Source organism: Kitasatospora sp. NPDC090308 (assembly GCF_044769485.1).
GTDB lineage: Bacteria > Actinomycetota > Actinomycetes > Streptomycetales > Streptomycetaceae > Kitasatospora > Kitasatospora fiedleri.
Genome location: NZ_JBIVXY010000004.1, coordinates 1 through 55353, shown reverse-complemented (window position 1 = coordinate 55353; position 55353 = coordinate 1). Strand labels below are relative to the sequence as shown.

The following is a 55353-nucleotide window of genomic DNA, read 5'->3' as shown; positions in this document are numbered from 1 at the left end:
CCGGCACGGCGCCGGGCCCGGCCGCACGGTCGGCATCGCGCTGCCCCGCGGCCTGGACCAACTCGTCGCCGTGCTGGCCGTGCTGGCCACCGGCGCCGCCCACCTCCCGCTCGACCCCGACTACCCGGCCGCCCACCTGGCCTTCGTCCGCGACGACGCCCGGCTCGCCCTGCGGATCACCGACCACCCGGAGCAGCCCGGCGACCTCACCCCCGCCGACCTCGCCCCCACCGACGACGGCACGCCCCCGCTGCCCCCGGCGCCCGACCCCGCACTGCCCGCCTACGTCCTCTACACCTCCGGCACCACCGGCCGCCCCAAGGGCGTCGAAGTCCCGCACTCCGCGCTGGCCAACGTCCTCGGCAGCCTGCGCGACCGGCTCGGCGCCACCGCCGCCGACCGCTGGCTCGCCCTCACCTCGCTCGCCTTCGACATCTCCGCCGTGGAACTCCTGCTGCCGCTGACCACCGGCGCCCGGGTCGTCCTCGCCCCGCCCGGCGCCCACCGCGACGGCCCCGCCCTGCTCGCCCTGCTCCGCGAACAGCGGATCACCCACGTCCAGGCCACCCCCAGCGGCTGGCAGCTGCTGCTGGACGCCGGACTCGCCGACACCGCCCTCACCGCCCTCACCGGCGGCGAGGCCCTGCCCGCCCCGCTCGCCGCCGCCCTGACCGCCGCCACCGCCCGGCTGGTCAACGTCTACGGCCCCACCGAGACCACCATCTGGTCCACCTGCGCCGACCCGGCCCTCGACGAGCACGGCGCCGTCACCCTCGGCGAACCCCTGGACAACACCAGGGCCTACGTCCTCGACCAGCGGCTGCGCCCCGTCCCGTACGGCGTCCCCGGCGAACTCCACCTGGCCGGGGACGGCGTCGCCCACGGCTACCGCGGCCGCCCCGGCCTCACCGCGAGCCGCTTCCGGCCCGACCCGTACGGGCCGCCGGGAGCCCGGATGTACCGCACCGGGGACCTGGTGCGCCGCGCGCCCGGCGGCGCCCTGGAGTACCTGGGCCGTGCCGACACCCAGGTCAAGCTCCGCGGCCACCGCCTCGAACTCGGCGCGGTCGAGGCCCGCCTCGCCACCCACCCCGGCGTCGCCCGGGCCGCCGCCGCCCTGCACGGAGCGGACCGGCTGGTCGCCTACGTCGTCCCGGCCGGCCCGCCGCCCGACCCGGCCGAACTGCGCGCCCACCTGGCCGCCGTCCTCCCCGCCGCCGTCCTGCCGAACGCCTACGCCGTCCTGGACGCCCTCCCGCTCACCCCCAACGGCAAGCTCGACCGGGCCGCGCTGCCCGACCCCGGGCCCGCCCGCCCCGACCCCGCGCCCGCCGCCGGGGGCGAGAACGCCGGGACCACGAACGCCGGGACCACGAACACCGGGCCCGGGGACGCCGTGCTCGACGCGGTGCTCGCCATCTGGGCCGACGTCCTCGAACTGGACGACCTCGGCCCCGACGAGGACCTCTTCGACCTGGGCGGCCACTCGCTGACCATCACCGCGATCGCCGCCCGCGTCTCCCGCACCCTCGGCGTCGACGTCCCGCTCGACGTCTTCTTCGACGAACCCACCGCCCGCGGCGTCGCCGCCGCCGTCCGCGCCCTGCAAGGAGCCACCCCGTGAGCAACGAGATCCGCTACGTCGTCGCCGTCAACGACGAGGAGCAGCACGCCCTGTGGCCCGACGGCGCGCCGCTGCCCGCCGGCTGGCGCCCCGAGGGCTTCGCCGGCACCGAGGCCGAGTGCACCGCCCACGTGGACCGGGTCTGGCCGGACATCCGCCCGCTCAGCCTGCGCCGCCGCCTGGCCGGCCACCCGGACGCCCGCGAGGACGCCCGGTGAGCGCCCTGCGCGACCGCGTCGCCGACCTGGTCTCCCGCGCCACCGACGGCGCCGTCGGCACCCCCGAACTCCTCGGCTCCGCCGACGTGCCGCTCGCCGCGCTCGGCGTCAGCTCGCTCGCCCTGCTGCGGCTCGCCGACAGCCTGGAGGAGGAGTTCGGCATCCTGGTCGACCTGGCCGACCGCACCCTGTACACGGCGGACCTCGACGGGCTCACCGCGCGGGTGCGGGAGCTCGGCGGCACCCCGTGACCGCCCTGGAGGTGCCGTTCGCCGGCGGGCGGGCCGGAGAGGCGCCGCTCACCTGGGGACAGCGGGCGATCTGGCACGCGATCGGCCGCACCGCGCCCAACGACCACTACTTCAACCTGGGCCGCGTCCTCCCGCTCGCCGACCGGGGCGCCCCCGTGGACGCCCCCCGGCTCACCGCCGCGCTGGCCGCCCTCATGCACCGGCACGAGGCGCTGCGCACCCGGATCGCCGACGGCCCCCGCCAGCGGCTGCACGGCGCGGGCCGGATCACCGTCGACCTCCGCGACGCCCCCGACGCCGACACGGCCGCCCGCACCGCCGACGGCCTGCTCGCCGAACTCACCGCCCGCCGCTTCGACTACGCGGGGGAGTGGCCGGTCCGGTTCGGCGCGGTGCGCCACGACGGGCGGATCAGCCACGTCGTGCTCGCCCTGTGCCACCTGGCCTCCGACGGCCACGGCGCCGAGGTCCTGGTCCGGGACCTGCGGCTGCTGGCCCGGCGCGGCTCCGCCGGACCGGCCTGCCCCCAGACCCCGCACGACCTGGCGCACCACCAGCACTCCCCGGCGGGCCGCCGGGCCGGCGAGGCGGCTCTCGCGTTCTGGGCCGACGGGCTGGCCGCCGCCCCGCCCACCATGTTCCCCGCGCCCGTCGCCGCCCCCGAGCACCCGCGCTACTGGACCGGCCGACTGGTGTCCGCCGCGCTGCCCCGGGCGGTGGACGCGCTGGCCCTCGCCCACCGGGTCAGCGGCTCCACCGTGCTGCTCACCGCCGCCGCCGCGCTGGTCGCCGCCGACCGGGGCCACCGGACGGCGGCCGTCATGCCGATCGCCGGGAACCGCGCCGGAGCCGACCGGCGCACCCTGGTCAGCACCCTCTCGCAGGACGCCCTGTTCGTGCTGCGCACCCCCGACGACCCGGACGCCGTCCTCACCGACCTGCTGGCGGACGCCTGGCCCGCCGCGCTGGCCGGCTACCGCGCCGCCTCCTACGACCCGGTGGCCTGGGACGCCCTGCTGGCCCGCGCCGCCCGCGAACGCGGCACGGAGGTCCATCCCTACTGCTGCTTCAACGACATGCGCCTGGTCGACCGCCCGCCCGCCACCGGCCCGCTGGACGCCGCCACCCTGGCCGGGCTGCGCCGGCGCACCGCGCTGGACTTCCCGGCCACCCAGGACCGGGTGGCCTGCCGCTACTGCCTGCACCTCACCGGCGACGAGGACACCCTCACCGTCACGCTCACCGCGGACACCGCGTACCTGCCCAAGGCCGCGATCCACGCCCACCTGCGCGCCCTGGAGAGCGTGATCGTCGACTCGGCGGCGGGCCACCCGCCCCGGGTGGCCCGGCTGCGGGAGGCGCTGCGGTGACCGGGGGCGCCGCGACGCCCCCGGGCGTCCCGACGGCCGGACCCGGCCCGGTGCCCCGCCCGGTCGCCCGGGCCGCGGACGGGGCCACCTCGTGCCCGCAGGGCGGCCGGATGCGCTTCGAGGTGACCGCCGGCGACGGCGGCCCGCTCACCGGACGGGTCCTGGTCACCGACGTGGTGGCCGGCCGGGTGCGCGCCGCCGCGGACCTCCGGGGCACCCGCTGGGAGCTCACCGTCCCCGCGCACTGGCCGAGTTCGCTCTACCGGGCCAGCTTCCACGACCTGCGCCCCGAGGAGCCCGAGCCGGAGCGCGACGCCGAGCACGAGGTGTGGTTCGCCGTCCGGGCCGCCCGCCCGGCCGCCCCGATCCTGGTCTCCGTCCCGTTCGCCACCTGGCGGGCCTACCACCGGGCCGGCCAGCCCGGCCGGAGCCTCTACTACGCCGAACAGCCCGACCGGGCCGCCCGGGTGGCGCTGGACGCCCCCGGCGGCGGCCCGCCGCCCGAGCGCTGGGAGGAACCGCTGCTGCACTGGCTGCACCGCACCGGCCGCCCGGTCGAGTTCTGCTCCGGATTCGACCTGGACGACGGCGGCGAACTGCTCTCCGCCCACCGGCTGCTGGTGGTCAACGGCCACGACGAGTACTGGACCGCCGGGATGCGCGACAGCGTCGAGGGCTTCGTCCGCCGCGGCGGCAACCTCGCCGTGTTCGCCGGGAACACCGCCTGGTGGCAGATCCGGCTGGAGGACGGCGGACGCACCATGGTCTGCCACCGGGACGCCGCCGCCGACCCCGTCGCCGCCACCGACCCCGCCCGGGCCACCGTCGAGTGGTCCTCCGCGCCGGTCGACCGCCCGGAGAACACCATGACCGGCGTCAGCTTCCGCAACGGCGCGGGCGCCTGGGGCGAGGGCATGGCCGTCATCGGCGAGGAGGCGTACACCGTCCGGTTCGCCGACCACTGGGTGTTCGAGGGCACCGGCCTGTCCGACGGCGACACCTTCGCCCGCGGCGCCCTCGGCTACGAGACCGACGCCGCCGAACTCGACTGGTCCCTCGGCGTCCCCCGGCCCACCGGCCGCGACGGCACCCCGCGCTCCTTCGCCGTCCTCGCCACCGCCGACCTGCGCCACTGGCGCGCGTACGGCCAGGGCGGCTGGGCCACCCTGGGCGTGCACCGGCTCGGCGCCGGGACGGTCTTCAACGCGGCCACCATCAACTGGGGCCGGGCGCTGGACGACCCGGCCGTCGACCGGGTCACCCGCAACGTCCTCGACCGGCTCTCCGGCACCGTCCCCGCCCCCCGCTGGCACACCGTCGGCCCGGCCCCCGCGCTGCGCGCCCTCGCCGCCTGCGAGGGCACTCTGTTCGCCCTCGCCGCCGACGGCCGCACCCTGCTGCACCGCGAACCGTCCGAGCAGAACCTGCCCTGGCGGCCCTGCGCCGACCCCGACCCCGACCCCGTCGAACTGCGCTGCCTGACCGCCCCCCGCGAAGCCTGCCGCCCCGTCCCGCTCGCCCTGCTCGCCGTGACCACCGAGGACCGCCTCGTCCACCGCGACCCCGTCACCGGCCCCGCCCCCTGGCGGGACGCCGGACCGGTGCCCGCCGGAACGACCGCACTCGCCCTGTGCGACACCACCCTGTTCGCCCTCACCCCGCACGACGACACCCTGCACCACCGCCCCGCCCAGCTCCCCGACGCCCCCTGGACGGCGCTCGGCAGCGCCGGGAAGGCCACCGCCCTGACCGTCCTCAACGCCCGGCTGTATGCCCTCGGCCCCGACGGCCTGCTCAGCCGCCCGCCCGTCCGCACCGACGAACCCTTCCGCCCGGCCGCGCCCTTCCCCCCGGCCACCGCGCTGGCCGCCCACGCCGGCCGCCTGCTCGCCGCCACCCCGGACGGCCGGCTGATCAGCCACCCGCCGGCCTGAACCCCGGCCGGCCGCGGGGGGCCGCTCGAACACCGCCCGGGAGCACCCCCGCGCGGCACCGGGACCACGAGCCCGACGCCCGCCCCTTGCCGACCCTTTGCCCGCCCTTTGCCGCCACCTGACCTGCCCTCCTGCCGCGTTCCGGGTCGGTCGCAGGAGGACTGCGATCCGGCGATCCGGTTAGACGCCCACCGTGCTGAGATTCCTGTGGGTGGCCTTGCTGGGGTGCGGAGCGGCGGCGGCCGTGGTGGTGGCGTCGGTGGTGTCGCCGTGGTGGTGGTTCCTGGCGGTGCCGCTGCTGGCGCTGGCGGCGCTGGCGGTCGCGGACGTGTTGCAGACCCGGCACTCGGTGCTGCGCAACTACCCGGTGCTGGGACACCTGCGGTTCGCGCTGGAGGACATCCGGCCCGAGGTGCAGCAGTACTTCGTCGAGCGCAACGTGGACGGCCGCCCCTTCGACCGGGACACCCGGAGCATCGTCTACGAGCGGGCCAAGGGCACCGACGCCGAGGAGCCGTTCGGCACCGAACTGGACCTGTACGAGCCCGGCCGGGAGTTCCTCGTCCCGTCGCTGGCCCCGGTCGCGGTGCCGAAGGAGGCGCCCCGGGTGCGGATCGGCGGCCCCGACTGCACCCGGCCCTACGACATGGCGCTGCTGAACGTCTCCGCGATGAGCTTCGGCTCGCTCTCGGCCAACGCCGTGCTGGCGCTGAACACCGGCGCGGCGCAGGGCGGCTTCGCGCACGACACCGGCGAGGGCGGCCTGTCCGAGTACCACCTGCGGCCGGGCGGCGACCTGGTCTGGGAGCTCGGCACCGGCTACTTCGGCTGCCGCACCGAGGACGGCGGCTTCGACCCGGCCCAGTTCGCCGAGAAGGCCGCCCACCCGCAGGTCAAGTGCCTGTCGCTGAAGCTCGGCCAGGGCGCCAAGCCCGGCATCGGCGGGGTGCTGCCCGGCGCCAAGGTCAACGCCGAGATCGCCGAGGTGCGCGGCGTGCCGGAGGGCAAGACGGTCATCTCGCCGCCGTACCACCGGGTCTTCTCCACCCCGCGCGAACTGGTGCTGTTCCTGGCCCGGATGCGGGAGCTGGCGGACGGCAAACCGGTCGGCTTCAAGCTGTGCGTCGGCTCGCGGCAGCAGTTCCTGGCGGTGTGCAAGGCGATGCTGGCGGAGGGCGTCACCCCGGACTTCATCGTGGTCGACGGCGCCGAGGGCGGCACCGGCGCGGCCCCGCTGGAGTTCGCCGACCACGTCGGGATGCCGCTCACCGAGGGCCTGCTGACGGTCCGCGACGCACTGCTGGGCACCGGCCTGCGGGACCGCATCCGGATCGGCGCCAGCGGCAAGGTCGCCACCGGCAGCGACCTGGTCAAGCGGCTGATCCAGGGCGCCGACTACACCAACGCGGCCCGGGCCATGATGTTCGCGATCGGCTGCATCCAGGCCCAGCGCTGCCACACCAACACCTGCCCGGTCGGCGTCACCACCCAGGACCCGCGCCGGGCCCGGGCCCTGCACGTCGGCGACAAGTCGCAGCGGGTCGCCCGCTACCAGGAGGCGACCGTCAAGAGCGCCCTGCAGATCATGGCCTCGATGGGCGTGGACGACCCGGCCGACCTGCACCCGCGGATGCTGCGCCGCCGCCTGGACCAGCAGACCGTCCGCTCCTACGCCGACCTGCACCCGCCGATGGCACCGGGCCGCCTGCTGGACGACCCGCCGCAGTCCTGGGCCCGCGACTGGCGCGAGGCCGACCCCGACCGCTTCACCGTCTGAACCGCTTCACCGTCTGAACCGCCCACCCGCGACAAGGAGCTCCCCGTGGCACGTACCGTGGCCCGCGTGATCGTCGACGCCCTCCGGGAACTGGAGGTGCGGCACGTCTTCGGCGTGGTCGGCGACGCCCTCAACCCACTGACCGACGCCATCCGCACCACCGAGGGCATCGAGTGGGTGGGCTGTCGGCACGAGGAGGCGGCGGCCTTCGCGGCCGGCGCCCAGTCGCAGCTCTCCGGGGGGCTGGGCGTGTGCATGGGCACCGTCGGCCCCGGCTCGGTGCACCTGCTGAACGGCCTGTACGACGCGGCCAAGAGCCGCACCCCGGTGCTGGCGATCGCCGGGCAGGTGCCCTCCGCGGAGATCGGCGGCGACTACTTCCAGGAGGTCGACAACGACCTGCTGTTCCGGGACGTCGCGGTGTTCCGGGCCACCGTCTTCTCGCCCGAGCAGCTGCCCCGGCTGCTGGAGGCGGCGGTCCGCGCCGCGCTCGCCGAACGCGGCGTCGCCGTGCTGACCGTGCCCGGCGACTTGGGCGAGCAGGAGCTGACCGACGACCGCCCGGCCCGCTTCCCGCACACCCGCCCGGTCACCCGCCCCGACGACGAGGGCGTCCGGCGGGCCGCCGAACTGATCAACGCGGGGGAGCGGGTGACCTTGCTGGTCGGCCGCGGCGCCCGGGAGGCCGGACCGGAGGTCCGCGAGCTGGCCGAGCGGCTGTCCGCGCCGATGGTGCTCACCCTCAAGGCCAAGGAGGGCTTCGAGGACGCCAACCCGTACCAGGTCGGCCAGACCGGCCTGATCGGCAACCCGGCCGCCGCCCACGCCCTGGACTCCTGCGACACGCTGGTCCTGCTCGGCACCGACTTCCCCTACCGCGACTGGTACCCGCAGGACCGCAAGGCCGTCCAGATCGACCTGGACGAACGCCACCTCGGCCGGCGCACCCCGGTGGACGTCGGCCTGGCGGGCGACACCGCGGCCACCCTGCGCGCGCTGCTGCCGCTGCTGGACGCCGTCGAGGACCGCACCCACCTGGACGAGGCGCTCGGGAAGTTCGCCGACTGGCAGCAGGGCCAGCGCAAGCTCGCCGACACCCGGCACGACCACCGCCTGCTGGGCCGGCTGCGCAGCGCCTTCGACAACCGCGACGGCGACGTCCGCCCGGAGGCGCTGGCCGCGGCGGTGGACGCGGCGGCCGCCGACGACGCGGTCTTCACCTCCGACACCGGCATGGCCACCGTCTGGCTGTCGCGCTTCGTCACGATGCGCGGCGGACGGCGGCTGCTGGGCTCCTACAACCTGGGCTCGATGGCCAACGCCATGCCGCAGGCGCTGGGCGCCCAACTGCACTACCCGGACCGCCAGGTGGTGGCGTTCTGCGGGGACGGCGGGCTGAGCATGCTGCTCGGCGACCTGATGACGATCAAGACCCACCGGCTGCCGGTGAAACTGGTGGTCTTCGACAACCGCCGGCTCGGCATGGTCAAGCTCGAACAGGAGCAGTCCGGACTGCCCGAGTTCGGCACCGAGCTGGACAACCCGGACTTCGCGGCGGTGGCGACCGCGCTCGGCCTGACCGGCATCCGGGTCACCGGCCCGGACGAGCTGGCGGACGGCGTCCGGCGGGCCTTCGACACGCCCGGACCGGTGCTGCTGGACGTGCTCACCAATCCCCAGGAGATCGCCGTCCCGGCGAAGCCAACCGTCGAGCAGGGTTGGGGCTTCGCGATCGCCAAGGTGAAGGAGACGCTGCGCAGCCATGGCGAGTGACACCCACCGGCCCCTCCCGACCGGTCGACCGGCCTGCCGACCGACCGGTCGACCGGCCCGGTGCGGGGCCGGTGCGGCAGGGTGGTGGGCATGAGCGCCCCGGAGGAGAGCGACTACGCCGTCAGCGCCGAGTTCTACGACCTGCTCCAGGCGGAGGGCGACCGGCGGCGGGCCCGGCGGTGGTTCGCCGACGCGGCCGGCCGGGCCCGGCACGGGATCGTCGAGTTCGGCGCCGGGACCGGGCTCGTCACCGAGGTGCTGCTGGAGTCCTCGGGCGTCCCGGTGCACGCCGTCGAGCCCGCCCCGGCGATGCGGACGGTGCTGATGTCCCGCGCGGCGGCGCTGGGCGCGGACCGGCGGGCCCGGCTGACCGTCCACCCGGGCCGGGCCGAGGACGCCGGGCTGGTCGAGGCCGCCGACCTGGCGGTGGCCGCCAACGTGGTCGGCTGCGTCGAACCGGCCGCCCGGCGCGCCCTGTGGCGGACGGCGGCCCGGGCCCTGGTACCCGGGGGAGTGCTGCTGTTCGACCCGCCGCCCACCGGACTCCCCGACGAGGCCGAGACCCTGACCGGCCTCGGCCCGGTCCGGCTGGGCACCGACAGCTACCGGGCGGACATCACCCGGCTGCCCGACCGCGGGCTGCTGCGGATGGTCTTCGACTACCGGGTCGAACGGGCGGGCCGGGTGGTGCGCCACGCCCGGGAGGAGTTCCCGATGTGGCCGGCCGACCCCGCGGCCCTGGCGGCGGAAGCCGCGCAGGCGGGCCTGGAGTTCGTCGCCTCCCCGCACCCGGAGCTGCTGGCGGCCCGCCGCCCGTCCGGCTGAGCCCACCGCCGCTCCTGCCTCCGCCCTTGCTCTTGTAGCCTGGGCCGGACTGAAAGTCAGTCAATTTCCATCGTGCGTTGGGTATTTGCGTGAAACGGATAGCTTGCTACGGTCCACTCGCCAGAAGTTGCACACCGGTCGCGGGCGGGGCGTTCCGCCGTCGACCCCCAGCACGAGGAGACCCACTTGTCGCGCGCCCGTTCCGCCGCCGCCCTCGCGGCCGTCGCCCTGGCCACCGTCGGCTTCACCGGGTTCATGGGCCTGACCGCCACCGGGGCCTCGGCCACCACGCCGCCCACGCCCTACATGTGCCCGTCGTTCCTCACGGACGGCGCGCACGGCCTCTACGGGTGGACCTACGGTCAGGGGTGGCTGGTGTGCAACTACGGCGGCGGCCCGGCCGCCCCGCTGACCTGCCGGTACAACGCGTTCAGCGGCGACGCCTGGTTCAGCGCGCCGAACCCCGACTACTGCCCGACCCGCGCGGTGCCCACCGTCGCCTGAGCCCGTCGCCGCCTGAGCCCGTCGCCGCCCGAGCCCGTCTTCGGCCGGGCCCGCCCGCGCGGGTTCAGCCGAAGAGCCGCGCCAGGGCGAGGCCCGCGGCGCCCTGGGGGACCGCCAGGTCGGTGGCGCGGGCGAGGGCGACGTGCTGCCAGTGCGGATCGGGCAGCCGGGCGGCGAGCGCGGCGCGGATCGCACTCTCGTACGGCTCCGGGTCCGCGAGGAGGGCGTCGCCGCCGAGGGTGACCTCCTCGACGTCGAGCAGACGGACCAGGTTGGCGACGCCGATCGCGAGGGCGCCCGCGGCCTCCCCGGTGCGACCGGCCCGCAGGGCGGTGAGGCAGACGGCCTCCAGGCACCCGCGGGCGCCGCAGGCGCACGGCGGCCCGGCCGGGTCGATGCACTGGTGGCCGAACTCGCCGGCGTTGGTGCGGGCGCCGCGCTGGACCCGGCCGCCGAGGACCAGGCCGGCCCCGACGCCGTCGCCGAGGTGGACGAAGGCGCGGTCGTCCGGGCCCGGGCGGCTCAGGACGCCGGCGGTGGTGTTCTTCTCGACGACCACGGGCAGCCCGGTGCGGGTCCGCACCGCCTCGCGCAGGTGCAGGCCGTGCCAGCTCGGCATGCCGGTGACCTGGTGCAGGACGCCGTCGCGGGTGTCCAGGGGGCCGGGGCAGGCCAGGCCGAGGCCGAGCACGTCGCCGGTCCCGGAGGGCGCGGTGAGCGCGCGGACCATGGCGGCGAGCCGGTCGAGGACCGGGCCGGGGCCGCCGTCCGGGTCGATCGGCTCCTCCGCCCGGGCGGTGACGGCGCCGGTGAGGTCGACCCGGAGCAGGCGCAGTTCGCGGCGGCCGATCTCGGCGCCGAGGGCGGAGCGGGAGCCCGGGACGAGGCGCAGCAGGGTGCGCGGCTTGCCGCTCTGCCCGGCGACGCGCTCGTGCCCGGCCTCGGTGAGCAGGCCGTCGGCGAGCAGCCTGGCGGTGATCTTGCTGATGGCCTGGGCGGTGAGCCCGGTGCGGGTGGCCAGTTCGACCCGGCTGGTGCCGCGGTCGGCGGCGGCGCGGACGGCGCGCAGGACGGCGGTGTCGTTGCGGTCGCGGAGCAGGGCGAGGTTGAGGGCGCCGTGGCGGGCCGGGTCGGTGGTCACCTGTCGATTATGCGAGCTTGCCGGTTAGTCCACGCTGTTGTTTAACTTGGGGCATGGACCTCCCGACCCTGAACGTGGGACTCATCGGCTACGGCATCGCCGGTGCGGTCTTCCACGCGCCCCTGATCAGCACCACGCCGGGTCTGCGCCTCGCGGCCGTGGTGACCTCCGACCCGGAACGCCGCGCGCGGGTCTCCCGCGAGCACCCGCGGGCCGAGCTGTTCGCGGACGCCGACGCCCTCCGGGCCGCCGCGCCCGGCCTCGGACTGGACCTGGTCGTGGTCGCCTCCCCCAACCGCACCCACGTCCCGCTGGCCACCGCCGCCCTGGAGGCCGGACTCCCGGTCGTGGTCGACAAACCGCTCGCCGCCACCGCCGCCGAGGGCGAGCGGCTGGCCGACCTGGCCCGGGACCGGGGCCTGCTGCTCAGCGTGTTCCAGAACCGGCGCTGGGACGGCGACTTCCGCACCGTCCGGCAGCTGGTCGCCTCGGGCCGGCTCGGCCGGGTCAACCGGTTCGAGTCGCGCTTCGAGCGCTGGCGCCCCGAACTCAGCGGCGCCTGGCGGGAACTGGGCGACCCGGCCGAGGCCGGCGGCGTGCTCTACGACCTGGGCGCGCACCTGGTCGACCAGGCACTGGTCCTGTTCGGCCCGGCCGAACGCGTCTACGCCGAACTGGACGCCCGCCGCGACGGCGCGCAGACCGACGACGACAGCTTCGTCGCCCTCACCCACGCCGACGGCACCCGCTCCCACCTGTGGATGAGCGCCACCGCGGGCGACCTCGGCCCCCGCTTCCGGGTACTGGGCTCCCGGGGCGCGTACGTCACCCACGGCCTGGACGGCCAGGAGGACGCGCTGCGCCGGGGCCGCACTCCCGCGGACCCGGACTGGGGCGCCTACCCGCGCGAACGCTGGGGCGCGCTGCGGGCCGGGGAGGAGACCGAACCGGTGGCGACCCTGCCCGGCAGCTACCAGGACTACTACGCCGACCTGGCCCGGGCGCTGCACGGCCGGGGCCCCGTCCCGGTCGAGGCCCGCGACGCCGTCGAGGCGCTGCGCGTGCTGGAGGCCGCCCAGCGCTCCGCCCGCACCGGAGCGGCGGTGGCGCTGTGATCCTCGACATCCCCGAACTGGAACGCCAGCACCGGGAGTTGCAGCTCCCCTCGGCCGACCTGGACGACATCTGGCGGCTGGGCTCGCTGATCGTCGCCGAAGCCCGGGCCCGCGACCTCGCGGTGACGGTCGACATCCGCCACGGCGAACAGCAGGTCTTCCACGCCGCGCTGCCCGGCACCAGCGCCGACAACGACCACTGGGCCCGCCGCAAGGCGGCCGTGGTGCGCCGCTTCGGCGAAGCCTCCTACCTGGTGGGCGAACGCCACCGGGCCGCGGGCCGCGCCTTCGACCTCGACCCGGCGCACTACGCCGCGCACGGCGGCTCCTTCCCCCTGCTGGTGCGCGGCACGGGCATGGTGGGCACGGTCACCGTCTCCGGCCTGCCGCAGGTCGAGGACCACCGCCTGGTCACCGACTGTCTGGCCCGGTACCTGGAACAGCAGCGGTAGGGGAGCGCCCTGCGGCCCCGCGCCCGGACGGCCCCGCAGCCCCGCGTCCGCACGGCCTCGCGTCCGCACGGCCTCGCGTCCGCACGGCTGCGGGGCCGTCCGGCCGGGGCCCGTCCGGTCCGGCGGGCGCGGGAAGCCCGCGCCCGAACGTCCCTGACCGCCACCGCAGTTCACCGCCGCCCGTCGCCGGGACACCGGCGTGTCGGCCGGACACGGCCCGCCCCGCTGCGCAGGATGGCCGGTATGGAAGCGATCTGGAACGGCACCGTCCTCGCCCGCAGCGACGACACGGTCCTCGTCGAGGGCAACCACTACTTCCCGCTCGAAAGCGTCGAGCGGGCGTACCTGGAGGAGTCCGACACCCACACCACCTGCCCCTGGAAGGGCGAGGCTTCGTACTACAGCGTCGTGGTCGACGGCCGGAAGAACCAGGACGCGGCCTGGTACTACCCCGACCCGTTCCCCGCGGCCGAGCAGATCCGCGGCCGCCTCGCCTTCTGGAAGGGCGTGCAGGTGGTCTGACCGGCCCGCTCCGGACGGCCCCCGCCCGGTTCCCGCGGCGCCCCGTCGGCATGGTGCCTGCCTGCCTGCCTGCCGGCTCAGGCGGTGGCGGCCGGCAGGTGTGCGTGCGCCCACTCCTCGAAGCCGGTCAGGTCGATGCCCAGCGCCCGGGCGAACTCCGGCCGGGCCGGCTGGCCGACGACCTCCATGAACTCGTGCGTGGCGCCCATGTCGCCCATCCCGGCGGCGCGGGCCTGTTCCTCGGTCATGTCCGGGGCCGTCAGCTGGACGCCCCAGGCGCGGGAGAGGACCTCGGCGATCTCGGCCATGGTCAGGCGGTCGCCGGCGAGTTCCAGTTCCACCCGGTGGAACGCGGCGGGGTCGGCGACGGCCGCCGCCGCGGCCCGGCCCACGTCCGCGGCGGCGACGAGCGACAGGTGCGTGCCCGGTTTGACGACGGTGACCAGGCCCCCTTCCAGGCCGCGTGGGAAGTAGAACCGCATGGCCGGCTCGAAGTTCTCCATGAAGAACGACGGCTTGAGCAACGTCCAGGAGGGGAAGTCGAGTTCGCGCAGCCGGTCCTGGATCGCGGCCTTCGTGCCGAGCGGGACCTCCAGCCGCGCCCACCGCCCCTCGGCCCAGCCCGGGGCCTCGACGTGCTGCCCCACGCCGCTGGTGGAGGACTGGACGAACTGCCGCACCCCGGCGGCCCGGGCGGCCGTCATGAGGTTGTCCGCCTGGCGGACCTCGCCGGCGAAGTCGAACCCCTGCCCGGTGTACGCGGGCATCTGCACGGAGAAGACGGCCCGCACGCCGTCCACGGCCGCCTCCAGGGTCGCGGGTTCGGTGAGGTCGCCCACGCACAGGACGGCGCCGAGTGCCTCGACGGCCCGGGCGCGCGGCGTGCCCGGGTCGCGCACCAGGGCGCGCACCGGTATCCCCCGCTCCAGCAGGGCGCGGGCGGTGGCGCCGCCTTGGCGGCCGGTGGTACCGGTGACGAGAACCGGCGTTTCGGCAGTGGTCATGGGGACGTCTCCTCGGCGGTCGCGCGCAGCAGAAACGGCGGGGCCCGCCGTTTTGCGTTCGCTACGATACGGCGGGGCCCGCCACTAATCAACGTTGGGGAGACCATGACCGGCCAGCGCTCGGACGCCCGCCGCAACCGCACGCACATCCTCGCCGTGGCCGAGGCCGAGGTGGCGGCCCGGGGCGCCCGGGCGTCCCTGGAGCAGATCGCCCGCGTCGCGGGCGTCGGCTCGGCCACCGTGCGACGCCACTTCCCCACCCGCAAGGCCCTGCTCGAAGCCGTCTTCCAGCAGCGCGTCCACGACCTGTGCGAGCGCGCCCACGCGCTCCGCGCCGAACCCGACAGCCGCGCCGCGCTGCTGGAGTGGCTGCGCGAACTGCTCGCCTACTCGCTCGCCGCCCGCGGCCTGGCGGACGTCCTCTCCTACGAGCCGCTCCGGGACGGGGCCGCCGACAGCTCCTGCGCGCCCGCCCTCGCCGCAGCCGGCGACCTGCTGCTGCGCAGGGCCGTCGAGGAGCGGACCGTCCGGGCGGACACCACCATCGACGACCTGCTCGTCCTGGTCATCGGGATCGCCCTGGCCACCGAGGACTACACCGACCCGGCGACCCGGGCGGACCGCGCCTTCCGACTCGCCGTCGCGGGCCTGGGCGCCGACGGCGGCTGAGCACCGACGGCGGCTGAGCACGCCCGTACGCCCCGGCCGGTGGTCCCCGCAACGCCGGGGCGCCCGGCCCGGGAGGAGCGGAGCACGCGTACCGTGGGCGGGGTGAACGAGCGCAGCGAATGGCGGGTGGCGGTGGACCGGGGCCTGGTGGACCAACCGGTCTGCCACCACCTGGACGGGCTCCAGCAGGTCCCCGCGAACACCGTCCCCGGCTGCGAGGAGTGCCTGCGCTCCGGCGGCACCTGGGTGCACCTGCGGGCCTGCCTGAGCTGCGGGCACGTCGGCTGCTGCGACAGCTCGCCCGGGCAGCACGCCCACCGCCACGCGCACGCCGCCGACGGGCACCACCTGGCCCGGTCCCTCCAGCCCGGCGAGGACTGGGCCTGGTGCTACACCGACGAGGTCTTCCTCCGACCCGCCTGACCGCGCGGACACCGCGCGGACCCGACCCCGACCCCGCCCCGCACCGGCCCGGCGCGCGGGTGCGCCGCGTCCTTCCGCCCTCCGGCCCGCCCCGTGTGCTGGAGTGACGGCATGGACATCACACCTGGACGCCCGTACCCCCTGGGGGCGTCGTTCGATGGCGAGGGCACCAACTTCGCCCTGTTCTCCGCCTGCGCCGAACGCGTCGAACTCTGCCTGATCGACGACGACGGGAACGAGCGGCGCCTGCCGCTGAAGGAAGTCGACGGCGACGTGTGGCACGGCCACGTGCCCGGAGCGGGACCGGGCACCCGCTACGGCTACCGGGTGCACGGCCCGTGGGACCCGGCGGCCGGGCACCGCTGCAACCCGGCGAAACTGCTCCTGGACCCGTACGCCAGGGCGATCGACGGCCAGATCGACGCCGACCCCGCCCTCTGCGGCCACCACCCCGACGACCCGGGCCGCCCCGACGACCGCGACAGCCTCGGCCACGTCCCGCTCGGCGTGGTCACCGACTCCGCGTTCGACTGGGAGGGCGACCGCCCGCCCGGCCACGCCTACCACGAGACGGTCGTCTACGAGGCGCACGTCAAGGGCATGACCCAGCGGCACCCCGACGTCCCCGAGGAACTCCGCGGCACCTACGCCGGACTCGCCCACCCCGCCGTGATCGAGCACCTCACCGCCCTCGGCGTCACCGCGATCGAACTGATGCCCGTCCACCAGTTCACCCAGGACGGCTTCCTCACCGACCGCGGCCTGTCCAACTACTGGGGCTACAACACGATCGGCTTCTTCGCCCCGCACAACGCCTACGCCGCGGCGGGCAGCCGGGGCGAACAGGTCCGCGAGTTCAAGTCGATGGTCAAGGCCCTGCACGCGGCCGGCATCGAGGTGATCCTCGACGTGGTCTACAACCACACCGCCGAGGGCAACGAGAACGGCCCCACCCTCTCCTTCCGGGGCATCGACAACGCCTCCTACTACCGGCTGGTGGACGACGACCCCGCCCACTACTTCGACACCACCGGCACCGGCAACTCGCTGCTGATGCGGCACCCCAACGTGCTCCAGCTCATCATGGACTCGCTGCGCTACTGGGTCACCGAGATGCACGTCGACGGCTTCCGCTTCGACCTGGCGGCCACCCTCGCCCGGCAGTTCCACGAGGTCGACCGGCTCTCCTCGTTCTTCGACCTGGTCCAGCAGGACCCGGTGGTCAGCCGGGTCAAACTGATCGCCGAACCCTGGGACATCGGCGACGGCGGCTACCAGGTCGGCAACTTCCCCACCCTGTGGAGCGAGTGGAACGGCCGCTACCGCGACACCGTCCGCGGCTTCTGGCGCGGCGACGACGGCACCGCCGGCGAGTTCGCCGAACGGCTGCTCGGCTCCTCCGACCTCTACCAGCACGACCGCCGCCGCCCGCGCGCCGGGATCAACTTCGCCGTCGCCCACGACGGGTTCACGCTGCGCGACCTGGTCTCCTACCAGGACAAGCACAACGAGGCCAACGGCGAGGACAACCGGGACGGCGAGAGCGACAACCGCTCGTTCAACTGCGGCACCGAAGGCCCCAGCGACGACCCGGCGGTCAACCGGCTGCGCGCCCGCCAGCAGCGCAACCTCCTCACCACCCTGATGCTCTCCCAGGGCGTCCCGATGATCGCCCACGGCGACGAGATCGGCCGCACCCAGCAGGGCAACAACAACGCCTACTGCCAGGACAGCGAACTCTCCTGGATGGACTGGGACCTCGACCCGGAGCGGCGCGAACTGCTCGACTTCACCCGCCGCGTCGTCGCCCTGCGGCACGAGCAGCCCGTCCTGCGCCGCCGCCGCTTCCTGCGCGGCCCGGACGGCCAGGACGGCCCCCCGGAGCAGGCCGAGGCCGTCTGGCTGCGCACCGACGGCGAGCTCATGAACGACGGTGACTGGGAACGCGGCGACACCCACGCCCTCGCCCTCTACCTGTCCGGCGACGGCATCCGCACCGGTGACGGCGCCCGCACCGGCGGGGGCGTCCGCACCGGCGGCGGCACCGGGGGCGCGGACTCCCTGCTGCTCCTGGTCAACGGCTGGTCGGGCGAGGTCGCCTTCCAGCTGCCGCCCGCCGCCTTCGGCGAGAGCTGGACCACCCTGGTGGACACCGCCGACCCGGCGCTCACCGACGCCGACGAGACCGACTTCAAGGCGGGCACGACCGTCCCCCTCGAAGGCCACAGCCTGCGCGTCCTGCGCCGCGCCCACCGGAGCCCGGCCGCCTGACGGCCGCCCGCCCCCGGCGGTGCCCCGCCCGAGCGCGGGGCACCGCCGGCCGGAGCCGCACCGCTCGGTCTGGCGTCGGCCGGTCTGGCGCCGGCCGGTCTGGCGCCGGCCGGTTTGGTACCGGCCGGTTTCGCGCCGGCCAGGGCGGGAATCCGGTGCGGGCGGCCGGTCGGGCGCGTTCAGGTCTTTTCGGTGGGCGGGGGTTCGTGGTGGCGGGATCGTCGAGCGGCAGGAGACGCTGGTGGCGGGCGCTGCGGCGCACGCCGCTGACGATGTGGAACGACGACATCACCGACTTCGCGGCGGCGCTGACGTACTACGCGGTCCTGGCGGTGCTCCCGGCGCTGCTGGCCACGGTGGTGGGCTTCGCGCTGATCAGTCCGGCGGCGGCCCGGGACGCGGCGGTGCAGTTGGCGGGGCTGGTGCCGGGCCAGGCCGGGCCCGAGCTGGGCGGGGTGCTGACCCAGGCGCTGGGCGGCGGATCGACCGGCTGGACGCTGATGGCGGCGGGCGCGGGCAGCGCGCTCTGGTCGTGCTGCAGCTACCTGGCGGTGTTCCGGCGGGCGCTGCACCGGATGCACGGCACCAGCGACCGGCGCTCCCCGTGGCGCAGGGCCCCGCGGATCGTGCTGACCGCGGCCGTGCTGCTGGTGCTGCTGGCGGTGAGCGCCCTGGCACTGATCCTGAGCGGCCCGGTCGCCAGGGGCGCGGGCCGGGTGCTGCACCTGGGCGGGACGGCCCCGCTGGTGTGGTCGGTGGTCCGCTGGCCCGCGCTGCTGGTGGTGGCGGCGGCGCTGGTGCTGATCGTCTTCCGGACCGGCCCGGAACCGGCGTGGCGCCGGTGGGGCAGCCTGCCGGGCGGCGCGCTGGCGGCGGCGCTCTGGCTGGCCTTCTCGGCGGGCTTCGCGCTGTACACCGCCACCCTGGGCACCTACAGCCGCCTGTACGGCTCGCTGGCCGGGACGGTGGTGTTCCTGGTCTGGCTCTGGCTCTCCAACCTCGCCCTGCTGGCCGGTGCCCAGTTCACGGCGGAACTGCACCGCGCCGCCGCCCGCCCGACCCGCACCCCCGGGGCGTCCGGTGCGTCCGGCGGGCCCGCCGGGCCCGAGCGCACCGCCGAGCCGCCCGCCGCCGACCCCGCCCCGGCCGGAGGCTGAGCACCGCGCCCCGCCGACCGGCCGCCCTCCGCCTACCCGCCCTCCGCCTACCCGCCCACCGTCGACCCGCCCGCCAGCCGGGCGTACTCCCACGGATCGTGGGCGCTGAAGGGCACCACCTCTCCGCCGTGCCGGCGGACCAGTTCGCGCAGCCGGGCGTGGTTGCCCAGCCGCAGCGGCCGGTCGACCTCGGTGAGCCGCTGCAGCACGTCCATGCCGGGGTGGCCCTCGGGCCGGTCCGGGTCGATCTCCCGGTGGAAGTAGTAGGCGTCGCCGCAGTGCAGCAGCCAGCGGTCGGCGCCCCGGTCGCGGACCGCGACCGCGGCGTGTCCGGCGCTGTGCCCGCCGAGCGGGACGATCGCCAGGTCCGCGGCGAGCCGCGGCAGCGGGCGGACGGCGTCGAAGCCGAACCAGGGCTCCCCGTCGGCCTGCCGGTGCACCGTCCAGGCGGGCCGGTGCGCCCAGTGGGCGGGGCGGTAGCGGATCCGGTCCTCGGGGTGCGGCCCGGGGGAGCCGAGCGCGGCGCGCTGCTCCGCCTCCAGCAGGTGGACCTCGGCGTCGGGGAAGTCCGGCAGCCCGCCGGCGTGGTCGAGGTCGAGGTGGGTGAGCAGGACGTGCCGGACGTCGCGCGGATCGTGGCCGAGCGCCCGGACCTGGTGCAGCGCCGTCTCCGCGAGGTCGAGCACCGGTTGGGCGCGCCCGCGGAAGTCGGGGCCCAGGGTGCGGTCGGGGTCGGCGACGTCGGCGGTGCCGAGTCCGGTGTCGACCAGGACCAGGCCGTCCCGGTCGGTCTCCAGGAGCAGGCAGTGGCAGACCGCCGGGAGCTGTTCGCCCTCGTGCTCGATGCCGCGCAGTGAACCGCAGTTGAGGTGGTGGATCCGCATGTTCCCTCCCGGGACGGCGGGCGTCCGCCCCGGAAATGGCGAACGACCGATCGCTAATAACGAACGGTCGTCAGGTTATGCTCGTGCCATGAGTCCTCGCAAGTCCGCCGCCGAAGCCGTCGCCACCCGCGCCCGCATCCTCGACCGCACCCTCGCCCTGGCCGTCGCCACCGGCCTGGAGGGCGTCACCATCGGGGTGCTCGCCGACGACCTGGGCATGAGCAAGGCCGGCGTGATCGGCCCGTTCGGCACCAAGGAGGAGCTCCACCTCGCCGCCGTGGACGAGGCGGTGGCCCGCTTCCAGGAGGCGGTCCTCGCCCCGCTGGCCGGCGCGGACCCCGGCACCGGGCGGCTGGTGCGGGCCCACGACGCCTGGTTCGCCTCCATGACGGCCGACGGGCACGCGGGCTGCCTCCTCACCGCCGTCGCCGCCGAGTTCGACGCCCGCCCCGGCCCGGTCCGCGACCGGGTCCGCGAGGCGCTCGCGCGCTGGGACGCCTTCGTCCTCGGCGAACTCGACGCGGCGCTCGCCGCCGGCGAACTGCCCCCCGGCACCGATCCGGCGCAACTGCTCTTCGAACTGCGCGGCGTCGCCCTGGCCGCCGACCAGGGCGTCCAGCTCTGGCACGACCCGCAGGCACCCGCCCGCGCCCGCCGCGCCGTCCGCCGCCTCCTCACCGCCCCCTGACCGCCCGTCACCGCACCCCGGCGGGCGCTCGGGCGCCCCACCCCGGCCGTCAGAGGCTGAGCAGTCCGACGGCGTGGCCGTCGTGGTCCACCACCGGCCAGGCGTCCAGGCCCCGGGAGCGCATCGCGGCGGCCGCGGTGTCGGCGGCCATGTCGGCGGTGGCGAACGGCGCGCGGTCGTGGACGACGTCGCGCACCGGGGTGCGTTCGGTGTACCAGGAGCGGGCCTGGAACGGCGCGAGGTGCAGGCGGGTCAGCAGCCCGGCGCAGCGGCCCTCCTCGTCGCGGACCAGGAGGTGGTCGGCGCCGGAGCTGTGCAGGATGTCCATCGCGGTGTCGACCATGACGTCGTCGCTGATCTGCAGTTCCGGGTGGTTCATGAGATCGCCGACCGTGGTGGCGGTCGTGGGGCGTTCGAGGGCGATGGTCATGGCGTGGCTCCTTCTGGTCTCCGCCGCCGGGCGGCGGTGGTCGGGGCACTGGCAGGGGGGACGGCCGGCGGGGTCCGCCGTGGGCCCGGCTCGCGGCGCGAGCCGGGCCCGGCGGGCACTACGCGGCGAGGTCGACCTGCCGGGCCGGCCTGCGGTCGGCGGACCCCCGGGTGCCGCCGCCCACGGCCGTGCGGGTCTCGCCGGCCCGCCGGTTGCGCCGGGCCCGGCGGCTGCGGCCGGTGGCGGGGTCGCGGCGGGGCCGCTCGACGACGGGGGCGGCGATCACGGTGGGGATGCCGGTGGGGACGCGGGCGCCGGTGATCCGGGTCAGCTCCTCGTCACCGGCGCTGACCTCGGTGGTGACGGGGGTGATGGCCGCGGTGGTCATCATCCGGGCCATCTCGCGGCGCTGGTTGGGCAGGACCAGGGTGACGACGGTGCCGGACTCGCCGGCCCGGGCGGTGCGTCCGCCGCGGTGCAGGTAGTCCTTGTGGTCGGCGGGCGGGTCCAGGTTGACCACCAGGTCGAGGCCGTCGACGTGGATGCCGCGGGCGGCGACGTCGGTCGCGATCAACGCCGTGACCTGTCCGGACCGGAACTGCTCCAGGGTCCGGGTGCGCTGCGGCTGGGACTTGCCGCCGTGCAGCGCCGCGGCCTTGACGCCGCTCGCCAGCAGGCTGCGCACCAGGCGGTCGGCGCCGTGCCGGGTGTCGATGAACATGATCACGCCGCCGTCGCGGGCGGCGATGTGGGCGATCGTGGCGTCCTTGTCGGCGTTCCGCACGTGCAGCACGTGGTGCTCCATGGTGCTGACCGCCCCCGCGGACGGGTCCACCGCGTGGGTGACCGGGTCCTTCAGGAAGCGCCGCACCAGGCGGTCGACGTTGCGGTCCAGGGTGGCGGAGAACAGCAGGGTCTGGCCGCCCTCGGCGACCTGGTCGAGCAGCCAGGTGACCTGCGGCAGGAAGCCCATGTCGGCCATCTGGTCGGCCTCGTCCAGCACGGTGGCCTCGACCGCGTCCAACCGGCAGTCGCCGCGCCGGATCAGGTCGGCGAGCCGGCCGGGCGTGGCGACCACGATCTCCGCGCCGCGGTTCAGCGCCTGCGCCTGGCGGCCGATCGACATCCCGCCGACCACGGTGGCCAGCCGCAGCCGCACCGCGTGGGCGTACGGGGTGAGCGCCTCGGTGACCTGCTGGGCGAGTTCGCGGGTCGGGACCAGGACCAGGGCCAGCGGGCTGCGCGGCTCGGCCTGCCGCCCGGCGGTCCGGGCCAGCACGGCCAGGCCGAAGGCCAGCGTCTTGCCGGAGCCGGTCCGCCCCCGGCCCAGCACGTCGCGGCCGGCCAGCGCGTTCGGCAGCGTCGCGCCCTGGATCGGGAACGGCGCCGTGACGCCCTGGCGGGTCAGCACCGACAGCAGGGCCTTCGGCAGGTCCAGCTGGTCGAAGGACTCGACGGGCGGCAGCGCCGGGGTGGTGCTCACCGGCATCGCGAACTCGCCCTGCGGCGAAGCACTTTGACGGCCACCGCGGCCGGCGGGGCGCCGACCGGAGCCGGCCTGCCGGCCGCCGTGCGAGGAGCCGGAGCGGGAGCCGGCGTTCTGCTGGGCGTACGGGGAGCGACTGGAGCGATTCATGCGGAAAACCTTCCTCGGGTCGGCGCGTCACGAGGAGGGCTCCGTGGCGCGGGGCGCCGGCGGAGACCGCAAGGGAACGGGCCGGAAGTGTGACGGGTGGAACGTGGACGGCAGAACCGTGCGGCACGTCACCCGCGGTCGGCGCTCACCGCAAGGGGGCGGGAGCACGCAACCGCGAACCGTGAGACGTCACAGCGAGACGTCACGGCGGGGCGCCGATCCGGGCGCGACGCCGTGCGTCTCGCGCGGGGATGGCCGCCGGTGGCGGAGCCTGGGGGAGGCCCGAACGGGCCGGGAACGCGCCGATGGCGCAATGCCGAGGGGCCCGCACCGGGCATGTACGCGGTGCGGGCCCCTCGCTGCTGGGCGGGTGCCGGAGCAGGAACTACAGCGGACGGATGTTCTCGGCCTGCGGGCCCTTCTGGCCCTGCGTGACGTCGAACTCGACCTTCTGGCCCTCGAGCAGCTCGCGGAAGCCGTTGGCGTTGATGTTCGAGTAGTGGGCGAACACGTCAGGACCGCCGCCCTCCTGCTCGATGAAGCCGAAGCCCTTTTCCGCGTTGAACCACTTCACGGTGCCATTAGTCATAAATAAATCTCCTTCTTGGGCTGTCCGGAACCCGCACCTCGCGGGCCCCGAGTCGCCGAGATGAGCACCCACCCGGCGAAGAGCCGGGAAACAAAAATGCGCCTGCGGAACATCAGCAGGCGCACACAGATTTCATGGGAACCATTACTGCAACTAAGACGACTGTAACAGGCCGAGGTCCGCCGCGGGGGGATGTTTCCCCGCGGGTTTTTTCCGGACCCCTCCCGCGGGGCGCCGACCCCGCCTCGGCCCCGGTCCGCCGGGGCGGTCTGCGAGGATGGCCCGTATGGACGTGCGGAGCAGGAACCACGTGACGGTGACCGGGCGGGCCGGCGCGCCCGTGCTGGTGCTGGCGCACGGCTTCGGGTGCGACCAGAACATGTGGCGCCTGGTGGCGCCGACGCTGGAGCGGGACTTCACCGTCGTCCTCTTCGACCACGTGGGCTCGGGGAACTCGCGGCGGTCGGCCTGGGACCCGGAGCGCTACGGGACGCTGGCCGGGTACGCCGACGACGTGCTGGAGGTGTGCCGGGAGGTGGCGCCGGGGCCGGTCACCTTCGTGGGCCACTCGGTCAGCGCCATGATGGGCGTCCTGGCCGCCGCCCGCGCGCCGGAGTCGTTCAGCGGCCTGGTGCTGCTCGCCCCGTCCCCCCGCTTCGTCGACGACCCGGCCACGGGCTACCGGGGCGGGTTCAGCGCCGCCGACATCGACGAGCTGCTGGAGTCGCTGGACGCCAACTACCTCGGCTGGTCCGGCGCGATGGCCCCGGTGATCATGGGCAACCCGGAACGGCCCGAGCTGGCCGAGGAGTTGACCAACAGCTTCTGCCGCACCGACCCGGAGATCGCCCGGTCCTTCGCCCGGGTGACGTTCCTCTCCGACAACCGCGCCGACCTCGCCGCGGTACGGGTGCCCACGCTGGTCGCCCAGTGCTCGCACGACGCGATCGCCCCGCCCGAGGTGGGCGCGTTCGTCCACGCGCAGGTGCCGGGCAGCCGGCTGGTCACGCTGAACGCGACCGGGCACTGCCCCCAGCTGGCCGCCCCGCAGGAGACCGCCGCGGCGATCGCCGCCTTCGCCGGGGCCGCCCGGTGAGGCGCGCGCCCGGCGAGAGGGCGGGCGACGGGGAACCGGCCCGGGACGACACCCCGGCCGACGAGGCCGCCCGGTTCTCCGCCCTGCTGGAGGACAGCGTCGAGGACCTCTACGAACACGCCCCGTGCGGCTACCTCTCCACCCTGCTGGACGGCCGGATCGCCAAGGTCAACACCACCCTGCTGGACTGGCTCGGCTACCGCCGCGACGACCTGGTGGGCCGGATGGCCTTCACCGACCTGCTGACCGTCGGCGGCCGCCTCTACCACGAGACCCACTTCGCCCCGCTGCTGCGGATGCAGGGCGAGGTCAGCGGCATCGCCCTGGAACTCAGGGCCGCCGACGGCTCCCGGCTGCCCGTCATGGTCACCTCGACCGTCAAGACCGGCGGCGACGGACAGCCCCTGCTGATCCGCACGACCGTCTTCGACGCCCGCGACCGCCGCGCCTACGAGACCGAACTGCTGCGCGCCCGCCAGGAGGCGGACCGGGAACGCGACCGCCTCAAGCTGCTCAACACCACCCTGCAGAAGACCCTGCTGCCGCCCGCGCTGGCGAACGTACCCGGCCTGGACGTCGCCGCGCACTACCACATCGCCTCCGTCGACGAGGTCGGCGGCGACTTCTACGACCTGTTCCCGCTGGCCGCCGGCGCCTGGGGCCTGTTCCTGGGCGACGTGTGCGGCAAGGGCGCCGCCGCGGCCGCCGTCACCTCGCTGGCCCGCTACACGCTGCGCGCCGCCGCCGTCTACGACCCGGACCCGGCCGCCGTCCTGCGCAACCTCAACACCGTCCTCCACCACGAGTACCACGGCCCCGACCCCCGCTTCTGCACCGTCCTCTTCGGACGGCTCACCCCCGACCCCCGGGGCGGCTTCCGGATCACCCTGGCCAGCGGCGGACACCCCCCGGCCCTGCTGCTGCGCGCCGACGGCACCGCCGACCACCTCCCCACCCCCGGCGGCCAGCTCGTCGGCGCCTTCGTCGACGCCCACATCGCCACCACCGCCGTCCACCTCGCCCCCGGCGACACCCTCCTGCTCTACACCGACGGCCTCACCGAAGCCCGCACCACCACCCCCGGCGGCGAGGACCGCTACGGCGACGACGCACTCCTCGACTTCGCCCGCGCCCTCGCGCCCACCACCGCCTCCGCCACCGTCGACGCGATCCGCGACCTGCTCGACACCTTCGGCACCGGCGTCGACGACGACACCGCCGTCCTCGCCATCCACGTGCCCCGCACCCCGTAGCCGGCCACCTGCCGCCGCCACCGCGCCCCGGCCGTCCCGCCCGAACCGGCAGGCCCGAGAGCCCACCTGATCGGACGTCGGAAAATTCGAGGGGTTTGGAAACCCGAGAAAAGCGAAGACGACTCCCGTCACCGACAGTTCTCGTGGAGGTAGGGAAACACATGAGCATCATCGCCTGGATACTGATCGGTCTGATCGCCGGTGCCATCGCGAAGGCCCTGATGCCGGGCAAGGACCCGGGCGGCATCATCATCACGATGCTCATCGGCATCGCGGGCGGCCTGCTCGGCGGCTGGCTCGGCAAGGTCATCTTCGGCGTCGACTCGATCGACGGCTTCTTCGACATCTCCACCTGGGTCGCCGCCATCGTCGGCTCGGTCATCCTGCTGATCATTTACCGCATGGTCACCGGCAACAAGCACCACCACAGCCACGCCTGATCCCCCCGACAAGCCCCCCGCAGTGCCCCCCACCACAAGGGGGGCCGCTGCGGGGGGCTTGTCGCGTGAACACCGCCCGCACCTTCCGCGTCCCCTGCGCCCTGGGCCGAACCGGTACGCGACCCCGGAGCCGGATTGAGTACGCGTGCTCAGGTACTTCCCGCCGGGGCCGACCAAGATGGCTGACGTCACAACAGCTGTGGAGGGGACGACCATGACGTGTGCGAAGGCTTTCGGCGCAGCGGCACTGGCACTGTGCGCGGTGACCGGCCTCGGCGTCGGCCCGGCCGGCGCGGCCGACGGCGTCGCGCTGCCCTACCCCGGGCCGGACGGCGTGGTGTGGGTGAACGGCCAGGTCGGGGACGGCGGTCTGGTGTCGGGCGGGACGTCCAGGAGCCTGCCGACCGTTCTGACCGTGGCCTGCGAAGGCGGCGGCAGCGTCCGGGTGACGATGGAGTCCCAGCAGACCCAGGTCGCCGCCTTCACCGTGGACTGCCCGGTGGGCACCACCGGAGTCGGCTCCGCCACCATGGCACCGGGCCTGGTCGAGGGATCCTTCTCCGTGGGCATCGACGCCTCCGCCGACACGATCGGCTGGGCCCTGGTGGTGACCCAGCCGGAGTAACACCCGGCGACACCACCCCCGCCCGGGCCGACGCCAACCGCCCTACGGAACAGGCACTTTCCCCGTACGACGAACGCCGCCCGACACGGTGTGGCCTCCACCCGGCACGGCACCGTCGTCACCTGACCCGCTCGCCGTAGACCGTACGGGCAGGCCGCTCACCGCCACCCTCGCCCGCTGACCGCCGTCGCGTCGTACCGCCACACGTACAGCGCGAACTGGATCGCCATCAAGAGGAGTTGAACGAAAGCCGGGCTCTTCCGGTCGGTGCGCCAAGGCGGCCGGTTCCGTGGCAGCAGGGAAAGCGCGGACCGGGCAATCAGGTCTGTGCCGCACCCATCAAGGGGCGGCACAGACCTGACGCCGTCAACAAGCCGTCTGCGGGCTCAGGACCGCCGGGTCAGACGGAGATGTCGGTGGTGCAGTAGGTCCACCACGGGCTGGCGTAGGGAATGCCCAGCCACTTGGTGCCGCAGATCTTGATGCTCCCGACCTGGATGAACTTCTGCGCCGTGGCCTTGCCCCGGTCGGCCGTCAGTTTCTTCGTCTCCCCGTTGCCGAGGCCCACCGAGATCTCGACGGTGGCCGTGTAGTAGGTACCGTCGCCGGTGTAGATCCAGACCCAGCCGTCGGAGCAGTTGTCGACCTGGACCTGGACGTTGTCGAATCCGTAGTACTTGGTGCAGCCGGCCGTGGCCGAGGCGCTCGCCCCGGCCGGGGAAGCCGACACGGTGGTCAGCGCGGCCACGGCGAGGCCCAGGACGCCCGCCGTCTTCACCAGTTTGCCCGACAGTGTGTTCAAGGTGACAACTCCCCTGCTGTGGATCCGGCCTGTCCGTTCGTCCGATCCCCTCACTGTGCCGTTCCGTTCACGCATGGCGCTTCAGTCATACGACTGCTTCCTGCGCTTCACTTTCGCCGAGCGCCCCACCACCCCCGGCCGGCGGTAGCGGGTGGTGCTGCGGAACCCGATCGACCTGACAGGCCCGTTGCCCAACGCCACCGCCCAACCCCGCCACCAGGGCCACGTCCAGGGTGTCGCCGCCCGGCCCTGCCCGGTCCGGGCGCGTCCTGCCGGCCGGGGGCACAAAGTGCGGGGGATCTTCTCTCCCGTAAGTGGTCAAAGCGGCTCTGAGCTGGGATTTTGCGTGGAGATCGGTCGTGGGCGGACGGTAGAGTGCGGCTCTCTTCCCCCCTTGTACGAAGACGGAGTACGCATGTCCTCGCCCGCCTCCTACGCCTCCCCGCGCGTGCTGGCAACCGCCTGCTCGGTGCTGCTGGGCCTGACCGGCCTGTCAGCCCTGTGGAACGCCACAGCCGTGCTCGTGCTCGGCGCCGCGCCCGAATCCTCCGCCGACACGGCCTTCCTGGGCGTCGGGGACATTGCCGAGGTGCTGCTGACACTGGCCACGGCGGTGGTGTTCATCGTGTGGCTCCACCGGGTGCGGGTGAACGTCGAGGTGATCTGCCCGCAGGTCTACCAGCGCGGGCGCGGTTGGACGATCGGTGCCTGGTTCATCCCCTTCGCCAACCTCTACCTGCCCTGGCGCGTGACCGCCGACATCTGGAACGCCAGCGGTCCCACCGACCGGCACGGTGTGCCGCAGCCCTTCCGCGCCGGCGTGGTCAACGCCTGGTGGGCCGCCTGGGTGGTCAGCCTGGTCCTGGGCCGCCTCAAGGTGTCGGCAGCCGTGACCGCGTCCGAGTTCGTCACCGCCGTGGCCGCCGTTCTCGCGATCCTGGTGGTGCGCGGCCTGACCGACATGCAGGAGCGGCACGCCGAGGCCGCGCGCACCGCCGCTCTCGCGGCCTCCTGGGCGCCGGCCGAACACGCCTGACCCGGCCCGCCGCGCTGCCCGTCGCCGCGCTGCCCGCCGCGGCGTTGCGCGAGGCCGCCGTCGGCGCCGGCGTCCTGACCGGGGCCGGGGTGCTCGGCTTTCCTCGTCCCGATTTCCCTTCCCAGCTCCACGAAGCGAGACCCCGTGCCCGGCACCGATATCAAGACCGAGACCGAACAAGCCCCCGAAGAGCCCAGCGGGCTCCGGGCGATCTGGGCCAACACCTTGGAACCCGTGGCGCCGCTGCCCTGGTACCGCAGGACCTCCCCCAAGCTGATGGCCGCGGCGGTGGTGACCGTGGCCCTGGGCGCGGCGGTGGTGGCGGCCGCGGTGACGGGCGCGGGTGCCCCGGCGGGGCACCGGATCGTGCTGGCGGACCGGGCGGGCGGGTGGACGCGGCTCGCGGACGACGGGGACATCCGCGCGCTGCGCGCCGGCTACGAGCGGCGGATGACGGCCCTGCGGCCTTACCGGGACTTGGCGGTGGCCCGCTACGCAAGCGGCGGGGCGCCGGGGGACACCCTGGCCGTGGTCGGGCTGAGCGGCAGTTTCCCCGACCCCCACAGGGAGCTGGAGAAGTACTTCGGCCGGATGGAGGGCGGTGACGTGATGCGCGAGACGGTGACCGAGCTGCAGGAGCTGCCGGCCGGCCCGCTCGGCGGCGAGCTGGTGTGTGCGGTGCTGGTCTACCCGTCCCTCTCCCAGAGCACCTGCGCCTGGGCGGACGGCAGCACGGTGGGCATCGTCACCGACACCGCCGGCCGCAGCGAGCCGCAGGAACTGGCCGCCCGCACGCTGGACATCCGCGCCGCGGTGGAAGTCCGGGTGCAGGACTGAACGGTGGCCGGCGGCCGACGGCGTCAGGACGCGCAGAGCGGCGCTGTCACGCAGGCCGGGCGGGCCGGCTGGTGCCGGGGGTGACGGGAGGGGACGCGGACATCGAGGAGATGCCGGACCGGCTGGGCGCGGTGATCGGACTGCCGCCCGAGGACCGGGTGGTCCCGGCCTCCTAGGACCTCGGGGCCGCGGAGCTCGGTTTCCAACTGCCCTCGGAATAAAGCGCGTTGGCCGGCCGGGGTGTCGCGGGTGGTGTGCGTGGCGGTGTGCGGTTCGGGGCACAGTGTCCGGTGTGCCGGTCTCTTCCATCGGCTGCGCTGCTGCGCCGGGTCTTCCAGGGGCGCCTCTTCCCTTTTCTGGTCTGGACACGTCATCCTGGTCTCCCGTGTCCGCGTACCGGTCCGTCCGGTTCGTGTGCCGCCCTGCCTCCGTACCGCCGTAGCACGTCGCCCGTCCCGCCAGGCAGTTCTGCCGATCAGAGGAGCCGATCATGCGGATGTCCGTCGTACGCGCGCTGACGGGGGTGGCCGCCGTGGCGGCCGTCGTCGTGCCGGCCGGTACCGGCGAGGCGGTGGTGCCGCCCGAACACGCCGTCATCGTCTGCCAGAGCGCGAGTTTCTACGCCAACTACGACAGCGCGTCGGGGCCGGTGGGGCTGGTGCGGGTGCTCGGCTACGGCAACAAGGTCGGCCACACCAGGGGTGTGCACCCGGTCTACAACGGCTGGGCGGCGACGTTCGACTTCGGCAAGGGCGACTGGGGCTACGTCCGCAACGAGTGCCTGGGCGGGTACGGCTCCTGGTGACGCCGGTGGCGCTCCGGCCCGCACCCGGCCGTCCCCCCGATCATTCCGCTGGCCCGTACCCGACGAAGGAGAACTCCCCGTGACCGTATCCCGCACCCTCCTGCGCGTCGCCGCGACCGCCTGCGTCCTCGTGACGGCGGCGACGGCGGCCGCCGGCACCGCCGCGGCGGCCAACGGCACCGTCGGGCACCGCGAGACCGTCTGCGCCCAGGACCTGTACGTCCGTACCGCACCGGGTGGCGCCTGGACGGGCACCCTGTACACCGGTCAGACGTTCACGGTCGAACGCGTCCAGAGCGGCTGGGTGTACGGCTTCGCCTACGGCGACATCAACCGGCACGGCTGGGTGCAGGACGGCTGGTTCTGCTGAACGTCTCCGCCCGGGAGGCCGCCGCCGGACGACCCGGTGTTCTCCACCCCGGCCCGTCGGTGAGGTTCTTCCCGCCCCGGTGGCCGTGCCTCGCGCGTGCCGGTGGGAGCCGTCGTCAAGAGCCGCGAGCCGGTTGAGCGGGTCGTGCGAGGGGCGGGTTCCCGGGGCGGCTGGGCGGTGGGCCGTTGTGGAGGTTGTGGTGGCTGGTGCCGGGTGTGGTCCGGTTCTGCGGATGTCGGCCTGTGCCGGTGGGCTGTAGCGCCCGGGGCCGGTGCGGTTCCCTCCTCGCTGGCCGATGCCGGGGGAGTGGGTGGTTGACGTCGGTGGGGAGGTGCCGTCCGCCGGGTGTGGCAGGTGGCGAGGGCGTCTTCCCCGGTGTCGGGGGGCCGGGGTGGATGGCCGGTGCCCGGGCATGCGGGTGCGTGGTCGGGGCAGGAGCGGTGTGACCGGTCGTGTGCACGGCACGGACGGAGGGCCCGATCGGCCTGGACACGGGTTGCAGGCCGGACTGCCCGGAGGCGCCCGGTCGTGGTGGCGGAGAGGTGGGGTTTCGATGTGTCGTCTGTTCGGGATGAGCAGTGCTCCCAGGCGTAGCCGCGCGACGTTCTGGCTCCTGGAGGCGCCCGACAACCTCAGTGCGCAGAGCCGCCGTGAGCCGGACGGCACGGGGTTGGGCTACTTCACCGCCGAGGGGGTGCCGCAGGTGCACAAGGCTCCGGTGGCGGCGTTCCGGGACCGCGCGTTCGCCGAGGACGCCGCGGTGGTGGAGTCGATGACGTTCCTGGCGCATATCCGGTTCGCCTCCACCGGAGGGCTGGAAGGCGTCAACACCCATCCGTTCGAGCAGGACGGGCGGTTGTTCGCACACAACGGGGTGATCGGGGGCCTCGACCGGCTCGACGCCCGCCTCGGGCCGGCCCGGTCGCTGGTGAAGGGTGACACCGACTCCGAACGGTTCTTCGCTCTGATCACCCGGGAGAGTGCCGCCCGTGGCGGCGACGTCGCGGCCGGCATCGAGGCTGCGGCCCGCTGGGTGGCCGAGAACCTGCCCGTCTACGCCCTCAACATCGTTCTCACCACCGCCGACGAGCTGTGGGCGCTGCGCTACCCGGACACCCACGAGCTGTACGTCCTCGAGCGCCGGCCCGGCGGCCACCACGGCGACCGGCACCTGGACCACGCGGGCACCGCCGGGCGCATGCACGTCCACTCCGGCGACCTCGCCCGCACCCGGGCGACCGTGATCGCCAGCGAGCGGATGGACGACGATCCGCACTGGAGGCTGATGGAGTCGGGGGAGCTGCTGCACGTCGGCGCCGATCACACCGTCACCCGGCGGACCGTCCTGGCGGGTGAGCCGGTTCACCGCCTGTCCCTGGCCGACCTGGAGCCCAAGGCCGCTGCTTCCCAGAAGGGGAGCTGAGTCTCACTCGCGCTGTCGAGGTGTCCTTGGTCGGGGCGTGGTCGGCGTCGTCGGGAGGTGCTCGGCGTTCGAGGGCGTCGGCGCTGTGGAGCGCGCGCAGGAGTTGTCCGTCGCGGTCAGGCGCCTCGTCGGCTTCCGCGGCTGCCCGGCCTGTCCGAGCTGCCACCTGTGCGTCCGCGGCCCCGGCGCCCGGCTCGCCGCGACGGCCGGCGCGGCGTCCTGGCGGGGGTCGCTGGTGGCTGTCGGCGAGTTCGCCGATGGAGCGGAAGGCCGATCGGAGGCCACGTCCGCGGCCGTGCTGCTCGCCGTCCCGGCCGGCCGGTAGCGCCACGGTGTCCACCTCCTGGACGCTGCGCCTCCCGGATGGGTCGAGGCGCCCACCGCGTCCGCGGATACGTCGGGGAGCGGGTCGGGGACCATGGCTGCCGGCCCTCCGGTGAATGGCCGGGCTTCGGCTGCGCCAGTGCGGTCCCGCCCGTCCGGTGGCAGCCCCCGTTGCCGTAGCCCGGGTTGACGCGCCGCTGTGGCGGCCCCGCGGTCACCTCGCCGGCACGCGGGGATCGCGTCCGGGTGCTGCCCGGCCCGCCGCTCGTCTTCCCGCACCGCTCGACTCTCCGCACCGCTCGGCTCGTTGCGCTGCCCGTCTCCGTACGGGCGTCGAATTCCCCGGCGGCCGGCCGTTTCCCTCGTCGTTTCTCCTTGTCGTTGCCGCCGGTTTCCGAGTCTGCTCCGTCCCGGGTCGGGAGGGCTGTCGGTGGCAGGCCGTTCTCCGCGGTGCTGCGGTACCGGGCTCGGGTGTGTCGGTCTACCGGATCGTGCTCTGCGGGTTCGGCCCGGGTGTGGTGCCGGGTCGGGGTTCGATCGGCGCCGTGGCGCGGGTTTTGTGGGAGGGGTTGCCGACATGCGGGGTGTCCGGTTGTGGGCGGTTGCCGCGGTGGCGGGTTTCGAGTGCGCTGCGCAGGTTCGGCAGGTCGGTGAAGGTGACCTGTTCGGCGAGGCGGGCGAGCAGTCGGCGCAGGGCCCGTTCGTCGCGGTCGCGGACGGCTTCGGCAAGGGCGGTGAGCAGGGAGGCCTGGGTGTGGGGCTCGGGTGTCCGGGTGGTTGGCACGGGGTGCTGGCCCCTTCTGCTGGTCGGCTGGCGGCGGGTGGCGCGGGTGGCGGGGCGGTGTTGCCCTCGTCGGCTCGGCCCCGAAGATTATCTCTTCGCGGGACACGGAAAAATCTATGCTGGCCGAGGTAGACATCATTGCGAGGCGGGGTTAGTGTCTCTCTCGTAAGGAAGAAGTCGACGGAACCGCCAGACACGAACTGGCGGGAGCAGTACCGGTAGTGCCGGAAGTTTGCAGGTCGGCACGGTCGCGGAGTTTCGAAGCCACGCCAGGATTGGTGCAATGCGGCGACGGGGCTGGCGGCCGGGCCGGGTGGCCCGCGGTGATCAGGGGCCGCCACCGGCGGTATCGCAGTGAAGTCGAGTCGCAGTACAGCAGTTGCAGCAGTCGCAGTACGCGGGATCTCAGCAAAGGCGCCGGGCTGCGGGCGCGCGTGCTGAGTCGGCAGTACCCAGTCCGTTGGATCAGTAGTTCGCAGGAATCACGCAGAGGAAACGGAGGGCACGAGCGCCATCAGGATCGCCCGGCCGGTGAGGCAGAAGTGCTCGTCCGGGCGGACACCGCAGACCCCTGAGAGTACGAAGGACGGTGGTTTCCGGTCACGCATACGCGATCCCCGCACGCCCCCTCGACGGGGCGGGTGCGGAAGTAGAGAACACCGGCTCAGGGCCGGTGGATGGTGTTGTATCCCTTCGGGGCCCCGGAGCCGCAACGGCGCCGGGGCCCCTCGACGCGTTCTCGAACCAGGTAGCAGGAAGAGGTGCAGTGACAACGGCAACCAATCGGCCCCACACCCCCCACACCCCTCATACCCCCCGCACCCCCGATACAGTCAGCTCCTTCGACGACGACGACTACCCCGCCTACACCATGGGCCGCGCCGCCGAGATGACCGGTACCACGGCCGGCTTCCTGCGCGCCCTGGGCGAGCAGGGTGTCATCACCCCTCTGCGTTCCGAGGGCGGCCACCGCCGCTTCTCCCGCTACCAGTTGCGGATCGCGATGCGCGCCCGCGACCTCGTCGACCAGGGCACGCCCATCGAGGCGGCCTGCCGCATCATCATCCTCGAGGACCAGCTCGAGGAGGCCCTGCGCATCAACGAGCAGCTCCGCAGGCAGGACCCCGCCGCGGACACCTGACCGGGCAGCCTCCCGCGTCCCGGCCCCGGCGGTGGAAGGCGCGGTGCGCCGCGGCCGCCCGCCCGGTGTGAAGGCCGCCGGGCCCCCGGTACCGCGGCGTCTGCCGCCGCCGGCCGGCCGCGCCGGTCGCCTCCGGCGGGGCGGCGGCGGACACCGCCTCCCGCTCCGGGCCGGGTCCCGGCCGCCGTGGCCGGCCCGAAGGCGCCCGCCCCCCTTTTCCGGCTCCGGGCCGGGCCGCAGCACCGGTACCCGTTCGGGTCCTGGCCGTGGCCCGCCGCTTCGCCGGTGCGGCGAACATCGCTACCGGGTACGGGTCTTGAACGGCCGTGGCGTCGGCCGGGCGGCGCCCGCGTCCCAAGGCACCCCAGCAGGGATAGGGGCGGTTCTTGCGCCGCACCCGGCCGGCCCCCGATTTCCCGGTCTGCGGTAGCGCGGTGTCCTGGGCCGGGCCCCGGGAGGGGCGTGCGTGCGGGGTCAGCGGGGGTCGGTGAGGCGGATGGGGACGGCGAGGGTGAGGAGTCGTCCCGCGGCCGCGGCGGGGGGGAAGTCGAAGGCGGTGGTGAAGTGGCCGGTGACGATGAGCAAGGTGCGGTGGGTGCGGGCGGCGCGGGTCCATTCGCGGGTCGCGGCGAGGGGCCCGTCGTACCAGGGGGTGCCGCAGGGGCGCCGGACGGCCAGGTGTCGGCCGTCGAAGAGTGCCGACCAGCCTTCCTCCGACCAGCTCTCCTCCGAGGGGTCCTCCTCCGGCCAGTCCTCCTCGGGCCGCGGGTCGCCGTCTTCGGGGCCGCGCCAGCCCTCCGCCGAGGGGGTGGGCCGTGCCGGGTCGGCGGGGGCGACCAGGACGGGCCGGTGACCGGGCATCAGTTCGGTCCAGGGCGGCCACGCCCCGTCGGCGGTGCTGATGATCGGCTCCATGCATTCCCTCTTCCCCGGACACGATCATGCCACCCGCCCCTGCGGCGGGCAGCCGATGATCCGAAGCACTCTTCGGAGCCCGCGCCGAAACGGATCGCCCGCAGGCGCGGTCCCGGCGCGGGGCGGCGGTCATCAGTCCGTGGGAGCCTTCGGTTCGGTCACAGGGCCGAACTCGGACAGGTCCAGCGTCGAGGTGAGCTGGTAGTTGTCGCCGGCGCAGTCCACCGTGAGTTCGGAGAGCCGGCCATCGGTGTCGATGAGGAGGCCGGTGCCGCAGTCGGTGATGTGGTGTTCGGTCAGGCGCTGGAGGTTGCGAGCGCTTACGGCCTCCCGCAGTCCGGCCACCGGCAGCCGCCCGGACAGGCGGTACGCCTGGCCACCCTTGCGCGTGCGCAGCTTCTCCATCCCCCGGTAGGAGGCCGGGTCGGTGGCCAGCAGCGCCCGCACCAGGGGGCGGTGGTCCGCAACCAGTGGCTCGGGGGCGCGCTCCGTCCTGGTCCACGGCCCCTCGTCTGTGCGGTGGTAGGAGGCGTCCCGGGTCAGCGTCAGGTACACCGTGGTGACGACGTCGCCGTCCAGCCCGACGACGGACAGCTCGCCCGTCTGGATGTCTGCCACGTTGACGGCGCCACTGATCCTCGCGTCGGAGCTGGTGTCCCTCACCCGCTCGGACAACGTGGCGGAGAACGGGGCCTGCGGTGTGTCCATCAGCGCCAGCAGTCCTGCCGCCTCCCGCGCACTGCCCGGTGCCGACGGCGAGGCGGGAGCCTGCTTGCTGCTCGGCGAGGAGCCCGAACAGCCCGTCAGTGCCGCGGCCGCGGCGACCGCCACCGTCCAGCTTCGAAGCACCGACACCGAAAACCTCCATGAAATTATCACCCAAGATCGGAAGCGCACACGTTCTCGCAGGTCAACGCCTTGATGCAAGTAGATTCGACAGCGAATCGATAATATTTTCTGACGTCAAGTCAATTCCGCTTGGATTTGGCCATTTCCGGATCTCGGCGCCTCCTCGTTCCGCAGGGGTCGCGGTAGGCCCCGGGTCCCGGCCGGCTGTTCTCCGGTGCCGCCGCATGCGATGCGGCCGCAGGACGGGCCCTTCGCCGCTGATTCCCGGCGGGACCGGTCCGGGTGCCGGCACGGGGTGACACCAGCCGCTCGCCGCTCGCCGCTCCCGTCGGCCCAAGCCGGCGGACGGGCGCCCTGCCCGGACCCGGCTCCGCACGGACGGCGCGTCTCGCACGGCGCGGGCGTGCGACACCCAGCACCTGCCGCCCGCCGCCCGCCTCACCGGCGGCCGCAGCCACCGCACCAACCCGGCCGCCACCCTCGGACACCGGCCGGTGCGGCTGCGCCCGAACGGCGCCGGCGCCCTGTCGGCCCACCAGCCGTGGCCCGGGCGTCGGGCCACTCCTCCAGTGACGCCGCCGTGCCGGAGGCCTTGCGGCCACCCGCCCTCGGCCCTGCGCGCCGCAGACTGCCGAAGACGTCGCCGCGGGACCCGGGCCCTGACGCCCGGGGTCGACGGCCGGATCGGGGACGCCGACGACCAGGCGGCCGTGAACGCCCGCAGTCCCTGCCCGCCCACGACCAGGCGGCCGTGAACGCCCGCAGTCCCTGCCCGCCCGTCCACGACCGACCAGGCTGTACGGGCCCGCCGCAGCCGCAGCCGCAGCCGCGGCCCCAAACGGCCGCCACCGCGACACCGCCCTCGTCCACCGAAGCCCCCCACACCCGGCCCGCGGTAACGGCGGCCGTGGCAGCGCCGACCACGGCGAAAACGAACCGGCCGGCGGCGACGGCGTGCAGGAGGCAACCGTCGACATGGAGCCGGGCAACCGTCGACATGGAGCCTGGCGACCGCCGCCAGCGCCCCACCGACGCCGCCACGCGCACGATACGGCGCCGCTACCGCCTCCCCGCAGCATGAAACCGCTAGAGGGCCACCGGCCTCTCGACGCGGACGTCGGATGTTCCGGCGGCTCGACGGAAGGAACCACATGCACGTCAAGAAACTCGTCGCGGCCATGGCCGTGACCGGCGGCCTCCTGGCCGGAGGCCTCGCCACCGCAGCCCCGGCATCGGCCCACACCGCCGACTGCACCTCCCACCAGGTGTGCCTGTACTACAGCTCGAGCGCGTACGGCTTCGGCGCCTACTACCGCCAGACCGCAGACGTCTCGAACTACGCGGGCAAGTACTTCAAGGCCGGCAACAACGGCAGCACCGGCGCCGGCGTCGAGGTCAAGAACAACGCGGCAGCGATCGACAGCTGGCTGAGCACACAGTTCACCATCTACTACAACAGCGGCTACAACTGCGACGTGGTGTGCCAGGTCTTCGACCCCTACGTCACCTTCCAGAACCTGAACTCCGACCTGAAGAACAACAACGCCTCGGGCCGCGTCCCCCCGGGCGCCGGCTGGTAGGCACCCCGCCGCCCCGCCGCCCTCGGTGCGGTGGCTCCCGGCCCGCCACAACGGCCGGGAACCACCGCACCGAACCGCATCCGCCCCCCACCCGCCCGTCGTGCCCCACGATCCGGAAGAGTCAACGCCCGTGCCCAGCCGCCGCCGCCCCGCCGCCGCCCTCCTGACCGCCCTGCCGCTGCTGCTCACCGCGTGCACGGCCGCCGTGGCCCCGGCCCCCGACGGCAACAGCACGCCACCCCCCTCGGTGTCAGCCGTACCCGCCCTGACCTCGGCCAACGACGAACCGCTGCCCCTCGACGCCTACCTGCTGAACCCCCAGCAGAAGCTCGACGTCCTGAAAGCCCAGGCACTGCTGGTCTCCACCTGCATGCAACGCTTCGGATTCGACTACAAGCCCCCGCAGGCGCAGCTGCCGACGCGCAGCGCTGACGCTCCCACCACCCGGATCGACAGCCGCTACGGGCGCCAGGACCCCGCCCTGATGGCAGCATGGGGCTACCACCCGGAAGGCGGGCTCTCCGCCGCCGCGGCCCGCACCGCCACCGACGGCGCCACCGGTGGCGCCGACAGCAAGATGACCCCGGAGATGACGGTGGTGGCCACCGGCTCCGGAAGCCCCACCGCCAAGTTCGGCCCCGGAGGGCAGGTCGTCGCCGGCGCCAAGGTGCCCGACCACGGCTGTTTCGGCGAAGCGGCCAAACGCTTGGCCGGATCCCCGGACGCCCAGGTGGGGGACGTGAACGCCGCCGTCAGCGCCAAGCTGGCAACCCTGGACGAGTCCCGGAGCGACCCTCGCACCCAGGCGGTGTTCGCCGACTGGTCGAGCTGCATGAAAGAACGTGGCCACGACTATCCGGACCCACTGGCGGCGATGAACGACGAACGCTGGTGGACGACCGACCTGCCCTCGGAACAGGAACGACAGGTCGCCACCGCGGACGCCGCCTGCCGCAAGCAGACCAACCTGGTGGGAGTCTGGTACGCGGTCGACCGCGCCTACCAGCAACAGGCGATCGAGGCCGACGCCGAGGCGATGAGCCGAGCCAAGGCAACCATCCGGGCACAGGCGCAGGCCGCGCAGGAGGTACTGGGCCACTGATCCACGCTACGGCCCGAGGCTCACCAACTGAACCCCGCAGCCACCGACAGGCCGCCGCCACCGGCCACCGACAGCGACCAAGCCCTCCCCACCCGCGCACCGCGAACGAGAACCTCGCCGATCCGCACGACCGGAAACCCCGCCGACCAGCTGAAGCCGAAGCCGGCTCTCACCCCCTTCCGGGACAACGTCAGCTACGAGGTGACGCCGCCGAACCCGCAGTCGCCCGTGGCGCCGCCGATCTCGCCGAACAGCACGACCCGCCCGGCGAGATCGGCAGCGACGACCTCGACGAACGGCTCCACACCCCTTCCCGCGAATCCGCCCACAAACCCCCCTCGGAGCACCACGCGAACCCAGCCCAAGTTGAACCCCGCACACCGCCACCGCCCCCCAACCCGCGCCACCCAGCATCCCGTACACTCGACTGCCCGCATGAACGCCCCCGACGATGAATGAGCCTGCCGGCCACATCATCAGCGACGGCACCACCACCCGCCCGTCCGGGACCGGCCTCCGGGCACCGCCCGGCGCGAGAACACGCCGAGGCGCATCGGACAGCGACTTCCCGCCCACATCTCACACGACTCCCAGCCCCTCCACGAAACCCCAACAGCACGCCCGCCAAAGCCCCCGACTACCAAGCCACGCCCAGAGCCTCCAACTGCCCGAGCTGCTCCACGCTCAACTTGTCCCGGCGAGCCTTCTGATTGTTCAACCAGGCACCCAGCGCGACCTCCTCCTCCTTGTGCGCGCGACACCCGAACGTGCCCCTCCCGCTCAACGAAGACCGCCAACGCCGCCCATTCCGTCCGCGGTCCCGGTTGCCGACGGCGACGGCCAGGCCGAGCGGCACCGGCCGCCGACGGCGTCCGGCCCAGGCAATGCCCCGCTGGCGTGGCCGGGCGCGCCGGGGTCGGTCAGGGCCGACGGCACCTCGCCCGCCCGCTCGATGATCGCCCCGCATGCCGGCTCCACCAGCCGGGCCGTGGTCACCGCGTCCTCGACCAGCAGCGTCAGCGCGACGTCCTGACACGACAGGCACGCGTCGAAGGCCGCGCCGGTGACCTCCTCGAACAGTCGGCTGCCGGCCTGCCACTCGCCCGGCTGCGACGGGGTCTCCAGGCCCCAGCCGCGGTGGCCGTGCCTCCCCGGGCCCGGGCCGGTGCCGACGTTCCCCGCCCGGCTCGTGGCGCCTTATGACGGTGTTCCCTCGTCCCGTGGCCCGGCCGGTCCACCGGAACCGTAGCGGCCTGCGGCCCTTGTACGGCCCGGGACGGTCGAACACCGCCCGATCGTGTTCCACTCCACCGCTCCCGCCCACCGCCTGCACGCGGATCGGGGCGAACGCGGATGGTGGGCAATGGCCTGACCTTCGTTCCCGTTCGGGAGGTGGGACGGGCCGGTTTGCCAGGCGGCGTCAGTTGGTCCGCGCCAGGTCGGGGGTGGTGTCCGGCCTGACCTGGTGTCCGCGGGGGGCGGCGGGGTGTTCCGGTCGCTGCGGGGCGGCGGCGTGCGGTGTTCGGCCGCGTCGTACCACTCGGACGAGTCGGCGTCCCAGGAGGAGGTAGCCGAGGACGGCACCGCTGGTGTTGAGGATGATGTCGTCGACGTCGAAGGCTCGGCCGGTGAGGAGCGCGCCCTGGACCGCCTCGACCAGCAGCATCAGCGCCGCGGTGGCCAGCAGCACCCGGAACAGGCCGCGGGCCTTGGGCCAGAGCACCGGCAGCAGCAGTCCGAACGGCGCGCCGAGCAGCACGTTCCCGCCCACCTGCCGTAGGGCGTCCGGCACGGCGGCGTGCAGCAGGTAGTGGCGCAGCGAGTTGCCGGGGCGCAGGTTGTCGTGGACGTGGCCGACCGCTCCGGGCTCGGGCACCAGGGTGATCCGGGCCAGTGCGGCCGCGAAGGCGACGGAGGCCAGGAGGGCGGCGGCCAGGACCAGCCATCGGGCGGCGACCGCGATCCACCGCCTCCGGGCCGGCTTGCGGCCGCCCGGATCCGCGACCTCCCCGTCCAGGGCGGCCCGGCCCGCCGTGTGGGGCTCTGCGGTGCCCGGCAGCACCGTGTCACGCTCCTGGCCGGTCACCTGCCCGCCCGTCCCCGCGTACTCGTCCCGCGGCTGCTTCCTGCCCGCACCGGCGGTTCTTGCTGCCACGCTTTCCCCTCTTGTCTGTCCGCGCAGTTGTGCGCGGTTCTTTCCGGATGCGTGTGTGGGGCCCGCCCGACGGCCGGGCGGGCCCCACACACGTTGACCGGACGGAGCGCTCAGTCCTTGAAGGCGTCCTTGACGTGTTCGCCGGCCTGCTTGAGGTCGCCCTTGGCCTGGTCGGCCTTGCCCTCGGCCTCGAGGCGCTCGTTGCCCACCGCCTTGCCGGTGGTCTCCTTGACGGTGCCCTTGGCCTTGTCGGCAATGTTCTCGATCTTGTCGCCCATACTCATCGCGTCCTCCTCGTTCCGGCTCTCTGCGGTCTTCGCACCCGGTGCCCCCACCGTGGTGTCGGGACCAGCGCATGCCCGGTCCGGCCGCGCTGATTCGTGTGAATATTCGGCCGGCCCGGGGGCACACGGCGGTTCGACACAGACTGCGTGGAGGTCTTCATGGTTCCCCTTCTTCTCGTCCTGCTGCTGGCTCTGCTCCTGTTCGGCGCCGGGTTCGCGGTGAAGATCCTCTGGTGGGTGGCGATCATCGTGCTGGTGGTGTGGGTGGTGGGCTTCGTCGCCCGCGGCACCAACGCCGGTGGCAGCCGCGGCCGCTGGTACCGCTGGTAGTCGGCACTACCGAGGACCGCGGATTCCGGGCGGGGCCTGCGCTGATGCGCGGGCCCCGCTTCCGTGCGTCCTCACCTTCCGCGCCGCGGCCGTCACTTCGGTCGCCGTGGTGTTGCCGCCGTGCTCCGCACGGGTGGGATCGGGGGTGTGTGGGCCGGCCGGTTACGGGTTAGGCGTCTTCGCGGCGGGGTGGGGCTGTCTCCGCGTCCTGAACCAGCGCGACCTCCAGGCCCCACCCCGCCCACCGGGCCCCCGGCCACGCTGACCGAAGGGCTGCCGGTTCCTCCGGAACCGCTGCAGGTGCTCTCGCAGCGGACTTGGGCGTTAGGCGCTGGTCCGGCGAAGCCGAGGGACGGCGGGTGCCCGTGAAGGGGACGGTTCCCCTCCGATCCGTGAACCGCGTGGACAGCTCGCACCCGGATGCCGCCGGCGGCGGGGGAGCGCTGTGACCCGGACGAACCGCGAGGTGTCGGCGTACGGACGGCGGGTGGTGTGACCTTCCCGGGCGGGGGCAGCCGACACATAGCAGCTCCTTTTTCCTTCCTTTTGCCCCGTTTGTTCCAGGAGTTCACCGAACGAAGGCCGCTCCCATGCCTGACTACCCGCTCTCGCTCCGCCCGGCCCCGCCGCACCCCGCACCCCACCGGCTGGAAGCCCGCCCGCCCGACGCCGGCCGCCCGGACACCGGTGGTTCGGACACCGGTGGTTCGGGCAGCGACGGTCCGGACACCGACGGCCGCGTCGGATGCGGCGGCGTGCCGGACCCGGCCGGGGAACTGGACGTGTGGGTACCGCTGGTGCGTAGCGCCGCGCAGGCGCGCGCGGCGGTCAGCCGGTTGCTGCGGAACGCGGGGACGGTGACGGGGGTGGAGGTCGACGCGCACCTGGTGGCGACGGAGTTGGTGACCAACGCCAACCGGCACGCCGGTGGCGTCACCGGTTTCAGCGCACGTCTGGAGGGCGCCGGCCCGCACGCCGGCACGGCCCCACACCCTCCCGCCCCGGCCGTCGGCCCCGCAACGGGAGCGGGGCGCTCGGCCCGGGGGCTGTGTATCAGCGTGGAGGATGACGACGTGCGCCTGCCGCGCGCTGACACGGGGGCCTTGGAGGACATGGTCCGCTGGGGAGGGCGCGGTTGGGCCCTGGTCCTCAAGCTGTGCGCCGCCGTGGACGTCTGCCTGCTGCCCGGCGGTGGCAAGCGCATCAGCGCCGTCATCGCCTTCTGACGGAGCGGCCCGCACCCGGCCCGGGACGGGCAAAGGACCGTGGCATCCGGCCGATGCCGCAGGCCGGGGTCGGCCGGTTTCGGGCCGACAGCGGCGTCTACCGACAACTACGCCAGCAGATGACTGAGTTCACCGCCGACCGCTCGGCTGCCACCGAGGAAGCTGCGGCCGAGCGCGAGGAGATCCTGCGCCGCCACCACAACCGCCTGTGCGAGTCGGAGGGCACCAACTGGCTGCCGGTCGACGAGGACCCGCAGATCACCGCTGCCGTCACCTATGCCCGCCAGCAGCGCGAACGGCACCGTGCTGCCCTCCTGCGCGCCCGCGCCGGAGCCCTCCCGCTGCCCCCCGCCCGCCGCACAGTCCTGGCGCCGCACGCGGCGCCGCGTGAGTTGGACCGCCACACCACCCGCCACACCACCCGCCCACCGACCGCTACCGTCGACCCCGCAGGCACCCGCCCCGGCGGCGCCCGCCACCACCACCGAGGAGGACCAGGTGAGCACACAGCCGGACCACCAGGCCGTGGCTGCGCCCCGGCCGGCCACCTTGCACGAACTCCGCACCGCCCTCAGTAGGTACGGCCTGCCCGGTGACCGCGAGGCCTTCGAGCGGGACCTGGCCGCCGCCCTCGACGCCTCCCCGCTCGGCGACCTCGCCGCCGTCACCGAGGTCGCCGGCACCTACCGCCACCGCCTGCTCCTGCGCACCACCCCGGAGGCCATGGACTCGCTGGCCGTGTCCCTCGGCGGCCAGCACTGGAGTCCGGCCGCCGACGTGTTCGCCTGCCTGCGCGCCGCGGGCGGCGACCGGTGACCGACCAACGCGGCCAACCCGACCAGTAGTGGACGGTCCCGCTGCCCGTCTTCCTTTCCGACGCCGCCGAGCACGCCCTCTCCGCGTTGCGCCCCGGCGAACTGGACGCCGTCGGGAAGCTGATTCGAGCGCCTCGCCGTCCACCTGCGCCTCGGCAGCCCCGTCCCGGTGGTGCCGATCCCGAGGTCGACGGCTACACCGCCCGCACCGACCCGGCCGCCGACACCGGCGACCGCGTCAGCGTCGTCCACCGCGTCCATGGTCATTTCCTGTCAAGTTCAGCGTGTTGAAATTCGCTGAACCCGGGCCTTTCGCCAGCTGATCCAGCAGGTGGGATGTCGCTGTTCGGGCTACCGGAAGGCTGGCGGGGTGCGTCGAGCCCGATGGCGCAGCCACCAGCGGAGGACGGGGAGGATGGTGGCCCAGGCGAGGAGCATGAGGGGCGGGCCGCCCCAGGTGGCGGCGAGGAGTCCGGCGGGCAGGGTCCAGACGGCGGCGGTGAGCGCGGCTTTGGCGCGGTCGGCGAGGACGGATGGTAGACCGGCTCCTGCGGGGCGGGGGCGGGGGCGGCGGGCGAGGACGGAGGCGTTGAGGGTGTAGGTGCCGAGGGTGAGCAGGATGAGTGCGAGGCCGGTGATGAGTTCGGGTTCGTCGATGGGGGTGTTGCTGCTGGTCTGGGTGGTGGTGCCGCGGGTGACGGCGACGGTGTACTCGTGCCAGTGGGTGACGGTGACCTGCTCGCCGGGCAGCAGGTGGCGCAGGAGCGGATCCTGGCCGGGGAAGTCGAGTTCGGCGGGGACCGGTGGGGGGCCGTCGAGGCGCAGGGTGAACTGCTGCTGTTTGGGGCGGGTGTCGATGTGGGTGCCGCGGACGCGGGCGGTAAGGGGGTACAGGCAGTCGGCATCGGGTGCGGCGTCGGCGGGGCACGGTGCGGCTGCTCGGTAGGCGCGTTCCTCGGCGACGCTGAAGGGGACGACGATCCCGCAGGCGAGGGCGGCGGCGAGCAGGGCGGTGCCGACCACGGCGGCGGTGAGGGTCCAGGTGTGGTGCCACCAGCCGCGGGGCCGAACGGCGGGGAGAGGTATGGGAGGCAGGGAGATCAAGGGTTCTTCCTTGGGCCGGGCGGGGCCGGGGTAGTGGCGCGGGCGGGTGGTTCAGCCGACGGCAGTCCTGTGGCGGCCGCAGGCGCGAGAGAAGACGGCGACGGCAGCGGGGGTGCCGGCGAGGGTGGCGATGAGCAGGTCGAGGTCTTCGGAGTGCAGGTGGTCGGGCAGGAGCAGGTCGGTGGCGGCGCAGGCGAGCAGGCCGGTGCCGATCAGGACGGCCGCGGCGAGGAGGGCGGCGGTGCGTCGGCGTGGGGGTGCGGTGCGGTAGCGGGCGAAGACGGGTCGGCCGGCGATCAGCATGGTGGCGGCAGCGACGGGCGGGTAGCCGGGTGAGATGCCCAGCGGCCAGGCGGCGAGGGCGATCGCGCCCCACAGCAGCAGGGTGGCGGCCTGGCGGATGAGCACGGTCAGGACCAGGCTCCCGGTGGAGTGGCTGTCGTCGGCGGCCGGTGGTTCGGCGGAGGCGGTCACGGGCGTCCTGTTCGGTGGGGTGCGAGGTTGTGGAGGTGGTCAGGCGAGGGCGAAGTAGCGCAGCCACGAGTGGAGGGCGGAGACGGCGATGGTGGCGGCGGTGACGGGATGCCGTAACGGGTGAAGGTCCCAAAGCTGATGGGTTGCCGGTTGCGTCGGCGATGCCGAGGACGACGACGTTGGCGGTGGCGCCGATGGCGGTGGCGTTGCCGCCGAGGTCGGCACCCGGGGCCAGAGTCCACCGCAGGACCGTGCCGTAGGGCTGGCCGACGGTGTGGGGGAGGTCGGCGGTGATGGGGGCCATGCTGGCGACGTAGGGGATGTTGTCGACGACGCCGGACAGGACGGCGGAGGCGACCAGCAACAGCATGACGGCGCCGAGCGGACTGGTGCGCCACAGCGCCATCCCGGCGAACGCCAGTGGCATCCCCAGGCTCAGTACGCGGGCGGGGTCGCGCCAGGCGGCGCGCAGCCAGGGGAAGGTGACGTGCATGCCGTCGGTGAACAGCACCGTGAACAGCGCCAGGTCCGCGGTCGACGCGACGATCCGGCTGTTCGGGGTGACGTGGATCAGGCCGAGGAATCCGTCGCCGACCAGGGCGCCCGAGGCGAGGAACAGCAGCGAGGTGGAAAGGGACGGTGCGGGCGGCCAGGCCCGACAGCAGGATCGCGACGAGCAGCGCGACCCCGAAAACAGCGATGAGCACCATACAGGGAACCCCCGGACCGGCTGAGGAACAAGAGGGTTGTCCCCTTGCTCGCCGACCAGGCTTCCCGGCACACCACGAGCGATTTTATACGACTCTTACGGCTCCTTGACAGGCCCTTTGCGGCCGAAGCGGCCGGGCGGCCGCCCGCACGGCCCCTCGCCCCCGTGTCCGCCACGGGCTACGATCACCGCCAGGTGAGCCGGGAAGCCTGGGTGGACGGCACCCGGCACCCGGCACCTGGCCGTCGCCGACGTGAGCGCCATGCTGCGCTCCTTCTCCCGGATCTGGGGCGGCTGGGCCGGAGAAGGCCACGCCGACCTCGACCCGGACACCGTCGACCCGCTCGGATCCGCCCTCGCTGACTTCGCCGACCAGCTCGACGTCGAGAAGCCATCGCCCGCACCACCTCGACCTGACCACAACCCGCCGCCAGGGGGCCCGCACCCGGGCCGCTCCCTTGCGCAGTGGACAGGCCGGCCCCTCGTTCCAGTGGGGTCCTCCCCATTGCGGGTAGGGGTCCAGCGTGACTCTTCTGCTGGCCGGCGGTGCCGGAACCACCGACCTCGGACCCGGCGTCGGGATCTGCGCCGGTGTGCTCGCCGTGGTGGCGATCGGCATCACCATCTAACGGGTGCGAAACGGGCGCTGAAAGGGTGTGGTGGGCAGTGCCGGCAGCACCTTGTCGTGCCTGCCTCGGCACGACGGCCTTCCAGTCCGCCAGGGCGGGCCCGCATGGTTCGCCCCGCCTTGGCCGCAGGGCCGGTGCCGGTAGCCTCGTCGTCTGCGACGAGTGGAGGTGACGCCCCGTGGAAGACGCACTCGATGCTCTCTTCGGTCTGCTGCCCCGCCCCGGCGGCGTCCGGGCCAAGGAGTGGGGCTGTGCGCGAGCGGCTCGGTGCCGATCCACCCGTCGACTACAAGGCCTTCATCGACACCTTCGGCGGCGGCTACGTCAACGGCTACCTGCGGGTCCTGGATCCCGACTGCGTGAACGCGTTCTACGACTTCATCGCGGCGACCGAGGAGCGCGCCGAGGCCAACGAGCAGCTCTGGGGCGGCGGGGAGACCGAGCTGTCCGAACTCGACGAAGCCGGTGCCCGACTCATCCCGTGGGCGTCCACCGACAACGAGGAGTTCCTGTACTGGCTCGCCCTGCCCGACCAGGACCCCGGCGAGTGGACGGTCGTGGTCAACGAGGCCCGCAGCTCCCGGTGGGAGCACGTCGACCTCACCTTCCCCCGCTTCCTCGTCACGGTCCTGACCGGCGAGATCCGCTCTGAGATCCTCTCCGACCCCTTCCCCGCCTCCCCGTACGACTTCCAGCCTTCCAGCCGCTTCGTGTGACCGGCGGCCCCCAGCCGCGGCTTCGCGCCACTCGGACCGGCATTGTGTCAACTCCCTTCTCATGATGGAGATTTGGAGGGAGGTCGACGGGCAGGCGGCCGGTATGGCGTATACAGCGGGACAGGGCCGCCTCGCGGTGGGCAAGCGCATCTGGATGCTCTGGGCGGTGGGGGCGGTGTTGGCTGCTCTCTTCGCGGTGTTCCTGCACGTGTCGACCGGAGGGCCGTGGTGGCCGGCGATCGTCGCGGGGGCCCTGTGGGCCCTGATGACCGTCGGACTCACCCGCTGGGTCCAGTGGCGCAGTGCCCGCAAGCTGGGGCTGAGCGGCCTGGCGGAACTGAACGAGCTGGGAGGCGCCATCAAGGACGAGCGCATCCCCCAGGACCCCGCCCAGCAAAACGCCCTGCGCACCGTCATCCGGCAAAACCGCAAGCGCCGGCACCTGGCCCGGTGGTCGTGGCTCGTTGTGGGCGCGGTCATGATCTGGAACGCCGTATCCATGTGGCTCAGGCACGGCACGGCCGTCGGGATCATTTCCTCGGCGTTCGTCCTGGCCTGGATACCGGCGATGTACATCGCCGACCGCCGTCGGCAGCAGAAACTGCGCCGCCTCGAACTGCGCCTCCAGCAGCCCGACTCCGGCCACAACCCCCCGCCGCCGGCCGGCGGCACCCCGGCCCCACAGGACTGAGGCACAGACGCTCCGACTGCTTCGGACCCGTATCCTCACCTGGCCGTGAAGCTGCCCGGGTCGATCGCGTGGTCAGCCGTCAGCCGCAACGAGAAGAAACAGGACCTGCCGATCGTCGTCCATGGCAACGCGCTCGTGGAATTCGCCGTGAACGCCGCTCAGTCGTGGAAGACGCCGTTCCCCAGGCCTCGGAGACGGTGGAGACGGTTGGCCGACTCCACTGCTGTGAGGAGCGTTTCCTTGAGTGCATCCTCCAGCCGCCAGCACTGAAATAGTTCGCGGCGGGCACTGTGCATTCGGCAGGATGTCGAGCATGGATCAGGTGTTCGCAGTCGCGTGGCGGTACGTCGTCGGTCTTGTTCTGACCGAGGACCTGCCGATGGAGGCCGCTCGGTTGCTGGCCGTCGGCTTTGACTCTCCCGCACTGCGTGACCTGGCGGGACGTGCCCGCCGCGACGACGCCGTCGAAATCAGAGGACTGTTCCGGCAGGCGATGGGCGAGCTGGGGACCGGCGTCCCCGATTGGGAGAGCGCCGAACGGTGCTATCTCCACCACCTGGCAGGCCAGCTAGCGGCCGGCACCGGGACGCCCCGCGAGGTGGCGGCCAATATCTGGCATCGCCTGACCGAAGCGCAGACCGGTCCTGAGCTCGAGTTCCTTCAAGCTGTGGGCGATGAGTACTACGTCGAGTTCATCTCGAACGAGCGTCCTGACGCCTACCAGGCTTGGGAGACCGCGCTCCGTTCGGCGGCGGAGCAACTCAGTCAGACAACCTCTGCCGAGATCGGCGGCCTGCGCGAAAGATCGCGCTCGGCAACAGGCTGACCACGGCCAAGGCCGCGGACCGTTCCCGGGCCGCTGACCCACGCACTCGCTGTTTGACACGCCGGCTCATGTGAGCTGCACTGAGTCTCTTTCATCCTGAGTTTTCGCTGGTCGTGGCGCTGTGGATCATGAGAGTGTGGCCGGCGGCGATCAGTCGGCTGATGCAGTTGGTCGAGCAGCGCGCCCAGCTGAAGACCTGGAAGGTCTCCAGCTGGGCGAAGGCCCGTTCGCCGGCTGCTCGGAGTCGGGCGTGGTCGCGGTTGTGCTGCTGGTAGTGCTCGGGTAGTTCGTGGTGGCTGTAGTAGGGGGTGTGGACGGTGGCGCCGGAGTCTCGGTGGGCCCGGTCGGCGAGGACGAGGATCTCGCGGGTCAGGCATGCCTGGACGGTGCCGTGGGCGCGGGCCGCGGTGAGGTCGTGGGTGGGGCCTGGCAGGGCGCGGGAGAACCACAGGGGTGTGCCGTCCGGGGCTGCGGCGACCTGCACGTCCATCCCGTGCTTGCGGTGCTTTTGCGAGCAGTACGGCTCGTCCGCCTTGGCCCGGCTGGTCGGGATCAGCGTGCCGTCCACGATCACGAAGTCGTCCTCGCCCAGTCCCGCCAGGGCCTCGCGCAGGCCCGGCGTCCATCCGGCCAGGACCTCCACAGTCTCGTCCACGTACCGCCAGGCCGTCACCTCCGACACCCCGAACCCGGCGGCGATCCGTGCGAACGTCTCGTTCTTCCGCAGGTGGGCCAGGACCAGCAGTGTCTGTTTGAAGCAGCTCGACTTCCGCCAGCGCGATCCGAGTTCACACCTTCGGGTACGGATCGGCCATGAGACGTGCTCGACCAGTTCGTACGGGACATCGAGCATGGGAGGACACGAGACCAACAGGGCCCCTCGGCGGCGACGTGATGAGTGAGATCACCACGGCAACGACGAGGGGCCCTGCTGCGTCACTGCCGCCCGCTGACCAGGCAGTTCACCCTGCAGAGACAGGATGAAAGAGGTTCACTGTCACACCGTGACGGAACCGGAGGGGCACCACAAGCCGCCCTGCTGTTGGGGGGTACCTCTACGGGGTTCGTCAAGGAAATCGGGCTGCATTTGGGTGGGGTGGCCAGGCAGCATGGCGAGATGCCAGATCTGCTGTGGGACGACGTCAGGGACTTCTTCGACCCTGACCTGATGGGGTCGCTGCCGGATGCGTGTGTCGCAGACACCTCGGTCGAGGACTGGCAGGCAGTACTGGATTTGGTGCGGTCGAAGGGGTGGTCGTGCGAGTACTCCGAGGACGGTGCCTTGGTCCGGCTGCCACGAGCTGTGGACATGCTGGGCCGCAGCCGGAACAGCGACGCGTTGTTGAGGGTCTGGCCCGCCCCCGGATTCCTGGCGATCTTCCGGGCGTATGAGGCCAGCTCCATCGACTTCGACGTTGACCTGCGGGAGTTGCAGGGCCAGGACGGCGTCAATCTGCTGTGTCGTCTGCTGCGGGCGATCGGGCGGCGGCTCGGCAAGCCGGTGACGTTGACTCCCGAGTCGGATCTACTTCACCCAGTCCTAGCGTTCGATGTCGAGGCTGATCGCGTGGTTCTGTTGGCGGATCCGCAGTTCAGCTGACCGCCGTAGCCGGCTTCGACTCGTGGAAAGTCCCATCGCGGAGCATGGCGAACAGGGCGTCGGCCCGGCGTCTGACCAGGGGGTTCGCGGCGTTGTCCAGGGGAAAAGCGGTGTCTGCCGGGCCTGTTCATCGAGCAGGCCCGGCACCTGCCGGACCTGTCCACCGCCACCGCCGTTCGGGCCGAGGCGGGCGGGTCGGCGCGAACGGGGCCGGCTACCCGTCTCCGGCGCCGAAGGTCCTGGCGCAGGTCCTGGCCTGAGTCCCGCGCCTCGGGTGGGTCGGTGGGTCAGTTTCCTGGTGCGGTGCGGATGGCGGCCTCCAGGGTGTGGGTGAGGGTGTCGAGTTCGGGTGGGCAGTAGCCGAGGACGGTGCCGGGCATGGCGGCGGCCAGCACGCACACCGTTACCACCGTGACCTTCTCGGCGTCGGTGAGTTCCGGCAGCGTCTGCCGGCCTTCCCCTTCGCCGCGGTCGTAGTCGTGGTTGTGGGTCGGGCCGATCACCTCTCCCGACGACAGCCAGGTGCGGTGCAGCCCGTCCAGGGCTTCCCCGTCCCCGCCGGGCACGATCGCCGTCGACGTGGCCGTCTCGATCGCCTCGGCGGCGTTCAGCAGGCTTGCGTGTGGCCCGGCTCGGTCTGCCGTCCTGCCAGTTCCCGTACCCAGGCGGCGGCCTGCCGCCCGGTCTCGGCTGCCTGCTCCAGCGCGTGATGGGGATTCGGGATTTCCCCCGCCCTTGCTCCCGTTCCTCAGATCGTTGGTCGTTCAAGCATCTGAGGAGGCTGAGGAGCGACGGGCGTTGGGCATGCAGGGCCCAGCCCCTGGCCGCATCCGCGGTCTGCTGCTGTGGCGCGGATCCCGGGAGCTGTGGTTGACGGTGGCAGCGGTTACGGTCCGCTCGTCTGTCTCCTGCTCCGTCGAAGGACGGTCTCAATGGCCCGTACCACCCCGCCGCGCCGCATGGACATCGCTGCGGTCTTCCCGGAACTGGCGCTGCTGGCCCGGCAGGCAGTCCGCCTGCACCCTCGGCTGGGCGTGCCGGCCGTTCGCGACAGTTCGGTCGGCGGCCCGCTCCTGTGGCCCGCCGACGAGCCGTGGCCGGCCTGTGGGGGCCCGCACCCGGAGGACGACCTGCCGGTGTCACCGGCGGACGTCCGGCGTCGCCGCGAGCTCCACAGGACGAACTGGGCGGGCGGGAGTCCCACCGTGCAGGAGCAAGAGGCGCTCGATGCGACGTACGTGGGTCATCCGTGGAGCCAGGAGCCGAATGCCCTGCTGCCGGTGGCCCAGCTCTACGCAAGAGACATCCCCGGGCTGCCGTGCTCTGCGGATTCGGACCTGCTGCAGGTGCTGTGGTGTCCGCTGGAGCACGACCCGAACTGGATGCCAGCTGCCCGGGTGGTGTGGCGCGCCTCTGCCGCGGCGGGCGCGCTGCTGGCGGAGCCGCCGCAGCCCGCGGACGCGTCGAGGCGCGGCGACTACCTGCCCGAGCCGTGCGTACTGCACCCCGAGGTGGTGACCGAGTACCCGGCTCTGCTGGAGCTGGAACCGGACCTCGCGCAGCATGTGGGGGATTGGGGCGAAGAGCAGTTCACCGGCACTGACCCGAGGTACCTGTACGAAGAGGAGGCCCGGGCCTACTACCAGTACGAGCTGTCCGTCGCCCCGGGGTGGAAGGTGGGCGGCTGGGGCCCGTGGAGTTTCAGCGATCCGTCAGTCATGCGGTGCACGACCTGCGAGTGCGCCATGAGGCCGCTGCTGACGATCAGTTCAGGTGCCCTGGACGGCAGCGGCTGGGATCCGGTCGAGGAGCGGGACTCCGCCGAGGACATCGGCATCGTGATCGGACGGAGCTACGACATGCAGCTCTACTACTGCCCCGCCTCCTTCGATCACCCGCACCTGGAGGTCATGCAGTAGACGGCCGGCGCGTTCCATGGGGGTTGTGGCGTTCGTCCGGTCCGGGCAACCCCCGTGGGGAATCAAGGTGAACAGGTCTGGCCAACCCTGTAGCACGGGTGGCCGTTTTCGGGGAGCGTCATCAGCGCCGAGCGCCACGGCGGCTGGGTCGCGTTCGTCGGCCTCGACGCCCCGCCCACCTACCTGGTCGACGCCCATGACGTCCCGGTCCGGCACGCCACCGCCCGCCGCGCCGCCTGCAGCATCTCCCTGGCCCTGGCCCTGGCCCTGCGCCAAGACCGACCCGGACCTGACCCGCCTCAGCGGCCCGGGTCGGCGCCGCCCTGTTCGACGGCCACGCGCAGCCGGGCCGCCGTCGCCACCGCCGCTTCCCGGGTCACCGGGTCCTCGCTGTCGGCCAGCAGGGTGAGCAGCTCCACCGCCACGGTGAGCACCGGCACCGGCACCGCCGCCTCGCGCAGCAGCAGGAGCTGCTCGGCCGCGCGGTGGCCGGCGGACCCGGCGGAAGCGCCGCCTCGACTGGGTCAACCGCCACAGCGGCACCCACCGGATGGCCACCGGCGGGGACCGGCTGTTCCGGCAGCCCGCCTTCGCCCGGTGGGCGATACGCGGCCGCTACCGCCGTCGCCTACGCTCTCGAACTCCCGTCCGGGCAGCCGCCCGGCGGCCGTACGAGAGTGGAGCGCAGCACCGCATGCACCAGCGAAGCAAGCGAACCGTCGCCCGGGCCGGAGTGCTGGCCCTGGTGGCCGGCGGCATCGCGACAGCCGTACCGGCGACCGCCCAGGCGGCCTCGTACAACGGGGTCTGTGGATCGGGCTACAGCACCATCGACCACCGGGACCTCAACTCCGGCGGCACGGTCTGGCTGACCTACAGCAGCTCCACCGGCAAGAACTGCGTGGTGACGATCCGCAACAACCCGGGCCCCGCCCTGCAGATGCTCGCCGGGCTGAAGAAGGCCGGTGCCTCCAAGTGGGCGGTCCTGGACGAGAACTACTACACGACGTACGCCGGCCCGGTGTACCTCTACGCACCCAACTCCTGCATCGACTGGGAGGGCGGGATCGGGGAGAACGTCAGTGGCGGCTTCGACTCCCACTGCGGCTGATCCCTTGATCCCGTGGCGCTCCGGGGCCCGCTGCCGTCGGTACGGCTGCGGGCCTCCGGTGCGGCTCCCGACACCGGCCGCCGACGGCGTACCGTGGTGGGCCGGGCGGTGAGAGGCGGATTCCAGCGATCGTCGCAACACAAGACCGGTCGTTGACGTCCCGTGACAGCAACAGGCAGCCCCACTTCGTTCTACCGCGGCGACCGCGCCCCCCCCAGGACGAGCGCGACAAGCTCCGCCAGATCATCGGCCTGGCCGCCTACCTCGCCGGCCGGGCACCGCACGACCGGCCCGTGCCGCGCTGGGTCGGCGTCGGCCCCACCCTGCTGAACCGCCCCGCCCCTGCCACCCGCTGAACTGCGGCGGCGCGACGCCCCGGGGGCCGGCAGCTCGCCGCTGCCCGGGGCGTCGTCACAGCGAGCCGAGGGTGTCCAGTTCATCCGGCGCGCCCGGCCCAGTGCACGCGCAGTACAGGTCAGGGCATGAGCAGCCCCCGCACTGCGGGCAGGGTTCATCGCCGATCAGGAACCCCTGGAGGAGCGCGAGGGGGACCGGGTAGGCCAGCTCCTGGAGAGTTTGGCGACCTCCTGCCCGGCAGGCCACTGCCGGGTATGTGCCCAAGAAATGCCGTCGACCGCCGCCAGCCGCTCCGACCGCTTCTGCACCGACTGGTGCACCCGTAGGGCCCCGGAGCTGCAACGGCGAGGACGGCTCCTCAACCTGCTGCCCGCCCTCGCTGCCGTGCCCAGCGCGCAATGGACAGCTCCAGCAGCACACGCTTGTGTCGATGGACAGGCCGTGCTGAGGGCTGGCGGAGCCGACCGGCGGATGCGTTTCTCCTGGACACGCCGCCCAGCGGGCCCGCACCTGGCCGCGCCGGAGGACGCCACCGTACTGCCCCGCCTGCCGGGGCTATGGCGTCGGGCACGGGCACACCGTGAGAACAGGGCCCTTGGCCGAGGTGATTCGGGCGGGACAACCGGGCCGGACAAGGGAGTTGTCCAGACGGCGGTCAAAGGGGGCTGATGCAGGCCCGGTCTGCCTGCTGCTCGGATGTCGGGCGATCCGGTCCTGTCCTGGCGGTCCGGTCCTGTTCCGGGTGTCTGTGGTTGGGGCGCTGGCTGGGGGTTTCGTGGCGGGCTGTTTGTCGCGGAACTCTGCCCGGCTCCCGCCCCCCGCCCCCCGGCCCCCCGGCCCTGCCCCGCCGCGCCTCCTTGCCCCTTGCGGGCGGGGGCACGTGCGTGCGGCGGGTGCGGCGCTGCATAGTGCGTGGGTAACTGTGACTCCCGATCGAGTGGACCTGCCTGCGCGGTATGCTCCCCCCCTCACCGCCCCGGCGTCGGGGTGCACGCTGTGGGGGAGCCACGTGCGACAGGGACTTCATCACGCCCTCGGGGCGGCTGCGCTGCTGGCCGTCCTGACCGCCTGCTCACCGGGGAGCGCGTCACCCGTTCTCCCCGTCCCCGCTCCGTCCTCCGCCACGGCCGCCACGGCCGCGACGCCGTCCGCCTCCGCCGCGAGCCTGGACGAGGTGATCAGCCGCACCCGCACCGCGCTGACGACGGCGATGGCCGGAGAGGCCGAGGCTCCCGACCCGCAGACGTTGATGCTGGTGCAGGCGTGGCCGGGCGGCGCCGCCTACGTCTGGGAGACCCCGGACCAGCGGCAGTGCTTCGCGGAGGTCCACCAGGTCTCGGTCCGGGTACGGGGCTGCGCCGACCATCCGCTGGACCCGCCGCTCGCCTCCCCCGCAGGGGTCACGATGCTCGACACCTTCTTCACCGACGGCTGGGTCCGCCTGATCGGCGCCGACCACCAGGAGGTGACCTCCGCGGCCTGCGGCGACACCCCCCTGACGGTCCGCCGGATCGGCACCCTCGCGGACGGCGCCCGGACCCTGTACGCGCTCTGGTTCCCGACCTACACGAAGGGCGACGTCACCTTGACGACGCTCGACCGCACCGGCGCCACCGCCCGGGCCACCCTCCCGCTCGGCGATATCGGCGACCGCACCTGCACTCCCGCCTCTTACGAGTTGGTGCGTGATTGCGGCGAGTTGGACATGGCTGCCTCGGACGGCATGATCTTCGTTGTGTCGATCATGGTGAACCGTGCCGTCGTCGGG

The 55353-nt window shown here is 73.6% G+C and carries 57 protein-coding genes and 2 pseudogenes (1 of these 59 only partly in view); 40 read left to right on the top strand and 19 right to left on the bottom strand.

All coding sequences use genetic code 11. The annotated features are described in order from the left end of the window. The 9 genes from ACIQVD_RS10895 to ACIQVD_RS10855 form a co-directional block, all read left to right on the top strand. Positions 1-1624 carry the 3' portion of an amino acid adenylation domain-containing protein gene (locus ACIQVD_RS10895; RefSeq protein ID WP_402287845.1) on the top strand. It extends 1436 nt beyond the left edge of the window, so 1624 of the gene's 3060 nt are visible here — the last part of the coding sequence; its start codon lies beyond the left edge, outside the window; it ends in the stop codon at positions 1622-1624. Next, positions 1621-1842: an MbtH family protein gene (locus tag ACIQVD_RS10890; RefSeq protein ID WP_400692942.1), complete on the top strand. Its 222-nt coding sequence runs from the start codon at positions 1621-1623 to the stop codon at positions 1840-1842. Before ACIQVD_RS10895 ends, ACIQVD_RS10890 begins: the two co-directional genes overlap by 4 nt. Then, complete coding sequence (locus ACIQVD_RS10885) at positions 1839-2093, top strand: acyl carrier protein (protein ID WP_402287842.1); 255 nt, start codon at positions 1839-1841, stop codon at positions 2091-2093. The genes ACIQVD_RS10890 and ACIQVD_RS10885 overlap by 4 nt, the downstream gene beginning before the upstream one ends. After that, a complete protein-coding gene (locus tag ACIQVD_RS10880; protein WP_402287841.1) occupies positions 2090-3463 on the top strand; it encodes a condensation domain-containing protein in 1374 nt (457 codons plus the stop codon). Before ACIQVD_RS10885 ends, ACIQVD_RS10880 begins: the two co-directional genes overlap by 4 nt. A 110-nt stretch (positions 3464-3573) precedes the next feature. Next, entirely contained in the window at positions 3574-5397 is a 1824-nt protein-coding gene (locus ACIQVD_RS10875) for a N,N-dimethylformamidase beta subunit family domain-containing protein (protein WP_402288649.1), read from the top strand. 196 nt (positions 5398-5593) lie between these two features. After that, positions 5594-7174: an FMN-binding glutamate synthase family protein gene (locus tag ACIQVD_RS10870; RefSeq protein ID WP_400693004.1), complete on the top strand. Its 1581-nt coding sequence runs from the start codon at positions 5594-5596 to the stop codon at positions 7172-7174. A 45-nt stretch (positions 7175-7219) separates the two neighbouring features. After that, positions 7220-8947 carry a thiamine pyrophosphate-dependent enzyme gene (locus ACIQVD_RS10865; protein WP_402287840.1) on the top strand — a complete coding sequence of 576 codons (1728 nt, stop codon included), beginning with the start codon at positions 7220-7222 and terminating at the stop codon, positions 8945-8947. A gap of 90 nt (positions 8948-9037) precedes the next feature. Beyond that, entirely contained in the window at positions 9038-9772 is a 735-nt protein-coding gene (locus ACIQVD_RS10860) for a class I SAM-dependent methyltransferase (RefSeq protein WP_402287837.1), read from the top strand. Between the two features lie 186 nt (positions 9773-9958). Next, a complete protein-coding gene (locus tag ACIQVD_RS10855; RefSeq protein ID WP_400692957.1) occupies positions 9959-10276 on the top strand; it encodes a hypothetical protein in 318 nt (105 codons plus the stop codon). A 64-nt stretch (positions 10277-10340) separates the two neighbouring features. Here the strand turns inward: ACIQVD_RS10855 and ACIQVD_RS10850 are convergent, their stop codons facing one another. Then, positions 10341-11417 (bottom strand): ROK family protein, encoded by a 1077-nt coding sequence (locus ACIQVD_RS10850; protein ID WP_402287835.1) that lies wholly within the window; start codon positions 11415-11417, stop codon positions 10341-10343. A 53-nt stretch (positions 11418-11470) separates the two neighbouring features. Here ACIQVD_RS10850 and ACIQVD_RS10845 point away from each other — a divergent pair, with 53 nt between their 5' ends. The 3 genes from ACIQVD_RS10845 (at position 11471) to ACIQVD_RS10835 (ending at position 13506) form a co-directional block, all read left to right on the top strand. Then, complete coding sequence (locus ACIQVD_RS10845; protein ID WP_400692963.1) at positions 11471-12532, top strand: Gfo/Idh/MocA family oxidoreductase; 1062 nt, start codon at positions 11471-11473, stop codon at positions 12530-12532. Continuing rightward, positions 12529-12984 carry a heme-degrading domain-containing protein gene (locus ACIQVD_RS10840; RefSeq protein WP_402287831.1) on the top strand — a complete coding sequence of 152 codons (456 nt, stop codon included), beginning with the start codon at positions 12529-12531 and terminating at the stop codon, positions 12982-12984. The genes ACIQVD_RS10845 and ACIQVD_RS10840 overlap by 4 nt, the downstream gene beginning before the upstream one ends. A gap of 243 nt (positions 12985-13227) precedes the next feature. After that, entirely contained in the window at positions 13228-13506 is a 279-nt protein-coding gene (locus tag ACIQVD_RS10835) for a DUF427 domain-containing protein (RefSeq protein WP_100838709.1), read from the top strand. Positions 13507-13583: 77 nt separating this feature from the next. Here ACIQVD_RS10835 and ACIQVD_RS10830 read toward each other — a convergent pair whose 3' ends face one another. After that, positions 13584-14510: an NmrA family NAD(P)-binding protein gene (locus tag ACIQVD_RS10830; protein WP_402287828.1), complete on the bottom strand. Its 927-nt coding sequence runs from the start codon at positions 14508-14510 to the stop codon at positions 13584-13586. Positions 14511-14615: 105 nt separating this feature from the next. On the opposite strand from ACIQVD_RS10830, the gene ACIQVD_RS10825 reads away from it, so the two are divergent. The 4 genes from ACIQVD_RS10825 to ACIQVD_RS10810 all read left to right on the top strand — a co-directional run bounded on the left by ACIQVD_RS10825 (position 14616) and on the right by ACIQVD_RS10810 (position 19030). Beyond that, on the top strand, positions 14616-15179 hold the full coding sequence (locus tag ACIQVD_RS10825) for a TetR/AcrR family transcriptional regulator (protein ID WP_400692970.1): 564 nt from the start codon (positions 14616-14618) through the stop codon (positions 15177-15179). 147 nt (positions 15180-15326) lie between these two features. Next, positions 15327-15602, top strand: coding sequence for a UBP-type zinc finger domain-containing protein (locus ACIQVD_RS10820; protein ID WP_400693010.1), 276 nt, complete (start codon positions 15327-15329; stop codon positions 15600-15602). Positions 15603-15713: 111 nt separating this feature from the next. Beyond that, a complete protein-coding gene (gene glgX / locus ACIQVD_RS10815) occupies positions 15714-17873 on the top strand; it encodes a glycogen debranching protein GlgX (protein ID WP_402287825.1) in 2160 nt (719 codons plus the stop codon). Positions 17874-18145: 272 nt separating this feature from the next. Further along, positions 18146-19030: a YihY/virulence factor BrkB family protein gene (locus ACIQVD_RS10810; protein WP_402287823.1), complete on the top strand. Its 885-nt coding sequence runs from the start codon at positions 18146-18148 to the stop codon at positions 19028-19030. A gap of 47 nt (positions 19031-19077) precedes the next feature. Here the strand turns inward: ACIQVD_RS10810 and ACIQVD_RS10805 are convergent, their stop codons facing one another. Further along, on the bottom strand, positions 19078-19914 hold the full coding sequence (locus tag ACIQVD_RS10805; protein ID WP_402287821.1) for an MBL fold metallo-hydrolase: 837 nt from the start codon (positions 19912-19914) through the stop codon (positions 19078-19080). An 88-nt stretch (positions 19915-20002) separates the two neighbouring features. On the opposite strand from ACIQVD_RS10805, the gene ACIQVD_RS10800 reads away from it, so the two are divergent. Further along, the gene (locus ACIQVD_RS10800) at positions 20003-20602 is read left to right on the top strand and encodes a TetR/AcrR family transcriptional regulator (protein WP_400692981.1); all 600 of its coding nucleotides are present in this window, start codon (positions 20003-20005) and stop codon (positions 20600-20602) included. A 49-nt stretch (positions 20603-20651) separates the two neighbouring features. On the opposite strand, the gene ACIQVD_RS10795 is transcribed toward ACIQVD_RS10800, so the two are convergent. The 3 genes from ACIQVD_RS10795 to ACIQVD_RS10785 form a co-directional block, all read right to left on the bottom strand. Then, entirely contained in the window at positions 20652-21032 is a 381-nt protein-coding gene (locus ACIQVD_RS10795) for a CBS domain-containing protein (RefSeq protein ID WP_282204238.1), read from the bottom strand. Positions 21033-21150: 118 nt separating this feature from the next. Next, complete coding sequence (locus tag ACIQVD_RS10790) at positions 21151-22668, bottom strand: DEAD/DEAH box helicase (RefSeq protein ID WP_402287818.1); 1518 nt, start codon at positions 22666-22668, stop codon at positions 21151-21153. A 385-nt stretch (positions 22669-23053) separates the two neighbouring features. After that, complete coding sequence (locus tag ACIQVD_RS10785; RefSeq protein ID WP_033253417.1) at positions 23054-23257, bottom strand: cold-shock protein; 204 nt, start codon at positions 23255-23257, stop codon at positions 23054-23056. Between the two features lie 286 nt (positions 23258-23543). On the opposite strand from ACIQVD_RS10785, the gene ACIQVD_RS10780 reads away from it, so the two are divergent. The 4 genes from ACIQVD_RS10780 to ACIQVD_RS10765 all read left to right on the top strand — a co-directional run bounded on the left by ACIQVD_RS10780 (position 23544) and on the right by ACIQVD_RS10765 (position 26671). Beyond that, complete coding sequence (locus ACIQVD_RS10780) at positions 23544-24353, top strand: alpha/beta fold hydrolase (RefSeq protein ID WP_400692987.1); 810 nt, start codon at positions 23544-23546, stop codon at positions 24351-24353. Continuing rightward, the gene (locus ACIQVD_RS10775; protein WP_402287816.1) at positions 24350-25606 is read left to right on the top strand and encodes a PP2C family protein-serine/threonine phosphatase; all 1257 of its coding nucleotides are present in this window, start codon (positions 24350-24352) and stop codon (positions 25604-25606) included. The genes ACIQVD_RS10780 and ACIQVD_RS10775 overlap by 4 nt, the downstream gene beginning before the upstream one ends. Before the next feature lie 161 nt (positions 25607-25767). Beyond that, entirely contained in the window at positions 25768-26046 is a 279-nt protein-coding gene (locus ACIQVD_RS10770) for a GlsB/YeaQ/YmgE family stress response membrane protein (RefSeq protein WP_400692993.1), read from the top strand. Between the two features lie 214 nt (positions 26047-26260). Next, entirely contained in the window at positions 26261-26671 is a 411-nt protein-coding gene (locus ACIQVD_RS10765) for a hypothetical protein (protein WP_402287812.1), read from the top strand. A gap of 400 nt (positions 26672-27071) precedes the next feature. Here the strand turns inward: ACIQVD_RS10765 and ACIQVD_RS10760 are convergent, their stop codons facing one another. Then, positions 27072-27473, bottom strand: a complete 402-nt coding sequence (locus ACIQVD_RS10760; protein WP_400692998.1) for a hypothetical protein — start codon at positions 27471-27473, stop codon at positions 27072-27074. Positions 27474-27888: 415 nt separating this feature from the next. Between ACIQVD_RS10760 and ACIQVD_RS10755 the strand changes: the two genes are divergently transcribed. The 6 genes from ACIQVD_RS10755 to ACIQVD_RS10730 all read left to right on the top strand — a co-directional run bounded on the left by ACIQVD_RS10755 (position 27889) and on the right by ACIQVD_RS10730 (position 32269). Next, positions 27889-28509 (top strand): DUF4328 domain-containing protein, encoded by a 621-nt coding sequence (locus ACIQVD_RS10755; protein WP_402287810.1) that lies wholly within the window; start codon positions 27889-27891, stop codon positions 28507-28509. Between the two features lie 144 nt (positions 28510-28653). Beyond that, positions 28654-29346, top strand: coding sequence for a hypothetical protein (locus tag ACIQVD_RS10750; RefSeq protein ID WP_402287807.1), 693 nt, complete (start codon positions 28654-28656; stop codon positions 29344-29346). Between the two features lie 496 nt (positions 29347-29842). Further along, on the top strand, positions 29843-30151 hold the full coding sequence (locus ACIQVD_RS10745) for a hypothetical protein (RefSeq protein ID WP_199528325.1): 309 nt from the start codon (positions 29843-29845) through the stop codon (positions 30149-30151). Positions 30152-30230: 79 nt separating this feature from the next. Then, positions 30231-30521, top strand: coding sequence for a hypothetical protein (locus ACIQVD_RS10740; protein ID WP_400694044.1), 291 nt, complete (start codon positions 30231-30233; stop codon positions 30519-30521). A 553-nt stretch (positions 30522-31074) separates the two neighbouring features. Then, positions 31075-31944 (top strand): class II glutamine amidotransferase, encoded by an 870-nt coding sequence (locus tag ACIQVD_RS10735; protein ID WP_402287804.1) that lies wholly within the window; start codon positions 31075-31077, stop codon positions 31942-31944. An 85-nt stretch (positions 31945-32029) separates the two neighbouring features. Further along, positions 32030-32269 (top strand): hypothetical protein, encoded by a 240-nt coding sequence (locus ACIQVD_RS10730; protein ID WP_402287801.1) that lies wholly within the window; start codon positions 32030-32032, stop codon positions 32267-32269. A 480-nt stretch (positions 32270-32749) separates the two neighbouring features. Here ACIQVD_RS10730 and ACIQVD_RS10725 read toward each other — a convergent pair whose 3' ends face one another. Further along, positions 32750-33052 (bottom strand): hypothetical protein, encoded by a 303-nt coding sequence (locus ACIQVD_RS10725; protein ID WP_402287799.1) that lies wholly within the window; start codon positions 33050-33052, stop codon positions 32750-32752. Between the two features lie 871 nt (positions 33053-33923). On the opposite strand from ACIQVD_RS10725, the gene ACIQVD_RS10720 reads away from it, so the two are divergent. Continuing rightward, positions 33924-34193 (top strand): MerR family transcriptional regulator, encoded by a 270-nt coding sequence (locus ACIQVD_RS10720; protein ID WP_400694050.1) that lies wholly within the window; start codon positions 33924-33926, stop codon positions 34191-34193. Between the two features lie 474 nt (positions 34194-34667). Here the strand turns inward: ACIQVD_RS10720 and ACIQVD_RS10715 are convergent, their stop codons facing one another. Together ACIQVD_RS10715 and ACIQVD_RS10710 are read right to left on the bottom strand one after the other, a co-directional pair. Further along, a complete protein-coding gene (locus ACIQVD_RS10715) occupies positions 34668-35108 on the bottom strand; it encodes a hypothetical protein (protein ID WP_402287797.1) in 441 nt (146 codons plus the stop codon). 132 nt (positions 35109-35240) lie between these two features. Next, positions 35241-35963, bottom strand: coding sequence for a hypothetical protein (locus tag ACIQVD_RS10710; RefSeq protein ID WP_402287794.1), 723 nt, complete (start codon positions 35961-35963; stop codon positions 35241-35243). A 1145-nt stretch (positions 35964-37108) separates the two neighbouring features. Here ACIQVD_RS10710 and ACIQVD_RS10705 point away from each other — a divergent pair. Next, positions 37109-37537 (top strand): hypothetical protein, encoded by a 429-nt coding sequence (locus tag ACIQVD_RS10705; protein WP_400694024.1) that lies wholly within the window; start codon positions 37109-37111, stop codon positions 37535-37537. Between the two features lie 130 nt (positions 37538-37667). Further along, on the top strand, positions 37668-38639 hold the full coding sequence (locus tag ACIQVD_RS10700) for a hypothetical protein (RefSeq protein ID WP_402287790.1): 972 nt from the start codon (positions 37668-37670) through the stop codon (positions 38637-38639). Between the two features lie 1420 nt (positions 38640-40059). On the opposite strand, the gene ACIQVD_RS10695 is transcribed toward ACIQVD_RS10700, so the two are convergent. Continuing rightward, positions 40060-40794 (bottom strand): VanZ family protein, encoded by a 735-nt coding sequence (locus tag ACIQVD_RS10695; RefSeq protein ID WP_402287787.1) that lies wholly within the window; start codon positions 40792-40794, stop codon positions 40060-40062. A 110-nt stretch (positions 40795-40904) separates the two neighbouring features. Next, the gene (locus ACIQVD_RS10690; protein ID WP_402287785.1) at positions 40905-41078 is read right to left on the bottom strand and encodes a CsbD family protein; all 174 of its coding nucleotides are present in this window, start codon (positions 41076-41078) and stop codon (positions 40905-40907) included. A gap of 159 nt (positions 41079-41237) precedes the next feature. On the opposite strand from ACIQVD_RS10690, the gene ACIQVD_RS10685 reads away from it, so the two are divergent. Together ACIQVD_RS10685 and ACIQVD_RS10680 are read left to right on the top strand one after the other, a co-directional pair. Further along, on the top strand, positions 41238-41408 hold the full coding sequence (locus tag ACIQVD_RS10685) for a hydrophobic protein (RefSeq protein WP_400694009.1): 171 nt from the start codon (positions 41238-41240) through the stop codon (positions 41406-41408). Between the two features lie 782 nt (positions 41409-42190). After that, entirely contained in the window at positions 42191-42634 is a 444-nt protein-coding gene (locus ACIQVD_RS10680; RefSeq protein ID WP_402287783.1) for an ATP-binding protein, read from the top strand. Positions 42635-42741: 107 nt separating this feature from the next. Here the strand turns inward: ACIQVD_RS10680 and ACIQVD_RS10675 are convergent, their stop codons facing one another. Continuing rightward, a complete protein-coding gene (locus ACIQVD_RS10675; RefSeq protein ID WP_402287781.1) occupies positions 42742-42936 on the bottom strand; it encodes a hypothetical protein in 195 nt (64 codons plus the stop codon). 196 nt (positions 42937-43132) lie between these two features. Here ACIQVD_RS10675 and ACIQVD_RS10670 point away from each other — a divergent pair, with 196 nt between their 5' ends. Further along, on the top strand, positions 43133-43450 hold the full coding sequence (locus tag ACIQVD_RS10670) for a hypothetical protein (protein WP_402287779.1): 318 nt from the start codon (positions 43133-43135) through the stop codon (positions 43448-43450). Positions 43451-43800: 350 nt separating this feature from the next. On the opposite strand, the gene ACIQVD_RS10665 is transcribed toward ACIQVD_RS10670, so the two are convergent. The 3 genes and pseudogenes from ACIQVD_RS10665 to ACIQVD_RS10655 all read right to left on the bottom strand — a co-directional run. Then, positions 43801-44553 carry a hypothetical protein gene (locus ACIQVD_RS10665; RefSeq protein WP_402287777.1) on the bottom strand — a complete coding sequence of 251 codons (753 nt, stop codon included), beginning with the start codon at positions 44551-44553 and terminating at the stop codon, positions 43801-43803. 51 nt (positions 44554-44604) lie between these two features. Next, positions 44605-45027 (bottom strand): hypothetical protein, encoded by a 423-nt coding sequence (locus tag ACIQVD_RS10660; RefSeq protein ID WP_400693998.1) that lies wholly within the window; start codon positions 45025-45027, stop codon positions 44605-44607. Between the two features lie 397 nt (positions 45028-45424). Continuing rightward, a pseudogene (locus ACIQVD_RS10655) lies at positions 45425-45737 on the bottom strand (sodium:proton antiporter); the annotation flags it as partial. A gap of 879 nt (positions 45738-46616) precedes the next feature. Here ACIQVD_RS10655 and ACIQVD_RS10650 point away from each other — a divergent pair. From ACIQVD_RS10650 to ACIQVD_RS10640, 3 genes are all read left to right on the top strand, one after another. Beyond that, positions 46617-47081, top strand: coding sequence for a hypothetical protein (locus ACIQVD_RS10650; protein ID WP_402287775.1), 465 nt, complete (start codon positions 46617-46619; stop codon positions 47079-47081). 61 nt (positions 47082-47142) lie between these two features. Continuing rightward, positions 47143-47772, top strand: a complete 630-nt coding sequence (locus tag ACIQVD_RS10645; protein WP_402287773.1) for a hypothetical protein — start codon at positions 47143-47145, stop codon at positions 47770-47772. A gap of 313 nt (positions 47773-48085) precedes the next feature. Then, positions 48086-48598: a hypothetical protein gene (locus ACIQVD_RS10640; RefSeq protein WP_402287771.1), complete on the top strand. Its 513-nt coding sequence runs from the start codon at positions 48086-48088 to the stop codon at positions 48596-48598. A gap of 91 nt (positions 48599-48689) precedes the next feature. Here the strand turns inward: ACIQVD_RS10640 and ACIQVD_RS10635 are convergent. After that, positions 48690-49509: pseudogene (locus ACIQVD_RS10635) on the bottom strand (transposase family protein). 206 nt (positions 49510-49715) lie between these two features. On the opposite strand from ACIQVD_RS10635, the gene ACIQVD_RS10630 reads away from it, so the two are divergent. Continuing rightward, a complete protein-coding gene (locus ACIQVD_RS10630) occupies positions 49716-50198 on the top strand; it encodes a hypothetical protein (protein WP_402287769.1) in 483 nt (160 codons plus the stop codon). 287 nt (positions 50199-50485) lie between these two features. Here ACIQVD_RS10630 and ACIQVD_RS10625 read toward each other — a convergent pair whose 3' ends face one another. Continuing rightward, on the bottom strand, positions 50486-50764 hold the full coding sequence (locus ACIQVD_RS10625) for a hypothetical protein (protein WP_402287766.1): 279 nt from the start codon (positions 50762-50764) through the stop codon (positions 50486-50488). A 366-nt stretch (positions 50765-51130) separates the two neighbouring features. Here ACIQVD_RS10625 and ACIQVD_RS10620 point away from each other — a divergent pair, with 366 nt between their 5' ends. Then, the gene (locus ACIQVD_RS10620) at positions 51131-52117 is read left to right on the top strand and encodes a hypothetical protein (protein ID WP_402287764.1); all 987 of its coding nucleotides are present in this window, start codon (positions 51131-51133) and stop codon (positions 52115-52117) included. Positions 52118-52416: 299 nt separating this feature from the next. Here the strand turns inward: ACIQVD_RS10620 and ACIQVD_RS10615 are convergent, their stop codons facing one another. Beyond that, positions 52417-52557: a hypothetical protein gene (locus tag ACIQVD_RS10615; protein WP_402287762.1), complete on the bottom strand. Its 141-nt coding sequence runs from the start codon at positions 52555-52557 to the stop codon at positions 52417-52419. Between the two features lie 254 nt (positions 52558-52811). Here ACIQVD_RS10615 and ACIQVD_RS10610 point away from each other — a divergent pair, with 254 nt between their 5' ends. Then, positions 52812-53228 (top strand): spore-associated protein A, encoded by a 417-nt coding sequence (locus tag ACIQVD_RS10610; protein ID WP_400693977.1) that lies wholly within the window; start codon positions 52812-52814, stop codon positions 53226-53228. Between the two features lie 1366 nt (positions 53229-54594). Then, positions 54595-55353, top strand: a 759-nt coding sequence (locus tag ACIQVD_RS10605) for a hypothetical protein (protein ID WP_402287759.1), incomplete at its 3' end; no start/stop codon positions are given.

Coding starts and splice junctions, on each gene's coding strand:
- ACIQVD_RS10875 (WP_402288649.1), top strand. CDS start 3,574: ATGCGCTTCGAGGTGACCGCCGGCGACGGCGGCCCGCTCACCGGACGG.
- ACIQVD_RS10860 (WP_402287837.1), top strand. CDS start 9,038: ATGAGCGCCCCGGAGGAGAGCGACTACGCCGTCAGCGCCGAGTTCTAC.
- ACIQVD_RS10845 (WP_400692963.1), top strand. CDS start 11,471: ATGGACCTCCCGACCCTGAACGTGGGACTCATCGGCTACGGCATCGCC.
- ACIQVD_RS10835 (WP_100838709.1), top strand. CDS start 13,228: ATGGAAGCGATCTGGAACGGCACCGTCCTCGCCCGCAGCGACGACACG.
- ACIQVD_RS10830 (WP_402287828.1), bottom strand. CDS start 14,510: ATGACCACTGCCGAAACGCCGGTTCTCGTCACCGGTACCACCGGCCGC.
- ACIQVD_RS10825 (WP_400692970.1), top strand. CDS start 14,616: ATGACCGGCCAGCGCTCGGACGCCCGCCGCAACCGCACGCACATCCTC.
- glgX (WP_402287825.1), top strand. CDS start 15,714: ATGGACATCACACCTGGACGCCCGTACCCCCTGGGGGCGTCGTTCGAT.
- ACIQVD_RS10810 (WP_402287823.1), top strand. CDS start 18,146: ATGTGGAACGACGACATCACCGACTTCGCGGCGGCGCTGACGTACTAC.
- ACIQVD_RS10805 (WP_402287821.1), bottom strand. CDS start 19,914: ATGCGGATCCACCACCTCAACTGCGGTTCACTGCGCGGCATCGAGCAC.
- ACIQVD_RS10800 (WP_400692981.1), top strand. CDS start 20,003: ATGAGTCCTCGCAAGTCCGCCGCCGAAGCCGTCGCCACCCGCGCCCGC.
- ACIQVD_RS10795 (WP_282204238.1), bottom strand. CDS start 21,032: ATGACCATCGCCCTCGAACGCCCCACGACCGCCACCACGGTCGGCGAT.
- ACIQVD_RS10790 (WP_402287818.1), bottom strand. CDS start 22,668: ATGAATCGCTCCAGTCGCTCCCCGTACGCCCAGCAGAACGCCGGCTCC.
- ACIQVD_RS10785 (WP_033253417.1), bottom strand. CDS start 23,257: ATGACTAATGGCACCGTGAAGTGGTTCAACGCGGAAAAGGGCTTCGGC.
- ACIQVD_RS10780 (WP_400692987.1), top strand. CDS start 23,544: ATGGACGTGCGGAGCAGGAACCACGTGACGGTGACCGGGCGGGCCGGC.
- ACIQVD_RS10770 (WP_400692993.1), top strand. CDS start 25,768: ATGAGCATCATCGCCTGGATACTGATCGGTCTGATCGCCGGTGCCATC.
- ACIQVD_RS10765 (WP_402287812.1), top strand. CDS start 26,261: ATGACGTGTGCGAAGGCTTTCGGCGCAGCGGCACTGGCACTGTGCGCG.
- ACIQVD_RS10755 (WP_402287810.1), top strand. CDS start 27,889: ATGTCCTCGCCCGCCTCCTACGCCTCCCCGCGCGTGCTGGCAACCGCC.
- ACIQVD_RS10745 (WP_199528325.1), top strand. CDS start 29,843: ATGTCCGTCGTACGCGCGCTGACGGGGGTGGCCGCCGTGGCGGCCGTC.
- ACIQVD_RS10735 (WP_402287804.1), top strand. CDS start 31,075: ATGTGTCGTCTGTTCGGGATGAGCAGTGCTCCCAGGCGTAGCCGCGCG.
- ACIQVD_RS10720 (WP_400694050.1), top strand. CDS start 33,924: ATGGGCCGCGCCGCCGAGATGACCGGTACCACGGCCGGCTTCCTGCGC.
- ACIQVD_RS10715 (WP_402287797.1), bottom strand. CDS start 35,108: ATGGAGCCGATCATCAGCACCGCCGACGGGGCGTGGCCGCCCTGGACC.
- ACIQVD_RS10705 (WP_400694024.1), top strand. CDS start 37,109: ATGCACGTCAAGAAACTCGTCGCGGCCATGGCCGTGACCGGCGGCCTC.
- ACIQVD_RS10690 (WP_402287785.1), bottom strand. CDS start 41,078: ATGAGTATGGGCGACAAGATCGAGAACATTGCCGACAAGGCCAAGGGC.
- ACIQVD_RS10685 (WP_400694009.1), top strand. CDS start 41,238: ATGGTTCCCCTTCTTCTCGTCCTGCTGCTGGCTCTGCTCCTGTTCGGC.
- ACIQVD_RS10645 (WP_402287773.1), top strand. CDS start 47,143: ATGATGGAGATTTGGAGGGAGGTCGACGGGCAGGCGGCCGGTATGGCG.
- ACIQVD_RS10640 (WP_402287771.1), top strand. CDS start 48,086: ATGGATCAGGTGTTCGCAGTCGCGTGGCGGTACGTCGTCGGTCTTGTT.
- ACIQVD_RS10630 (WP_402287769.1), top strand. CDS start 49,716: ATGCCAGATCTGCTGTGGGACGACGTCAGGGACTTCTTCGACCCTGAC.
- ACIQVD_RS10620 (WP_402287764.1), top strand. CDS start 51,131: ATGGCCCGTACCACCCCGCCGCGCCGCATGGACATCGCTGCGGTCTTC.
- ACIQVD_RS10610 (WP_400693977.1), top strand. CDS start 52,812: ATGCACCAGCGAAGCAAGCGAACCGTCGCCCGGGCCGGAGTGCTGGCC.